Below are 48,337 nucleotides of genomic sequence, written 5' to 3'. Positions count from 1 at the left end.
AAGAAATGTGTTGACAGGGGAAGGGTAGTTTGGTATTATAAATAAGCCGCAAAAAAAGCGGCGAACCTTGAAAAAAGCATACAGTACCAAGAACGAAAAGGAAATGCTTGAAAAGCGGAGCCTAGATCAATCTGGTTAAAAAATGCAGGAATGCATTTAAAATTTTAATTAAGAGTTTGATCCTGGCTCAGGACGAACGCTGGCGGCGTGCTTAACACATGCAAGTCGAACGAGGTTGCTCTTTGTGAATCCTTCGGGAGGAACTGTGAGTATACCGAGTGGCGGACGGGTGAGTAACGCGTGAGCAACCTGCCCTGCAACGGGGGACAACAGTTGGAAACGACTGCTAATACCGCATGAGACCACGGTTTCGCATGGAACTGGGGTAAAAGGATTTATTCGATGCAGGATGGGCTCGCGTCCCATTAGATAGTTGGTGAGGTAACGGCCCACCAAGTCAACGATGGGTAGCCGACCTGAGAGGGTGATCGGCCACACTGGAACTGAGACACGGTCCAGACTCCTACGGGAGGCAGCAGTGGGGAATATTGGGCAATGGGCGAAAGCCTGACCCAGCAACGCCGCGTGAGGGAAGAAGGTCTTCGGATTGTAAACCTTTGTCCTATGGGACGAAACAAATGACGGTACCATAGGAGGAAGCTCCGGCTAACTACGTGCCAGCAGCCGCGGTAATACGTAGGGAGCAAGCGTTGTCCGGAATTACTGGGCGTAAAGGGTGCGTAGGTGGCCATGTAAGTCAGGTGTGAAAGACCGGGGCTCAACCCCGGGGCGGCACTTGAAACTGTGTGGCTTGAGTACAGGAGAGGGAAGTGGAATTCCTAGTGTAGCGGTGAAATGCGTAGATATTAGGAGGAACACCAGTGGCGAAGGCGACTTTCTGGACTGTAACTGACACTGAGGCACGAAAGCGTGGGGAGCAAACAGGATTAGATACCCTGGTAGTCCACGCCGTAAACGATGGATACTAGGTGTGGGGGGCGATAGTCCTCCGTGCCGAAGCTAACGCATTAAGTATCCCGCCTGGGGAGTACGATCGCAAGGTTGAAACTCAAAGGAATTGACGGGGGCCCGCACAAGCAGCGGAGCATGTGGTTTAATTCGAAGCAACGCGAAGAACCTTACCAAGGCTTGACATCCTCTGACGCATGTAGAGATACATGTTCCCTTCGGGGCAGAGAGACAGGTGGTGCATGGTTGTCGTCAGCTCGTGTCGTGAGATGTTGGGTTAAGTCCCGCAACGAGCGCAACCCTTATTGCTAGTTGCCAGCGAGTAAAGTCGGGAACTCTAGTGAGACCGCCGGGGACAACTCGGAGGAAGGTGGGGACGACGTCAAATCATCATGCCCCTTATGTCTTGGGCTACACACGTGCTACAATGGCCGGTACAAAGGGCAGCGACCCCGTAAGGGTGAGCGAATCTCAAAAAGCCGGTCCCAGTTCGGATTGTGGGCTGCAACCCGCCCACATGAAGTCGGAGTTGCTAGTAATCGCGAATCAGCATGTCGCGGTGAATGCGTTCCCGGGCCTTGTACACACCGCCCGTCACACCACGGAAGTTGGGAGCACCCGAAGCCAGTGGCTTAACCGTAAGGAGAGAGCTGTCGAAGGTGAGATCAATGACTGGGGTGAAGTCGTAACAAGGTAGCCGTATCGGAAGGTGCGGCTGGATCACCTCCTTTCTAGGGTGTAAGAAACAAAGAGGCAAAGCGAAGTAGGACATTTTCTTTTCGGGTACTGATGTTTTTAAAGGGAAAGAACAGCAAACTGCATAGAAGCCGTTTGAAGAGCATATACGGGAGTATATGCGATTTAAAATGGGGGTGTAGCTCAGCTGGGAGAGCACCTGCCTTGCAAGCAGGGGGTCAGCGGTTCGATTCCGCTCATCTCCACCAAGAGTGGGAAGAAAGCGGAGGACACCGAAGGCAGCTAACTGTAGGTATGGGCTCATAGCTCAGCAGGTTAGAGCACACGCCTGATAAGCGTGAGGTCGGTGGTTCGAGTCCACTTGAGCCCACCACAGGACAACGCAGAGCGTTGTTCCAAAATGAGAGAAGCACATTGAAAACTGGATAGTAGAAGAAGACAAAGAGAAGCGATAAAAAATCACGAAAACTAATTCAAATTAGGGTAAGAGAAATAATTTCGTTTTGAGAATGTCTTAGGAGAAAGAAAGTAGACGAAAGATCAAGCTAACAAGAGCACAGGGTGAATGCCTTGGCATCAAGAACCGAAGAAGGACGTGTCAAGCTGCGAAAAGCTGCGGGGAGTTGCAAGCAAACATTGATCCGCAGATATCCGAATGAGGGAACTCAGCGCAAGTAACGTTGCGTTACCATATACTGAATCCATAGGTATATGGGGGGAACCCGGTGAACTGAAACATCTAAGTAGCCGGAGGAAAGGAAAACAAAAGTGATTCTCAAAGTAGCGGCGAGCGAAATGGGAAGAGGCCAAACCGGAAGTCTTCGGACATCCGGGGTTGAGGACTGTCACACGCGATCTGACGAATATAGGTAAAGAGCATTGGAAAGTGCCGCCAAAGAGGGTAACAGCCCCGTCACCGAAATACGAGTCAGCGCAGACAGCACCAGAGTACCACGGGACACGAGAAACCCCGTGGGAAGCCGGGAGGACCACCTTCCAAGCCTAAATATTCCTTGATGACCGATAGCGAAATAGTACCGTGAGGGAAAGGTGAAAAGCACCCCGGGAGGGGAGTGAAAGAGAACCTGAAACCTTGTGCTTACAAGCAGTGGGAGCACTATTAGAAAGTGTGACCACGTACTTTTTGTAGAACGGGCCAGCGAGTTACGGTATGTAGCAAGGTTAAGCAACTGGAGTTGCGGAGCCGAAGGGAGACCGAGTCTTAATAGGGCGTTAAGTTGCATGCTGTAGACCCGAAACCGGGCGACCTACCCATGAGCAGGTTGAAGCGGTGGTAAAACACCGTGGAGGACCGAACCACACGTATGTTGAAAAATGCGGGGATGACTTGTGGGTAGCGGAGAAATTCCAATCGAGCTCGGAGATAGCTGGTTCTCCTCGAAATAGCTTTAGGGCTAGCCTCGAGCGAAGATATATGGGGGTAGAGCACTGAATGGACTAGGGGGCTTCACGGCTTACCGAATCTTATCAAACTCCGAATACCATATATTACATACTCGGGAGTCAGACAGTGTGAGATAAGTTTCATTGTCAAAAGGGAAAGAGCCCAGATCATCAACTAAGGTCCCAAAGTGTAAGTTAAGTGGAAAAGGATGTGGAATTGCAGAGACAACTAGGATGTTGGCTCAGAAGCAGCCACTCATTTAAAGAGTGCGTAACAGCTCACTAGTCGAGTGATTGTGCGCCGAAAATGTCCGGGGCTAAAACTTACCACCGAAGTTATGGGTGCACAGTAATGTGCGCGGTAGAGGAGCATCGATTAAGGGCAGAAGCTGTACCGAGAGGAGCAGTGGACTTTAATCGAGAGAGAATGCTGGCATGAGTAGCGAGAGTGAGGTGAGAATCCTCACCGTCGAAAGCCTAAGGTTTCCTGGGGAAGGCTCGTCCGCCCAGGGTAAGTCGGGACCTAAGCCGAGGACAGTATCGTCGTAGGCGATGGACAACAGGTTGATATTCCTGTACTGCCGACAAAGCGTTTGACCGACGCAGTGACACAGGAGGATAGCAGAAGCGAGCTGATGGTAGAGCTCGTCCAAGCACTGGGGCTGGAAATTAGTGAAGTACGGTTTCCGTAAAGGCTGAGGTGTGATGGGGACAGAAAACAAGTATGGAAGTCTGTGAATCCACACTGGCGAGAAAAGCTGCTAGGGAGTTTTGTAGGTACCCGTACCGCAAACCGACACAGGTAGGCGAGGAGAGAATCCTAAGACGATCGGGAGAAGCATTGTTAAGGAACTCGGCAAAATGACTCCGTAACTTAGGGATAAGGAGTGCCTAGTAAAATAGGTCGCAGTGAATAGGCCCAAGCGACTGTTTAGCAAAAACACAGGTCTGTGCGAAATCGAGAGATGAAGTATACGGGCTGACGCCTGCCCAGTGCTGGAAGGTTAAGGGGAATTGTTAGCGCAAGCGAAGCAAGGAACTTAAGCCCCAGTGAACGGCGGCCGTAACTATAACGGTCCTAAGGTAGCGAAATTCCTTGTCGGGTAAGTTCCGACCCGCACGAATGGCGTAACGACTTGGGCACTGTCTCAACAATGTACCCGGCGAAATTGTAGTATGAGTGAAGATGCTCATTACCCGCGATAGGACGGAAAGACCCCGTAGAGCTTTACTGCAACTTGGCATTGGATTTTGGTATTGGATGTACAGGATAGGTGGGAGACAAAGAAGCGCAGACGCCAGTTTGCGCGGAGTCACTGTTGGGATACCACCCTTCCAATACTAGGGTTCTAACAAAAGGCCGTGAACCGGCTTTTGGACAGTACCAGGTGGGCAGTTTGACTGGGGCGGTCGCCTCCGAAAGAGTAACGGAGGCGCCCAAAGGTTTCCTCAGAATGGTCGGAAATCATTCATTAGAGTGCAAATGCATAAGGGAGCTTGACTGCGAGAGGGACACCTCGAGCAGGGACGAAAGTCGGGATTAGTGATCCGGCGGTATGAGAGTGGAATTGCCGTCGCTCAACGGATAAAAGCTACCTCGGGGATAACAGGCTTATCTCCCCCAAGAGTCCACATCGACGGGGAGGTTTGGCACCTCGATGTCGGCTCGTCGCATCCTGGGGCTGAAGCAGGTCCCAAGGGTTTGGCTGTTCGCCAATTAAAGCGGCACGCGAGCTGGGTTCAGAACGTCGTGAGACAGTTCGGTCCCTATCCATCGTGGGCGCAGGAAGTTTGAGTGGAGCTGTCCTTAGTACGAGAGGACCGGGATGGACGTACCAATGGTGTACCAGTTGTTCTGCCAAGAGCATGGCTGGGTAGCTACGTACGGACGGGATAAACGCTGAAGGCATCTAAGCGTGAAGCCCCCCACAAGATAAGACTTCCCATTCTTTATGAAGTAAGGCCCCTTGTAGACTACAAGGTTGATAGGCCGGAGGTGTAAGTGCAGTAATGTATTAAGCTGACCGGTACTAATAGGCCGAGGGCTTGATCAACATTATGTTGATTACAACAGTCTAAATTTCTTAAGACATTCCTTTGTCTTTCTACTATACAGTTTTGAGTGTGCTTTTGTGCAGCGCGAAAGCAATGCGGTACATTCTTGAAAAAGTTTATAAAATTTCCGGTGGCGATAGCTAGAGGGATCCACCTGTTCCCATTCCGAACACAGAAGTTAAGCCTCTAAACGCCTAAAGTACTGCACTGGCAACGGTGTGGGAGGATTGGTAGCTGCCGGATTCTATTTTTTCAATAATATTCTATGTGAGGGGTCCTTTTGCGTAAAGCTTAAGGGCTTTTTACTTTGTTTGGATTTATTGGCATAGAATTAGATATGGAGCTCTTATTATAATATTTGCAATACTAACAATTTTTTGATAAAGTAAAGAAAATATTCGGACGATAATTTATACATATTGAATAGTAAGAGGGGATGGCATGAAAAATAAACCAATTGTTATGAAGGGGCTAAATGGGAGTATTACACTGAACAATGATTCGGTGATTGTAAAAAAAGGAGCCCTTTTTGGACATTGTACAACGACGTATCTGATTCAGGATATCATTGGAATTAATTATAAAAAACACGGAATAACAACTGGGTATATCGAGCTAGTAACACCTATAGATAAAAATGATCACTTGGACTTTACGCAGCAGCCGAACGTTGTGCTTTTGAAGTTATCTCATAAAAAAAGAACGCTTGCTTTTAAAGAAATGCTTGAAAATGCTATATCAGAGGTGAAGCGTAGCAGACAAGGAAGTCAACAAGCAGTATTGTCTGTGGCAGATGAAATATCAAAGTTTAAGCAGCTGTTTGATGAGGGTGCGATAACAGAAGAAGAGTATGTTGAGAAAAAGAAACAGCTGTTGAATTTGTAAATACCATTGTGCATCGCTGCTTGCCTTGCGAACACAGAAGTTAAGTCTCTATACACCGGGTATTGTATCGGTAATTGTGTGGCCGGGTTTGATTTTCAATAATATTATGTTTTTTTAACAACTTAGTGCCGTACCATGTATTGTCAAATGGGAATATAAAAAATCCCGGAGAAATCTCCGGGATTTTTTCACGATTGCTTATTCAGCGGAGGCTTCTTCCTCCGGCAATATAGTTGTCTCCGGAACCAAGGCTGGAACCGGTTCGCTATGGGAATCGGCACCGCCGTCTTCCACGGGCATTGAATTTTTTTCGGCAGAGGCGGGTTGTCCAGGCGTTTCTGCGTTTGCAGAGGCTGCTGTTGCAGGCATGACAGGTGCAGAAACAGGATCGGTGATTTCGGCCGTTTCAGTCAGGGTAAGGGATTCTGGCTCCCCATCAATCGTATTTTCTTCTGCTTGAATCTCCTCTTCGGCAGGCGTCGCTCCCAACGGAAGGAACTGCGCCGGATCATTTAGCATTGCAGCAACGGCAGGGATATCCATGCTATTGAAAGAAGCGATGGTCGTGGGTTGGTGGGAGCCGCTGTATGCATGTGTATTCTGGCTCTCATACCAAGTGCCGTCGAGGTAGATCATCCATGCGTTCCACCTGCCGGAACCATTATATGTGCCGGCCGTTGTTGCATAGACTACAGGCGCTTTTGTGTTTCCGTCCTTTATGAAATAAACATGCAGGTACAGTACCAGGTCGCTGCAATAGGCAGCCTGTTCGACGACGCTGTTTTCCAAAGGAAGCGGATCGCCCATTATCTCCTGAAGTTTGTTGCGGAAGGTATCGTTGGAAAAATTGTTGTTCGTAATCCCAAAATATTCCTGCCGCTCCTTGTCTGTTCCACAAGCGTTGTATCCCTCGATCACACGCTGCGCATAGGCAAGCGTGATTTCCGTATTGGTTCCGCTGGGTTCGTCGGGATCGATAACCGGTATGTCCGGGTCGACAGGCTCATCAGGATCTACGACAGGCGTATCCGGGTCGACAGGCTCGTCAGGATCTACGACTGGTATATCCGGGTCAACGGGTGTGTCGGGATTGATAACGGGGGAATCAGGCGTAATAGCCGGTGTATCGGGTGCGGTCGGAGCCGGAGGAGCGACGACGTTGTCGTTCTCATTTGCGACCGGCAGATTTCCCGCAGGAGCGTCACTGCTTTCCTGCGTTAAACCTTCAACCATAGGGACAGCAGCAGGAACAACCGCCGGGGCAGTGGAAGGATTCTCGTTGGTATTTCCTGTATTTTGGGAAGTACCGGCCGCCAACGGTGTGGGATCGTCCTTGATTTCCACGAGGTTACCCTCTTGGCCAGACAGAACGGAGCTGCTGGAAACGACAGGGCTGATACACAATAAAACGCACAATATCAGCGAAACGATGATGATTACCTTTTTCTTCTTATGGCTCCCGCCGTTTTTGCTTTCCATTCTATTGATCCTCCTGCTTTCCATTTCTTATTTACAGTATAAAAAAGCACGGTCACACTTGCGGTCACAAAACATAAGAGCAATGCATGTTTTTGGATTAAAATATGACCAAAACGATATTAGCCGGAAAACATGGTTGTAAAAAGCAAGGAATATGATGCAGAAATAAAAACAGCCGCTGCTTTGCTAGCGGCTGTTTCCTATTTACCATGGGTCAGCGGCGCGGACGCCTGCTGTAATTCCTGCGTTTCCTGCGCCGGACGATACGGATGCGGCGGATGATGCGCATGATGATAACAAAGGCTGCGAAACCGATGCCGATCCAAATCAGCACCCACATGATCATATAACCATAGCTGCGCTCGAAAAGCGCGCCCAGCGTACGGTTCTCGTCAAGGTTCAGGTTATAGCTTTCCTCCGTACTGATGATCTTGCCGGGCGAGCCGATGTCGTACCAGCCTGCAAAACGGTAACCGTCGGCGGGTGTTGCCGTCACCGTAACAACGGTTCCGCCGGAAAAATTGCCCCCGCCGGAAACACTGCCGCCTTCTGCAGGGCTTACTGTAAGGTCAAGTGTGTAGCTCGCAGAAAACCTTGCAGCCAGCTGCACATCATTTTGTACCTCGAAGGTATAGGAAGCTTCGGCGCTGATGGGATCGGCAGATGCAGCACTGGCATCGAACCATCCGAGGAATGTATAATTTTCGGCAGGCTGGGCCGTCACCGTAACGGAATCCCCCTGCATATACTCACCGCTGCCGCTTTGGGAAACGCTGCCGCCGCCCTCCGGTTCGGAAGACAGCGTAACAGTATATTTTTTATCGAAACGCGCGACAAATGTGCGATCCTCTTCTAACGAATAAGTAAATTCGGCGTCGGTGCTGACGGGATTTTCAAGATCGCCCTCCTTGAACCATCCCTCAAAGACGTAGCCGTCCGCGGGCGTCGCGGTGAGGGCGGCATTTTTCCCGGCAGAGTATGTCCCGCCGCCAGTCACGGTTCCCGTTCCTTCGGTCTCAACCTTCACGGTAACTGTGTAAGAACCGCCTTCGGGTGCGGCAAACGCTGTCGCGCAGGTGAGCACGATGACAAGCGTAAGCAAAATACAAATAAGCTTTCTCATGAATGATCTCCTCTGATTTCTATGTACGATTTTATCGGTATTCACCTGATGTGTCAATCTTTCGCTAAAAGCTTTAAAAAAAGTTAATATTCCAGACATAACCTTTCAAAGAGTTGGTTATATAATATATGATTATATAACGCAGGGGGAGAAGGGACAGCATATGAAAGAAATTTACCTGGCCGGAGGCTGTTTTTGGGGACTGCAGAAATATTTTGACTGTGTGATGGGGGTGCTTGAGACACAGACGGGCTATGTGAACGGCAGGACAGAAAACCCCAGCTATATGCAGGTGTGCTGCGGGGATACGGGCTTTGCGGAGGGAATACGCCTGCGCTATGACGAAAAAAAGCTCGGCTTGACGGACATACTGCATTTGTTTTTCCATGTGGTCGATCCTACGACGCGTAACAGGCAGGGCAACGACGTGGGCGAGCAATACCGTACGGGCATCTATTACCTGGATGGGGCTGACGGGGAGGTGATCCGCGCGTATGCGAAAAGGGAACAGGAAAAATATGAAGAGCCGATCGTAACGGAGATTACACCGCTGAAAAATTATTATACAGCCGAAGAATACCACCAGAAATATCTCGACAAGTATCCGATGGGTTATTGCCACATTGGAAAGGAGGCGTTCAATTATGCAGGAACTTACCAACCAGAATATGCCGGAGTATGAGAGGCCGCCGGAAGAGAAATTACGCAGCAACCTGACTGAGGAACAATATTATGTGATGTGCGAAGACGGTACAGAACATCCGTACACCAGCGAGTATTGGGAAAACGAACACGAAGGGATCTATGTGGATGCGGCCACTGGACAGCCGCTTTTCACGTCGTTCGATAAATTCCCGTCCGAATGTGGCTGGCCGAGTTTCTCGAGCCCGATCAGCGAAGATGTCGTTGTCACGCGCCAGGATTTATCGCATGGGATGGTGCGTACCGAAGTCAGGAGCGCCGCCGGGGATTTTCATTTGGGGCATGTGTTTGACGATGGGCCTAAGGAGCGCGGTGGGCTGAGGTACTGCATCAATGGCGCTGCGATCCGTTTTATCCCGGAGGCGGATATGGAGGCGGAGGGGTACTCCTATTTGCTTCCATATTATAAGAAACGTAAACGGGAAAGCATAAAATAAGATATGAAAAGGCACGGGATGACCCGTGCCTTTTTGGATCGCTATCTATTATTTGAATTTGGTATCGACACGCTGTTTTCCAACATAGTGGATATTGACCGTGCCGGGGCCGGAATGTGCGCCGATCACCGGGCCGGTATAGTTGATGAACGTTTCTTTTACCGTGGGGAAGCGCTCCTTGATAAGCTGTGCGACATATTCCGCATCCTCAGGCGCATCGCCGTGGCCAACGTACACGATCTGGCCGTCCGGGTTGTCCACATCCTCTTCCATTTTGTTGACCATTTCGATCAGGGATTTCTTTCTGCCGCGGATCTTTTCGACGGGTATGATCTTTCCTTCGTTATTAAACGCAAGAACTGGTTTGATATTGAGCATCGTGCCCAAAAATGCACTGGCACGGGAGACCCTGCCGCCGCGGCGCAGGTGCTCCAGGCTTTCGACTGCGAACCAATGCGTAATCTTCCATTTTAATTCTTCCGCATAGGTATATGCTTCATTGAGCGTTGCGCCCTCTTCCTTTTTGAGCACTACCAGGTGGACGAAAAGCCCATAACCGCGTGATGCTGAAAGGGAATCGACAACTTTTATGGTGCGCCCCGGATATTTCTGCACCAGCTGCCCTGCTACCATAACGGCATTGTCAAAAGAACCGGAAAGGCCGGACGAGAATTCCAGGTGCAGGACGTCTTTACCTGCTTCTAAAAACGGTGTAAAGAACGCGACATAACGATCCGCATTCACCATCGAGGTGGTGGGCATGGAACCGGCGCGTACCTTTTCGTAAAAATCGTGTGTGGAAATAGAAACGCCCTGGTCGTCATAATATTCTTTCCCATCCATAAAAAACTGGTAAGGAAGTACGGTGATATCATGCTCACGGACAAATTCGGTCGGGAGGTCAGCAGTGGAGCTGCATGTAATCACATAATCTGCCATCTGTTTGGTCTCCAATCTATTATTTTTTATACTTTGATAATACTAATATTGTAACATTTCAGGGCTGGGAAAATCAAGGAGTTCATGGGAAACATAAAAACGAAAAATTATTGATTTGAATTTGCATTTTAACAAAACGAAAACACTTGCTTTCAGGTTTGAATTGTATTAGAATAGATATGCTAACAGTGCAATAAAAGCGCGCATAAGCGCATGAATAAAAGATTGATATCGTTATTTATCGGAGGTAAAAAATGCAACTTTCAGAAAAAGCACTTGCAATTTCGCCGTCGTTAACGCTGAAAATTACGGCGATGGCGAAGGATATGAAAAAACGAGGACTGGACGTAGTGGGCTTTGGTGCGGGAGAACCCGACTTTGATACGCCAAAACACATTAAGGATGCAGCGGTCGAGGCGCTTAAGATCGGTTTGACCAAATATACGCCGGCATCCGGGACGGTGGAACTCAAAAAGGCAGTGTGCGCAGACCTGAAAAAGCATGGACTCCAGTATGACCCGACACAGATCGTAATTTCCAACGGGGCAAAGCACTCCCTGTTCAATGTGTTCCAGGCGATCCTCAACCCGGGGGACGAGGTGATCGTCATTACGCCATATTGGCTTACTTACCCGGAGCTCATTAAGATGGCGGACGGCGTGCCCGTTTATGTCGGCGCGCAGGAATGCAATAATTTTGAGCCGCTGGCAGAGGATATCGAAGCGGCGGTCACAAAAAAGACCAAGGCGATCATTGTAAACAATCCATCCAACCCCTGCGGCTGTATTTATTCACAGAAGACGCTGGAAGGGATCGCGGAGATCGCGAAGAAGCATGATTTCTTTATCGTATCGGACGAGATATACGACGAGCTGGTCTATGACGGCAACAAGCATACGAGCATCGCTGCGTTAAGCGAGGATGCTTACGGGCGTACCATCCTTGTCAACGGCCTTTCCAAAACATACGCGATGACGGGCTGGCGCATTGGTTATACGGCGAGCCGGGCGGATATCGCCAAGATCATGGGCAGCTACCAGAGCCATGCGACGTCAAACCCCTGTTCCATCGCGCAGTTTGCGGGGATCGCGGCGCTTACGGGCCCGCGCGACGAGGTCGTAGCGATGCGCGAGGAATTTGACGCCCGCCGCAAGATGATGGTGGATATTATCGGCAAAATGGACGGCGTGAGCTGTGCGACGCCAATGGGGGCGTTTTATGTGATGCTCAATATCTCAGCGCTGAAAGGACGAAAACTGGACGGTGCGGAGATCAAGGGTTCGGTCGATTTTGCGGAAAAACTGCTGGAGAAAAAACTGACGGCGGTGATCCCCGGCGCGGCGTTCGGTGCAGACGACTTTGTGCGCTTGTCCTATGCGATCTCGCGTGAAAACATTGAAAAGGGACTTGGGCGCATCGCGGAATTCATTGCGATGCTCGACTGATATTGGAGAAACGGATATGACGACTGAAAGATATAAGCGCACCAACCTGCTGCAGGAAAACGACTACAATTATACATTGCAGGATGTTGAGCATGCGAACCTGTTCGAGGACATGTTCGACTATGACCAGGTGCCGAAAATAACCTTTAACCACAGGACAGTGCCCATGCACTTTCCGGAAGAGATATGGATCACAGATACCACTTTCCGCGACGGGCAGCAAGCGCGTACGCCGTTTTCGGTCAAAGAGGTCGTGGATCTTTATAAGCTGCTGCACAAGCTGTCCGGCCCGAAGGGGATCATCCGCCAGAGCGAATTTTTCGTGTATACGGAAAAGGACAGGAAAGCGCTTGAGGAATGTATGGCGCTCGGTTACGAGTTCCCGGAAATCACGACGTGGATCCGTGCCAATAAAAAGGATTTTGCGCTGGCAAAGGATATGGGCATCCGCGAGACGGGGATATTGGTCTCCTGTTCGGATTACCATATTTTCAATAAGATGGGTATGACACGCGGACAGGCGCTGGACAAATATTTGGGCGTGGTCAAAGACGCGCTCGATATGGGTATCGTACCGCGCTGCCACTTTGAAGATATCACCCGTGCGGATTTTTACGGGTTTGTGGTGCCGTTCGCACGCGCGCTGATGGAGCTGCGGGAGGAATCGGGTATCCCGATCAAGATCAGGATGTGCGATACGCTCGGCTATGGAGTGACCTATCCGGGGGCTTCGCTTCCCAGGAGCGTACAGGGTATCGTCTATGGGCTGCGGTTTTACGCCAACGTCCCTTCCACGCTTTTGGAATGGCACGGACACAATGATTTTTACAAGGTCGTCTGTAACGCGTCGACAGCGTGGCTTTACGGTGCGTCGTCCGTCAACTGCTCGATGCTCGGGATCGGCGAGAGGACGGGCAACTGCCCGATCGAGGCGATGGCCATCGAATATGTGCAGCTCAAAGGGACGCAGGACGGTATGGACTTGAAAGCGATTACGGAGATCGCGGATTATTTTGAAAAGGAATTGAAATATGACATCAATCCACGCACGCCGTTCGTGGGCAGGAATTTTAATTCCACCCGCGCGGGGATCCATGCGGACGGACTTTTGAAAGACGAACAGATTTATAATATTTTCAACACGGATAAGATCCTCGGCCGTCCGGTCGCGGTCGTGATCGGCGAGCATTCCGGCCTTGCGGGCATCGCACATTGGGTGAATACGCATTTCAAGCTGGGGGGAGAACAGAAGATCGATAAGAAGTCCGAGCTGGTGCAGAAGATTAAGGACGAGGTCGACAGGCAGTACGCAGAAGGGCGTACGACGTCGTTCGGGGACAACGAGCTGGAGATGATCATCAAGGATGCGGACTATATCACGTATGCGGCATTGTGCGCGCATGTAGCGGATATCAAAGATGCAGAGTGAATGAGCAAAGAAAAAGCCCTGCCTAAAAAGCAGGGTTTTTTTATCGGCCAGAATAGATTGAACGAAACACGCAAAGCGTGGTATAATGTCCCTAATTATTGTTCTCATGGAGGTAATCATGAAAAGAGATCTGAAACTGGAAATTCTGGATATTCTGGAAGACAATGCAAAGACAACGGCAGAAGAAATTGCCATGATGCTGAATGAGGACGCAGCCGCCGTGCAGAAGACGATCGACACGCTGGAAGAAGAAAAGGCGATCGTGAAATACAGTGCGCTTGTGAACCGCGAGATCGTATCCGAAGAAGAAGATGCGGAAGCGCTCATCGAAGTGGAAGTGACGCCGCAGCGCGATTATGGATACGACGACCTTGCAAAGCGGATTTACCGCTTTGAAGAGGTGCGCGCGGTGTACCTGATGGCGGGCACCTATGATTTGTGCGTACGCATCAAAAGCCGCAGCATGAAAGATATTTCCAAATTTGTATTTGAAAAATTAGCGGTCATCGACGGCGTGACACGTACGGTCACCGTGTTTATTATGCGTAAATACAAGGAACAGGGCGTCGTGTTGGTCGGCGAAGAAACGGATGAAAGATTGGTGGTTACCCCGTGAGAAAATTTATTGCGAAAACGGTAGAAGAAATGCCGCCGTCGGGGATCCGGAAGTTTTTTGATATTGCGAGCGAAATGAAAGATATCATCTCCCTTTCGGTAGGCGAGCCTGATTTTGTGACGCCGTGGAATGTACGCGAGGCAGCGATATCTTCCATTGAACGCGGTTACACGCACTACACCTCAAACCACGGCAACCCCGCGCTGCGTAAGCTGATCACGAAATACCTCTGCGAGCGGTATGGGATCGGCTATGACTGGCAGTTGCAGACCATCGTTACAGTGGGGGCGAGCGAGGCGCTTGACCTTGCGTTCCGTTCGATTATCGAGCCGGGGGACGAAATCCTCGTTCCCGCGCCTTCCTATGTTTCCTATATGCCCGGCGTGAGCTTTGCGGGCGGGGTCGCGGTACCCATCGAAACGAAGGAATGCGACAATTTTACGGTGACGCCGCAGGCCCTTGAAAATGCGATCACGTCCAAGACGAAAGCGATCATCCTGCCGTACCCCAACAACCCGACGGGCGCGATCATGACGAAAGAACAGCTGGAAGCGATCACCGGGATCGTTGAAAAGCACGATTTGTTCGTCATTTCGGATGAGATCTATTCGGAGCTTACCTATGGCGGGCGGCATTGTTCGATCGCATCCTTTCCCAATATGTATGGGCGGACGGTCGTGATCAACGGTTTTTCCAAAGCATTTGCCATGACGGGCTTCCGCCTGGGATATGCTGCAGGGCCCGAAGACATGATCGCCGCCATGGTGAAGATACACCAATATTTCATGCTGTGTGCGCCCACGGCGAGCCAGCATGCTGGTGAGGAAGCCCTGCGCCACGAGATGGATACGGATTTTGCGCAGGTAAGTAAGATGGTGGCGGATTACAACCGCCGTCGAACCTTTGTATACAATTCCTTTCAAAAGATGGGGCTTTCGTGCTTTGAACCACGGGGGGCGTTTTATGTGTTCCCCAATATTTCAGGCATGGGGATGACGTCGGAGGAGTTTTGCCATAAGCTGATAAGCGAAAAGCATGTGGCTTGTGTGCCGGGGACGGCATTCGGCGCAGCTGGGGAAGGCTTTATGCGCTGCTCGTATGCGTCGTCTATGGAGAACCTGAAAGAAGCAGTCAGGAGAATCGCGGAGTTTGTGGAAAAATGCAGAAGATAAAATTGTTGGCAATGGATATTGACGGAACACTGATCCCCGGCGTGGGAGAGGATATTGCACAGGTCGACCTGGAAGCGATCCGCTGTGCGCAGCGGTCGGGGGTCAAGGTGACACTGTCGACCGGGAGGATCTTAGGCACCGCAAAGAGCTGGGTACAACGGCTCAATATCGAAGGGCCTGTCATTACCTGCAACGGTGCGGATATGCGCGATATGCAAAAATCTTATTTTAAAGACAACCTTTCCTTTGAAGGGATGAAGGAGATAATGTCGGCGTACAGGGATACGGGGCTGAAACGCTATGTGTTCAGCGATAACCATATCTATTGTACCCACGAGGATTATTTTGAAAAACTGTTCGACAAGTGGCGCATGGGCAATGGGGGGGAGCTTCCGGTGACGATGTACGAAAGCGACGAGCAGTTGTGCGAGCGTGTGGCGGACGATATACAAAAGGTATTGGTCTGGGGACATGAGGAAGAACAGGCGGTCATGGAGGAACGCTCCAAACAGTTTGCTGGGCGCTTTGATGTGGTGCCGAGCGGCCCGGACAATGTGGAATTCAACGGGCTTGGCGTATCGAAGGGAAAGGCGCTTGCCGCGCTCGCGGAATATTATGGGTTTGACATCTCGGAAACGATGGCGATCGGCGACGGGGGGAACGATACGGATATGCTGAAAGCGGCGGGCATAGGGGTCGCCATGGGCAACGCCATGGAAGGGCCGTTGAAGGCTGCGGACTATGTGACCGCGGATGTGCGCCACGGGGGCGTGGCACAGGCGATCGACAAGTTCGTTTTTGGAAAATAGCAGTGGAAAAAGCCGCAGGAATGCGGCTTTTTTGTGCGCAAGAATTTTACATTGCACACCCATAGATTTTACTTTATAATTATTTTGGGTATGTTTTGAGAATTGTTATAAGGAAGAGGAAGAATGGCGATACATGTTGTGCTGCTGGAGCCGGAAATACCGCAAAATACGGGGAATATATCGCGCACATGCGTGGTCACGGGAAGTGAGCTCCACATCATCGGGCCAATGGGGTTTTCGCTCGACGAGAAGCATGTGAAGCGCGCGGGACTCGATTACTGGAAAGACCTGAAGCTGCATATGTATGACAGCCTGGAAGAATTTTACCAGCAGAATCCGGAAGCGGAATGTTGGTATTTTTCATCTAAGGTATCCCGGAATTTTAATGAAGCGAGCTATAGCGGGGATTGTTATTTGATGTTCGGCAAGGAGACGCAAGGGCTTCCAAAGCAGCTGCTCGACCAGCACACGGAGCATACGGTGCGTATTCCGATGCAGGCGAAACAGCGGTGCCTGAACCTTTCCAATGCGGTATGTGTGGGCGTGTACGAGGCGCTGCGCCAAAATGATTATTTTCATATGAAATAGGTGCTACTACCTTAAAATAAAATTTTTAAATGCTCGAAATATTGGGGGATGTTATGGACTTGTGGAGTATCATGATGCTGATCGGCGGCCTGGGGCTGTTCCTTTACGGCATGAAGCTGATGTCGGACGGCCTGGAAGCCGCCGCCGGCGACAAGCTGAGGACAGGCCTTGAACTGATGACCAAAAACCGTTTCAGCGCACTTGGGCTGGGGGCGGCGGTGACCGCTGTGATCCAGAGTTCGTCTGCGACGACGGTCATGGTCGTCGGTTTTGTCAATGCAGGACTTATGACGCTGATCCAGGCGATCAACGTGGGTATCGGCGCAAACATCGGTACGACGATCACCGCACAGATCGTTGCGCTCAACGTAACGGAATTCGCGCCGATCGTGCTTTTTGCAGGCGTGCTGATGATGCTGTTCATCAAAAAGCGCAAGGTGCGCAGGATCGGCGAGATCGTCGGCGGCCTGGGGATACTGCTCTTTGGCATGGAGATCATGTCAAACGCTGTTGCGCCGCTGCGCGATTACCAGCCGTTTATCGACCTTTTGAGTTCGTTCCAGGAGCCGTGGATCGGGCTTCTGGCAGGCCTTGCGGTAACGGCGATCATCCAGAGCTCCTCCGCTACCATGGGGATCATCCAGGCTTTTGCCATGCAGGGCGTCATGGGGCTGGATTCCGCCGTATATGTGATATTGGGCCTCAACATCGGTACCTGCGTAACGGCAATCATCGCGAGCCTGTCGGGTACCAAAACGGCGAAACGTACGGCGATCGCCCTGTTGTTCTTCAATGTTTTCGGTTCGCTGATCTTTATGCTGGCAATGCATTTCCTGCCCATCGTGGACTGGATCAAATCCTGGTCGCCGGACGAGCCGGTACGCCAGTTGGCGAACTTCCATACATTCTTTAACGTGATCAATGCATTTATCTTCATCGGTTGTCCGCAGCTCCTTGCAAAAGTGGCGTGTTTCTTTGTGCGCGGCGAAGACAAGAAGCTGGAAGGGCGGAAGCTGAAATATATCGATAAAAATGCCGACAGCCAGCCGGTAGCGATCGGACAGGCGATCCTGGAGGTGGCGCGCATGGCGCGTATTTCAGGCGAGAATTTCAACCTGGCGCTGAAAAGTTTCCTGGAGGGAGATGAAAAGATGGTCGACGAGGTCATGGAGAACGAAAAAGTGGTCAATTACTTAAACCAGGAGATCACGGATGCGCTTTCCATGATCAGCCAGACAGGGCTTTCCGAGGTCGACTCGCGCACTGTGACGGCAATGCTGCACGCGATCATGGATATCGAACGCATTTCGGATATTGCAGAAAATGTCGCCGACCTGGCCGCTATACGCCTGGAGAAGAAGACAAAGCTTTCCAGGAAGGGTGCGGCGGAAATCGAATTTATGGGCAAAAAACTGGAGGAGGCTTTTTCGATGATGCGCGACGTAATGCGGGACGGCAATATGGAATATGCCAAACGCGTCATGGAGATCGAGGACGAGATCGACAAATACGAAGAAAAGATCAAAAAGCATCATATCAAGCGCCTGAAGAAGGGCGAATGTACCGCGAGCGCCAGCACGTTGTTCACGGATGTGATCACAATGTGCGAGAGGGTGGCCGACCATGCGGCGAATATTGCGGCGCTGACACTGCGCGGCGAGCTGCAATAATCAGAACTTAGGCTTGATTATTGGCTGCAAATTGATTAAAATGAACATGTGTGCGATTATTCAAAATTAAAGGAGTACGATTATGAAGAAAACGATTGAAGATATTGACGTAGCCGGGAAAAAAGTACTGGTACGTGTGGATTTCAATGTTCCGCTCGACGAGAAAGGCGAAATCACAGACGAAACGCGCATCCAGGCGGCGCTCCCGACGATCCAGTATTTGATCGATAAAGGCGCAAAGGTGATCCTGATGTCCCATCTCGGACGTCCGAAGGGCGAAGTAAAGCCGGAATTCTCGCTTGCGCCCGTTGCAAAGCGGTTGTCCGAGATCCTGAACACCAAAGTTGTGTTCGCAAAGGACTGCGTGGGCAAAGAAGCGAAGGACGCTGTGGATTCTATCGAAGACGGCCAGGTCGTACTTCTTGAGAACCTGCGTTTCCACAAGGAAGAAACAGCCAACGATCCGGCGTTTGCAAAAGAGCTGGCAAGCCTCGGCGATATCTTTGTCAACGACGCGTTCGGTACGGCGCACAGGGCGCACGCTTCTACGGCGGGCGTGGCGGAATACCTGCCGGCAGTGGCAGGCTACCTGATCGGCAAGGAGCTTTCCTTCATGGGCAAGGCTCTGGAAGACCCGGCGCGCCCGTTCATCGCGATTTTAGGCGGGGCGAAGGTCTCCGACAAGATCGGCGTGATCGAAAACCTGCTTTCCAAGGTGGATTGCCTCATTATCGGCGGCGGTATGGCAAACACGTTCGTAAAGGCGCAGGGCTATGAAATGGGCAAATCCCTGGTGGACGACGAACGCCTGAATCTGGCGCTCGAATTGATGGATCAGGCAAACAAAAAGGGAATCAAGATCATGCTTCCTTCCGACTTCGTGGTGGCAAAAGAGCTCAGCGCAGAGGCGGAAGCGCACGTAGTACCGGTGGACAACATCCCGGCCGACATGATGGCCCTGGATATCGGGCCGTCCACAAGGATTATTTTCGCCAACGAGATCAAGCGCGCAAAGACGGTCATCTGGAACGGGCCGATGGGCGTTGCGGAAATCCCGGCGTTCGCAGGCGGCACGAGGGCGATCGCGGAAGCGCTCAGCGAAGCGTCGGCAACGACGATCATCGGCGGCGGCGACAGCGCGGCGGCGGTCAAGAAGCTCGGCTTTGCTGACAAGATGTCGCATATCTCCACGGGCGGCGGCGCATCCCTTGAATTCCTCGAAGGGAAGGAACTGCCGGGCGTAGCCGCGCTCAACGACAAATAAGTCGTAAACGCGTCAAAATAGCATCAGTACCATAAAGGACGGAGAGCATCCGTCCTTTTCAAAAATATTCATATTTTTAAGGGGAAAAACAATGAGAAAACCAATTATTGCAGGAAACTGGAAGATGAACAAGACGCCCGACGAGGCGGCTGCACTGATCAACGACTTGAAACCGCTGGTGGCTTCGGCGCAGGCGGAGGTAGTGGTATGCCCGCCGGCAACGGATCTTGCGGCGGCGGCAGCGGCGCTTGCCGGAAGCAACATTTCCCTCGGCGCACAGAATATGGACTATCACGACAGCGGCGCTTATACGGGCGAAGTATCGGCGGATATGCTGCTGGGCCTCGGCGTGAAATACGTGATCATCGGGCATTCGGAACGCCGCGAATACTATGCGGAAACGGACGAGACAGTGAACCTCAAGGTTTTGAAGGCGCTGGAAAAGGGACTTACGCCTATCGTGTGCGTGGGCGAAAAACTGGAAGAGCGTGAAAGCGGCGTGACGGCGGAAGTGGTCAGGAAGCAGACGAAGCTGGCGCTCCTGAACGTAGCGCAGGGCGACGTTGCCAAAGTTGTCGTTGCGTATGAGCCGATCTGGGCGATCGGCACGGGCAAGACGGCAACCAGCGACGATGCAAACAATACGATCAAGGAAATCCGTGCAGCAATAAAAGAAGTGTTTGGAAACGTTGCCGAGGAGGTAAGAATACAGTATGGCGGAAGCATGAATCCGAAGAACGCGACAGAGCTGATGGCGATGAGCGATATCGACGGCGGCCTCATTGGCGGTGCTTCGCTGAAGGCCGAAGATTTTTCCAAGGTCGTAAATTACTAAAGAAAACAGGTGAATAACAAATGGCTTTTACAGCACTGATCATTATGGACGGGTTTGGCCTCGCCGCCTGCAACGCGGGCAACGCGATTTGCGCGGAAGGAACGCCGAACCTAAATAGATTGATGGAAGAATATCCGCACACACGCCTCGGCGCGAGCGGGATGTCGGTCGGCCTGCCGGACGGACAGATGGGCAACTCGGAGGTCGGGCACCTCAACATCGGCGCGGGCAGGATCGTCTACCAGGAACTGACACGCATTACAAAATCCATTGCGGACGGCGATTTTTTCAGCAAAAAGGAATTTTTGGACGCGGTGGAAAACGTGAAAAAGCATGGCAGCGCGCTGCACCTGATCGGCCTGATCTCGGACGGCGGCGTGCACAGCCACCAGGAACATTTGTATGCGCTTTTGAAGCTGGCGAAGGAAAACGGGATCGGCGAAAGGACGTTTATCCATTGCCTGATGGACGGGCGCGACGTTGCCCCGGACAGCGGAAAAGGCTTTATCGAGCAGCTGGAGGCGAAGATCAGCGAGATCGGCGCAGGCAGAATCGCTACGGTGATGGGCCGTTATTATGCGATGGACCGCGACAACCGCTGGGAACGCGTAAAGCTCGCGTACGACGCGATCGTAAAGGGCGAAGGGCTTAACGCGCCGGATGCGGCCCGGGCGATGCAGGATTCGTACGATAAAAAGGAATACGACGAATTTGTAAAGCCGACGGTCATCACGCAAAACGGCGAGCCGGTGGCAAAGCTCAAGAAAGACGATTCTGTGATCTTCTTCAACTTCCGCCCCGACCGCGCGCGGGAGATCACGCGCAGCATCATCGACGAAGAGTTCACAGGCTTTGACCGCGAATATTTCCCGACGTATTTTGTATCTATGACGCAGTACGACAAGACATTCAAGAACATCCATGTGGCATATAAGCCGCAGGTGCTCGAAAATACGCTGGGCGAATATTTGGCGAAGAACAACAAAAAGCAGTTCCGCATCGCGGAAACGGAAAAATATGCGCACGTGACGTTTTTCTTCAACGGCGGCGTGGAGCAGCCCAACGAGGGAGAGGATCGTTACCTGATCCCGTCGCCCAAGGTGGCGACATACGACCTCCAGCCGGAGATGAGCGCGCCCGAGGTGTGCAAAAAAGCGGTGGAGCTGATTGAGTCGAAAAAGTATGACGTGATGATCCTCAATTTTGCGAACTGCGATATGGTGGGGCATACGGGCATCTTTGAGGCCGCGGTATCGGCGGTAAAAGCGGTGGACGAATGTGTGAAAGAGGTCGTGGATGCGATCCTTGCGGTAGGCGGCGACGTGCTGATCACAGCGGATCACGGAAATGCCGAAATCATGGCCGACCCCAAGACAGGCGGCCCGTTCACGGCGCACAGCACGAATCCCGTGCCGTGTATCCTTGTGAGCAAGGCGCACCGTTTAGATACGCTGCGTACAGGCGGAATCCTTGCGGATCTCGCCCCGACGATGCTCGATTTGATGGGGCTTGCCCAGCCGGCGGAAATGGAAGGCAAGAGCCTGATCGAAAAGTAATGGGTATAAGGCGCATCATGCATGCGCCTTTTTCTTACCGGCATAAAAATAATCATTTTACAGGTAGATAAAAGAATCGTAATATATTATAATATTACCAAGCGTAACCTATCTATAAATAAAGGGGGTCTTTACCATGATACAACTAATCTACGCACCAAAAGGCAGCGGCAAAACAAAAAGACTGATCGACCTTGCAAACGCGGAACTCAACTCCACAAAGGGCGACGTCGTATTTATCGACGACGACAAACGCTATATGTATGACGTGGCACACCAGGCACGTTTTGTGGACGTAAAAGACTACGGAATCGAATCGGGCGACGCGCTTTACGGAATGTTGTGCGGGATGGTATCACAAAATTACGATATTGAAGCGATCTTTATCGATGCGTTTCTGAAAATCGTAAAAATGGATGTTGCGGAATTAAAGGATCTGATGGACAAGATCGGCTCGCTTTGTGAAAAGAACAACTGCAAAGCAGTGATCATCATCAGTGCAGAGCCGGACGAAGCGCCTGATTTCCTGAAACCTTATATTATCTAAGGCGGCGGAAGAGACCTTTTTCGGAGGGATGACGTCCCCCTGTATTTGGAATGGAAATTTTACGTTAAGCCAAACGCATTACATGCGGCAGGCTTAACGTTTGCTTTTAAAGGAGAAAGAATATGCAGGTAATGAGCACGCGCGGAAAAGGAGAAAAAATACCCGCGACGATGGCTGTTTTAAAGGGGATCGCCGCGGACGGCGGCCTGTTTGTGCCCGAGGCGTTCCCACAGATCGACCTGGACGAAATGGCGGAATATGCGGCGCATGAATACGATATCCTTGCCGCAAAGGTACTGGGGCTTTTTTTTGACGTCCCGGAGGATACGCTCGCGACATTGACGCAGCAGGCGTATGCGCCGTTTGACGATACGAGGGTCGTACCGCTAAAGCGGCTTTCGGACAGGGAATATGTGATGGAGCTGACGCACGGGCCGACGCTCGCCTTTAAAGATATGGCGCTGCAGGTGCTGCCGCGCCTCATCCGCGTGGGGCTCGATATCCACCATCAGCAGGAAAACGTACTGATCCTGACGGCGACGTCCGGCGATACGGGCAAGGCGGCGCTCGAAGGCTTTAAAGACGTACCGCGCACGGCGATTCTGGTGTTTTACCCGGTGGACGGCGTTGCGACCATGCAAAAGCTGCAGATGGTGACGCAGGAAGGCGGGAACCTCAGCGTATGCGGCGTCAGGGGAAACTTTGACGATGCGCAGACGGGCGTCAAGGCGCTGTTTGCAAACGAAGAACTGAAACGGATATTGAAGGAAGCGGGCTATACGTTTTCCTCCGCGAATTCCATCAATATCGGCAGGCTGATCCCGCAGGTGGCCTACTATGTCTATGCATATGCGAAGCTGCTGGCCGACGGAATGGTCGAAAAAGGGCAAAAGGTAAATTTTGTCGTGCCTACGGGCAATTTCGGCAACATCCTGGCAGCATATTATGCGAAGCGCATGGGCCTGCCCATCGGCAAGCTGGTGTGTGCTTCCAACCACAACAACGTATTGACGGACTTTTTCAAAGGAGGGAAATACGACGCGAACCGTACGTTTTACAAGACGATGTCGCCCTCCATGGATATCCTGATCTCCAGTAATTTAGAGCGGCTGCTGTACGAGATCGCGGGACGCGATGAACAGGCCGTCCGGCAGTGGATGGCTTCCCTGAAAGCAAGCGGTACATACGAGATCCCGCAAAGCGCGCAGCAGGCGCTGCATGAGCTTTTCTATGCGGATTTCTGCGATGAGGAAGAGACGGGCCGGGCGATCCGGGATACATTTGAAAAGTACGGATACCTGATCGATACGCACACGGCGGTCGCGCAGTGTGTTTATGAAAAATACAGGCAGGCCACAGGCGACGACACGGTGAGCGTGGTGGTTTCTACGGCGAACCCGTATAAATTCACACAGGATGTGCTGCGCTGCGTTACGGGTGAAACGGTGGAGGATGCCTTTGCGGCGGCGGACCGGCTCGCGCAGGCGACGGGGACAAAGATTCCTCCGCAGATAAAAGAATTGTGTGAAAAACCGGTGCTGCACGACGGCTGTGTGGACAAAGACGACCTGATCACGGCGGTCAATACTTTCCTGCACCGGATGGGGGACTGAACGAATGGAACAGGGGATGGAAAAAAAGACGATTTTCAGCGGGATACAGCCGTCCGGCAATTTGACGCTCGGCAATTACCTGGGGGCGGTCAGGAATTGGGCGGCACTGCAGGAAGAATACCATTGCTACTATTGCGTGGTGGACCTGCATGCGATCACAGTCCGGCAGGAGAGCGCCGAGCTTAGGAAGCGCACGCTGGATGTCATGTCCGTGCTGATCGCGGCGGGCATCGACCCGGAAAAGAATATCCTATATATGCAGTCGCACGTGCCCGCGCATGCGGAGCTGGCATGGATACTCAATTGCTTTACCTATATGGGCGAGCTTTCCCGCATGACGCAGTTCAAAGAAAAAAGTGCCAAAGCGGGCGATAATATCAATGCGGGACTGTTTACCTATCCGGCGCTGATGGCCGCGGATATTTTGCTTTACCAGGCAGACCTTGTGCCGGTGGGTGTGGACCAGAAGCAACATTTGGAGCTGACCCGTGATTTGGCGATACGGCTTAACAATCTTTACGGCGATGTGTTTACCGTTCCCGAGCCATATATCCCCAAAGCGGGCGCCAAGATCATGAGCCTGCAGGAGCCGGAGAAAAAAATGTCGAAATCGGACGGGAACGACAACGCGTCCATCGCGCTCCTCGATCCGCCGGAGGTGATCACGCGCAAATTCAAGCGGGCGGTGACGGACAGCGATGGAGAGATCCGCTTTGCGGATGAAAAACCGGGTGTATCCAACCTGCTTTCTATCTATTCGGCGATCACGGAGAAAACGATCGCGCAGGCGGAAGCGGAATTTGCGGGGCAAGGCTATGGGGTGTTAAAGCAGCGTGTGGCCGACGCGGTGATCGCGGAGCTTAAGCCGCTGCAGGAGCGCTATAAGCAGGTGCGCGGGGACAAGGCATATTTGGAGCAGATCATGATGCGGAATGCGGAAAAGGCGTCGCAGGCGGCGCGCAAAACGCTTTTCAAAGTGCAGAAGAAGATCGGCCTCGCACCAAGGAAGCTGTAAATGTTAACAAACTCTGAAAATTTGGCTTTTGTCGTCTGGATGAAAGCCTTTTTTTATGGGAAACATGGAAACGGGCAGGGTTTGATGATATAATATCCGTATGTTTGGATATATCGTCCCAAAGGTATGCGAGCTCAAAGTGCGGGAATACGAACTGTTCCGGGCGTACTACTGCGGGCTGTGCAAGGCCTTGAAAAGTGGTTACAGGAAAACGGCAGTGCTCAATTTTGACAGCGTTTTTTTATATCTGCTTGCGGACAGCCTGTGCGAAGGCGGGACGGTGGTGCAGCCATGCAAATGCGGCCTGCATCCTTTTGAGAAAAGGAGCAAGGTCGTCTCGGACGCGGCAGGGTATGCGGCGGACGTCAATATCCTGATGGCTTACTTCAAGGCGGCGGACGATGTGCGCGACAAAGGAAAGGGCCGTCTGCTGCAACTTTTTTTAAAGAAGGCCTACCGCAAGGCGGCGGACAAACACCCGCATATCGTGGAGGTCGCGGAAAAGACGATCGATGAGCTGCACCGGTTAGAGGATGGAAAAACAGACAGTACGGATGCGGTCGCGGATACTTATGCACGGCTTTTGGGCACGGTGTTCGAGGATGTAGACGTTTTGCAGTCGCATGTCCTCTACGACCTTGGCTACAGCCTCGGGCGGTGGGTCTACCTGATCGACGCGGCGGAGGACTGGGAAAAGGATGAGGCCGCCGGGGAATACAACGTCTATGCGTGCCGCTATGAAAAGAGGACGCAAAGCGCGCAGCAGGAGATATTGCGCAGCATGCAGTATTCGCTGGCACAGGCGGCGCAGGCGCTGGAAAAGCTGTCGCTGCAAAAGAATAAGGAACTGCTGCAGAATATCATCTATTTGGGGCTGCGGGAACAGACGGAACGGATCGTCTGCGGACAGCCGCGCCTTACTGCACAGATCAGGTAAATACGAAGGGAATTTGAATGAACCCATACGAGGTACTGGGCGTTACGGAAAACGCTACGGATGAAGAGATCAAGGCGGCGTACCGGAAGCTGGTAAAAAAATACCATCCGGATCGCTTTGCGAACGATCCGCAAAAACAGGCTGCGGCGAGCGAGAAGCTAAAACAGGTAAACGCGGCCTATGATATGGTCACAAAGATACGGCAGGGAAATTACCAGTGGAGCAGTACGCCGGAGTTTGCCTCGGTGCGCGCGGCGATCCAGCGCGGAGCGATCGGCGAAGCGGAAGCGATGCTCAACCGCATGAGCGAGCGTCCGGCGGAATGGCATTTTTTGATGGGGATCGTCCTTTTGCGGCGCGGATGGTACGACGGTGCGGCGGAGCATTTTACGCGCGCGTACCAGATGGAGCCGGGAAACAGGGAATACGAAAACGCGATGCGCGCGATGTCACAGCAGGCAGGCGCGTATATGGATTTTGGGGATATGCCGGAAGGCGGCATACAGATGAACGGGAAAATGTGCGTTCCCTGCGGGATTTGCGCGTGCGCGGGCCTCAGCCTGTGCTGTGGGCGCGGCATGTTCTGTTGTATTTAAGAGGATAAGGAATGGTCAGAGGAAGAGGTTACAAGCGAAGCTCCAACAAAGGGAGCCTGGTAGTGATGTTCGCGGCGCTCACGCTGCTGTGCGTGTACCTGGCCAACGTGCTGCCGGCGCTTCGTATCACATTTTATTTTATATCGTCGGTCTTTTTGATGGGGATCATGATGGAGCGCAGGACGGTAACGGCGTTTGTTACGTTCACAGCCGTCCTGTTCCTCGGTTTTTTGATCGTTCCGGTAAAGCTCGGCATGCTGCCCTATCTCTTTTTCTTTGGACATTACGCTATTTTCAAATTTTATGTTGACGGCAGTCGGCAGGGTGCGGGCGCGGTCATCGTGAAGCTCGTTTATTTCAATGTCTGCGCGGCGCTGATATACTTCTTTACAGACGGCTGGATGATTGCCCAGATCCCCTTCAATATCCCGTGGTGGGGCCTCGTAGTTGCGGGAGAACTCATCTTTTTGTTCTACGATTGGCTGTTTTCCAAGGCCGCGCATTGGTATTATGGCGCACTGCGCAGCAGGCTGGTCGGCAGCAGCAGGTTTTAAAGGGAACTTTCCCGCGGCGACCTGCGTCAAACAAACAGAAGAATCGATTTAGGAGACAGGTATGGAACAGGCTTTTGAAGTCGCCTCATACGCGATGCGCTATTGGTTTATCGCCCTGGTGCTTGTGATACTCATCGCGGTGATCTATATTTCGTATAAAGAATACCAGCAGAAAAGGCAGGTCATGACACAGGTCGGCCAGTTTGGCGGGTATATGCAGATCATTGCTGGGCCGCAGGAATTTATCGGCGACCGGTTCGGATTGACGCAGGAAAACAGTATCGGCAGTGCGGATGCCTGCGATATCGTCCTGCCGGACAGAACGGTCGCACCCCGGCACGCGGTAATTTTTTTTGAAGATGACGACTATTATATTAAGCCGTCGGACAGGGCGGAGACAAAGATCAACGACCGCCGCGCGACAAGTACGCATAAGCTGAAGACGGGGGACAAGCTTTCCTTTGGGGACGTCAGCATGCGCATCTACTTCAAAAGGACGAGGATAGGGATAGGCAATGATCATTAAAAGATACGGCGCGGGGATCGTGCTTACATTTATGATATTATTTTTGCTGTCGGGCATGGCGCTGCTTTCCTTTGCGGGCAGCGCGTTTGACATGCAGCCTATGCTGATCGGCATCCTCTTTGCGGTGTTCATTATCCTGCAATACAACATCCTGCGCAAAATATTCAAACATTTTGAGCGATTTACGCTGTTGATCGCGGATTTTTTGTGCATCATCAGCATGGTGATCCTATACCGGCTCGACCCGGATACGGCGATGAAGCAGTTCATGTGGATACTGATCGGCAATGTGGCGATGGTGATCGTGATGCTCGTCATCAAGCGCGCGCACGATTTCGGTAAAGCCAATTGGGCCTTTATGATCTTGGCGGTCGGCATGCTGGGTTTGACGCTGGTGCTTGCCAGTACGATCGGCGGCGCGAAAAACTGGATCAGGATCGGCGGGATCAGTGTACAGCCGAGCGAATTCGCCAAAATATTGTTTTTGATCGTGACGGCTTACTTCCTGTCGTCTAAAAACCGTAAGCGCGACATGTGGCCGTATTTTGTGTTTACAATCGCGTGCGTGGGCATTTTGGTGCTTTCCAAAGACCTGGGGGCGGCGCTTCTTTTTGCGGGTACGTTCCTGATCGTGTTTTATGTTGGTACGGGAAGCGTGGGGATCACCCTGGGCGCGCTGGGCGCGTTCGCTCTTGGCGCCTTTTTGAGCTATAAGATGTTCGACCACGTAAAAACGCGCGTGGAGGTGTGGCAGGATCCGTGGGCGACGTACAACGACAAGGGTTACCAGATCGTGCAGGGGCTTTTAGCCATCGCCAGCGGCGGCCTGATTGGCACGGGGCTTGGGCTCGGCATGCCGGAGGTCATTCCCGTGGGGACGTCCGACTATATTTTTGCCGCGATCTCCGAAGAATTCGGTATTATCGTAGCCATCGCGATCATTGCGCTTTATCTCGTGTTCATCATCCGCGGTATCCTCATTGCCATGGACGCGCGCACGACGTTCGATAAATTACTGGTGTTCGGCGCGACGGTCATGCTGTCGCTGCAAAGCTTCATCATCATCGGCGGGGTTATCAAGCTGATCCCCTTAACGGGCATCACCATGCCTTTTGTGAGTGCGGGCGGCAGTTCTATGGTCGCATCAATGATGCAGCTGGGGATCATCGAAGGCGTTGCCCTCAAAAACGGCGAATATGAAGAGGCGGAGCTTGCAGAGATGGGAGGCGCGGTAGAATGAAAAAGCAAACCAACATCAAGAAGAATATGCGCGCCATGCTGGCAGTGTTCTGCTGCCTGTTCGTGTTGCTCGGCACATACCTTTTGTATTCCACGGTGGCGTACGGAGACCAATGGTTCACCACGCCTTTTAACCCGCGGATCGCCTCCAAAAACAACGTCAAGGACGCGGGAAGCATTTATGACCGCAACGGAATCGTACTTGCCTATTCGGATGGGGAAACGCGCAAATATGCGCAGAGTGAAGATATGCGCCGCGCGGTGAGCCATATCGTGGGCGATATTTACGGGCGTACATTGGGGGCGGAAACGTATTTTGCCAAATACCTGTACGGGTACGACCAAAATGTTGCGGACAAATTTGCCAGTGTGCAGAGCGGACAGAAGGGCGGCGACGTATACCTGACGATCGACGCGGAGCTGTGCGAATATATTTACGACAACATGGAAAAAGACGGGGCTGTGGTGCTCATGAACTATAAAACGGGCGAGATCCTCGCAAGCGTGAGCAAGCCGACCTTTGACCCGAATACCGTTAAAGAGGATACGGATGAGAGCGGTTCCAAATTCGTCAACCGTGTGACGCAGGGGCTGTATCCGCCGGGGTCGACGATGAAGATCGTCACCACGGCAGCGGCGCTCGAAAACGGCGTAACGGATCTCGAGATCGACTGTACAGGAGAGGCCATTATCGAGGGACAAAAGGTCACCTGCCCCAAGGATGGCGGGCACGGGCATGTCGACCTGGCGACGGCGTTTGAGAAATCCTGCAACATCTATTTCGGCGAGCTTGCGGTGGAGGTCGGCGGCGACGCGATGCTTAAGACGGCGGATGAGTTTGGATTCAACTATAACTTCAAATTCCCGGATTTCCGTATGAACAACAGTGTGTTTGAGGTGTCTGGCAACAAGGGCGACCTTGCGTGGGCGGGGATCGGCCAATACCACGACCTGCTGACGCCCATGCACAACATGATGATCTCTGCGGGTATCGCGGGCGGCGGCGTGATGATGCAGCCAAATACGCTGCTCGACGTTCGCTATGGCGGCAACAGCTCGTATACCTACACGCCTACGCAGTTTCGGACGGTGACGTCCGCAGGCGTTGCTTCCACGATCGGGGAGTATATGCGGCAGACGGTTGCGAGCGGTACGGCGACGAAGGCGGATGTATCGGGCGTGACGGTATGCGGCAAAACGGGTACGGCGGAATACGTGAACCCGGATACGGGAGAAACGGACAACCATTCATGGTTCGTCGGCTTCATAGAGGACGCGGATCATCCGCTGGCGATCGCAGTCCTGGGTGAAGGCGGGGGCTTTGGTTCGGCATACGCGACGCCGCTTGCGGGAAGCATCCTGGGCAAAGCGGTCGATAAGGGATATTAATGAACAAAAAACTGGAGAAAAAAATCAAAAACCTGCCGCAAAATCCGGGCGTGTACATCATGCGCGATGTGGATGGCAAGGTCATATATGTGGGCAAGGCGCGGGTGCTGAAAAACCGCGTCAGCCAATATTTCCGCAAGGAAGCGCAGAAATATACCAAGGTCGCGGCTATGGTGTCGCACATCGACGACTTTGAATATATCATCACCGATACGGAGCTGGAAGCGCTGATCCTGGAATGTAACCTGATCAAGAAATTCCGGCCGTATTACAATATCCTCTTAAAGGACGACAAGCATTTCCCGTATGTACGGGTGGACCTGCGGGAGGATTTTCCGCGTTTTACCGTGGTGCGCAAGGTAAAGGACGACGGCGCCAAATATTACGGGCCGTTTATTGCGGCGCACATCATCCGCGATGTTCTCGACCAGATCGGGCGGCTTTACCCGCTTCGGAGCTGCAACAACGATATTGCCCGCATGATCGCGCGGGGAGAGCGCCCGTGCCTCAATTACGAAATGGGACGGTGTATCGGGCCGTGCACGGGCAGGGTTTCAAAAGAGGAATACGGCGAGCTTGTCAAAGAGGTCATCAGCGTCATCTCCGGCAGCAACAATGCGCTGAAAAAGGAGATGGTGCGCAAGATGGAAAAGGCGGCGGAAGAGCTTAACTTTGAGCAGGCGGCGCTGCTGCGCGACCGGCTTGCGCTCATCGACCGTATCCGCGAAAAACAGCGGGCCGGCTTCCCCAACTTAAACGATAAGGACGTGTTCGCAATCGAAAAGGGGCTGGAAACGGCGGTAGTGCAGGCATTTTTGTTTCGTAACGGCAAGCTGAATTACGCACAGAAATATTACCTCGATTATCATAACGAACCGCTTCCTGAAATGATGCGTGAATTCCTGCAACAGTACTATACGGATCAAAGCGGGATACCCAAGCATATCTATACGCTGCCCCGGCCGGACGACCACGAGCTTTTAGAGGAATGGCTGAGCGCAAAGCGCGGTTCCAAGGTGGAGATCAAAGAGGCGGTGCGCGGCGATAACCGCAAGCTGGCGGAGCTCGCGCGCAAGAACGCGCTCGACGCGGTCAAGATCAAGGAAGGCGCGAAAAAGCAGCGGCAGGCAGCGGCAGGCAACCTTGCCAAGGCGCTGGGGCTGCCCGAAACGCCTGGGCGTATCGAATGTTACGATATTTCCAATACGCAGGGGACGAACAACGTTGCTTCGATGGTCGTTTTTACGGACGGGAAACCCGACCGCAAGAAATACCGGCATTTCAGGATCAAGAGCTTTGAGGGCGCGAACGATTTTGCCTCCATGAATGAAACGCTGGAACGCAGGCTGATGCGCGGCCTTCAGGGGGATGAGAGCTTTTTGCCTATGCCAGACCTCATCATTATCGACGGCGGCAAAGGACAGCTCAGCGCGGCGCGCGACGCATTGTTTGCACTGGGGTGTGAAGATATTCCCATCGTGAGCCTGGCCAAAAAGCAGGAAGAGATATTTGTACCCGGCAGGGAAGAAAGCATATTGCTGCGGGTAGGCAGCCCTGAATACCGCCTCGTGACGGGGATCCGCGACGAAGCGCACCGGTTCGCGATCACATACCACCGCAAACTGCGCGAAAAGCGGCACCATACGGGCGAGCTCGACCTGATCGAAGGCGTAGGAGGTACGAGAAAGCGCACGCTGCTCAAGACATTCGGCAGTATAAAACGGCTAAAGGAAGCGTCGCTTAAAGATATCGAGGCTGTAAAAGGCGTGCCGCGCAGTGTCGCGGAAACGGTATACCGGCATTTTCACCCGGATGGGAAGGATTGATGTTTCGGCCCGGCCTATGGGTGTTATAGGAAGCATACTAAAAACAGAAAAGGAGAACGTACTATGACATTCAGTGTTTTTGTGAACTTTGACGGAAACTGCCGTGAGGCGGTGGAGTTTTATGCGGAGGTGTTTGGGGCTGAAACGCCGCGCATGATGACGTACGGCGAGGCGCCGGGCGCAAATACCAGCGAAAAAGACCGGGATCGCATCATGTACACCGACCTGATGATCGGCGGCTGTAATGTGATGTTCATGGATTTCCCATCCGATATGGAATGTGTGAAGGGGAACAACATCCAGCTTACGCTAAGCGTTCCTGATAAAGAAGAGGTAAGGCGGCTGTTTAACGCGCTCAAGGAAGGCGGAACCGTGGGCATGGAGCTTGAAGAGACGTTCTGGAGCGGGCTTTACGGCATGGTGACCGACCGATTCGGCGTGCAGTGGCATATTATGCACGGTGACGGGCAACATAACAAATAAGCACAAAAAAACGGTACGGCCATTGGCCATACCGTTTTTGTTTTACTTTTTATTCGCCGAAGTTGTTATCCACAAGCTCCGCCAGCGCTTCGATCGCTTCTTTTTCGTCCGCGCCGTTCGCAAAGACATAAATGGACTCGCCGGATTTTACCCCCAGCGAAAGAAGCCCCATAATACTTTTTGCGTTGATTTTTTTGTTGGAAAATTCGATCAGGATCTGGGCGTCGAACTGGTTTGCGACCTGTACAAAGCTCGCCGCAGCCTTTGCCTTTAGACCATCGTTGCTTCTAATCACCAATTCTTTGTAAATCATACCAAAACCTCCTTGCTGTGATGGACGGCAATCATTTGCCGTGAGCCTTATAAAGCTGTTTTGCAGTCAGTGGTTCTTTAAGTCTTCCGCGATTGCGTTCAACTTGCGAAGCCGGTGGTTCATCGCGGATTTGGTCGTCCCATTCAGTTCGCATAATTCCTGCAAGGTCGCTTCCGGATGGGATAAACGCAACTGGGCCGCCTCGCGTAGCGTATCGCTCAAGTTTTCAAGACCGACCTGCCGATCGATCAGTCGGATGCTCTTAAGTTGCGCCATCGCGGCGTTTACAGTCTTGCTGATGTTTGCCGTTTCACAATTGACCGCGCGATTTACATTATTGCGCATTTCCTTTAAGATACGTACATTTTCAAAATTCAATATAGAAGAATATGCACCTACCAAGGCAAGAAAAGCGGCAATACTATCCCCTTCATTTAAGTATACCACAAAATTTTGCTTGCGGGGAATAGTTTTTGCGTGGATTTGGTTGTTTTTCAATAATTTACAGAGTACATTGGCATAAGCCTCCGAATTTACCACAAATTCCAGATGGTAATTCTTTTTGGGATTGGAAACGGTTCCGCCGCCCAAAAACGCGCCGCGCAAAACGCAGATACCGCAACATTCTTTTTCCAGCATATAGGAAGGGGGGACTGCGTCCGTCAAAAGGTTTCCCTCCAGGCCCAGCGCGGAAAGCAAAAGCGGTGCGTCGTCCACGGCAATGGCGTAGGAATGCTTTTTTTTCAGCAGGTTATCCTTTACCTGTATGTCCGCCTCGATTTTTAAGACCCGTGTGAGCGTGCCGTATATCCGTTTGGCCACCGCCATATTTTCCGTATTATAGTGGATATGTACACCGGTCGAATTGATTTTCAGATTTCCGCATACGAGCGTCAAGGCACACAGCTCCGCCATGATACAGCAGTCGTCCGTTACCTGCAATGTACAGATCTCGTCCTTGGCAGTCGATGAAAACGACATAAGCGCCCTCCGTTTTTATCAGCGGTTCTTTTCCAGGTTGATGTCGCGGTGTTCGAGCGTGACGCGCAGGCCCTGGTCGGAAAGCATGCGGAACAGCTCCTCCGCCATAACGACGCTGCGGTGCATGCCGCCTGTACAGCCGATGCCGATCACAAGCTGGTTTTTGTCCTCGCTGATGAAGCAGGGCGCAAGTTTTTCAACAATCGTGACCAGCTCGTGCAGAAAGAATTTGGTCGGTTCAAACGAAAGCACGAAATCGCGCACATCCTGCTCGAGGCCGGTATGGTCGCGCATGCCCTCCACATAAAACGGATTGGGGATGAAACGCATATCGAACACCATGTCCGCATCAAGCGGGATGCCGCGCTTATAGCCAAAGGAAATGATGGAAACGAGCAGGCCTTTTTCGCCTTCCTCCGCATACATCAAGTCGATCATCTGGCGCAGCTTCATGACGTTATAAGACGATGTATCGATGACGTGGTTGGCCATATCCTTGATTTGCTGCAGCTTGCGGCGCTCTAAGTGTATGCCTGCCAGTATCTCGCCGCTGCCCGAAACGGGGTGTTTGCGGCGCACTTCCTTGAAGCGCTTGACAAGAACAGCGTCGGAAGCGTCTAAAAAGAGGATATCAAGCTCCAAGTCCATGGACTTTAACTCGTCGATCGTCGCATAGATCGAATCGAAAAAGTCTCCCATGCGCGTATCCACAGCGACAGCGACTTTGTCGCGGATATGCTGGCTTTGCATGCACAGGCGCGCAAACTGGGGGATCAGCTCGGGCATTAAATTATCTACACAATAGTATCCGAGGTCTTCCAGGCGCTTCAGGGCGGAAGAACGGCCCGCCCCCGAAAGCCCCGTTACGATCGTAAATTTCATAGTTCGTTTCTCCTTGCGTTGATGACCTGCTCCGGCATGAGTCCCGCTTCCTCCGCCTTTTTCAGGGCAGGAGCGAAATCGCCGATGCGGTCTATGGAGTGGGCGTCGCTTCCGATGGAAAACAGTACGCCCGTTTTGGCACATTCCATCAGTTCCCCTGTCGTAAATTCAGGATGCTTGGCATTGATCTCAAGCGCAGTACCGACCTTTGCGGCGTGCTTTGCCACAGCCAGCTTATCGACCGGGATACCATAGCCGATGTGCGTAATGATATCAATGCGGTTTTTGTCCATCGCGTTGATATATGCCTGTGTATTGCGCCTGACAGCCTTTTCACTGTGGCTTTTGGGAAGAAGGAAATGCACGTTGTTGCGCAAGCCGAGGAACCGCGCCAGTTTGTGGTAACCCATCAAATGGATATCAAACGCGTCCGCGTATTGCGGCGGCAAGTCCATATCGCCATCTTCGGATAAAAGGTTGAATTCCACGCCCGCAAGCACTTCGATGTCATTTTTATATTTTTTACGCATTGCATCGATGTCTTTTAAATAAGCATCCACATCTTTAATGTTATAAAAAAGATGCTGCGGGCCATGGTCGCTGATCACGATCTTGGTAAAGCCCTTTTCGATCGCGGCCCGTACGTTTTGCTCGACCGTACCTGTCCCGTGGCTGTGCAAGGTATGCGTATGCGTATCCCAAGCTATCTCAATCATTTCAAAATTCACCCAGCAGCCTCACTTCAGGCTCCAGCAATATCCCGGTTTTTTTCATAACCTCCTGCCGCACATAACAAATCAGCTCATAGATATCGCGCGACGAAGCATTCCCTAAGTTTATAATAAACCCCGCGTGTTTTTCCGAAACCTGCGCCCCGCCGATGGTGAACCCTTTTAAATTACACTGGTCTATGAGCGCGCTTGCATAATTTCCCTGCGGGCGCTTGAACGTGCTGCCCGCGCTGGGGAAATTCAGCGGCTGTTTTTCTTTGCGCCGTGCGTTTAGGCAGTTGAATGTCTCCATGCTTTGATCTCGGTCGCCCGGCTGCAGGCGGAAAGCCGCGCCGAGGATCACGGAGCCGCTGCCCTGTACCGCGCTTTTGCGGTAAGAGAACCGCATCTGTTCATTCGTGAACGTCTGCACTTTGCGTGCGGGCGTCAGTATGCGTACATACTCCACAACATCTTTTAATTCGCCGCCGTAAGCGCCCGCATTCATGGCCACGCCGCCGCCGACACAGCCGGGGATGCCCCCTGCGAATTCGAGGCCGGAAAGCCCTGCATGGATGGCGCCCAAACACGCGGAGCGCAGCGTTGCGCCTGCCTGTGCATAGACGAGCCCGCCTTCCCTGACACAGACCTCGTCAAACCCGTCTGCGAGCTTTAAGACAACGCCCGGAAGGCCCTCATCCGAAACCAGCAGGTTGGAGCCGCGGCCGATGAGGGTATAAGGAAGCTGTTCCCGCCCCAATATTTCCAGGACGGCTTTCAGCTCTTCTTCGGCATGGAGGACAAGCAGCAGCTCGGCATTGCCGCCCGTCTTGAATGTCGTATGGTTTGACATGGGTTCTTCCGCAAGCACCCTGTCCGTATTCAGGATGGAAACAAATACGGAAACCAGTTCGTTTTGTGTCATGATTGCTGTACCACGTCCATAATATTCTGCGCCAGCCATTCGCCGCCGCCCTGCCCGATGCTTTTTAAACGGAAATTCATGGCTGCGACCTCCATGACGATAGCGAGGTTGCGGCCGGGACGCACGGGAAGCGTGATCTGCGGAACCTTGATCCCCAGCAGCGTGATGTGGTTGTCCGCCGTACCTAAACGGTCGATATCGCGTACATCGCCCGGCTCTAAGTGAATGGAAAGCGTGATCGATTTTTCGCGCACGACGCTGCCCATGCCGTAAAGGACGGAAACGTCGATGATCCCCAGTCCGCGGATCTCCATCATGTGGCGGATGATATCCGGCGACTGGCCGACGAGCGTATCGTCTGAAAGCTTGTGGATCTCTACGACGTCGTCCGCGACAAAACGGTGGCCGCGTTTCACAAGCTCAAGCGCAGTCTCGCTTTTGCCGACCCCGCTGTCGCCTGTGATATACATACCCACACCGTAAACGTCCATCAGTCCGCCGTGGCGGGAGATGACGGGGGCCAACAGCTCGTCAAGATAGATAGACGTTTTGTGGCTCAACTTTGTCGTGGTGAGGCCGGACATCAGCACCGGCACGTCATATTTGCGCGCGCATTCCAAAAATTCATCGGGGGGCGTCAAGTTACGCCCGATAAGCACGCAAGGGATCGGATGCGAAAAGAAACGGTCGAGGCGTACGAGGCGCGTCTGTGGGTCGAGCGTCTGCAGGTACGTCATTTCCACCATGCCAAAGAGCTGGATCCTGTTGACGGCAAAGTATTCAAAGAAGCCGCTCATCTGGAGGCCGGGGCGGTTCAGGTCGCTCGAATCGATTTCTGCGGTATCCCTCTTGCCGACGTAGATAATATTCAAATTGATGGCCTGTGCCAGATCAGCTATTTTGATGACACGTTTCATGACGCTATACCCCCAAAATGTATTTGTTGACCACTTCCGCAACGCCGCTCTGCTCACAGGAACCGCAAACAAAATTGGCGATATTCTTTAAATCATCCGTCGCGTTTTCCATGGCTACGCCAAGGCCCGCATATTCTACCATGCTTTCGTCGATGGTATTGTCGCCCATGGCGATGACCTGGCCCGGCTCGATGCCCAGTTTGGCGGCGATGAACGCAAGCGCATTTCCTTTTGTCGCCTCCGGGCTCAATACTTCAAGGAAGCCCTTCTGGGATTTGGGATAAGCGAATTCAGGGAAGGTGATGCGAAGCTCTTTTTCATATTCCTGTACCTTTTCCTCCTCGTCAACCATGATGATCTTGGAAGTTAAAACCGTTTCCATATCCATGATATCCGGGTTGGCAACACCGCCGTACGTACACAATTTACGGTACAGGTCGGCATACTTGTTTTCCTTGAGGTAATAGATGCCCTCATCCAGGTAGACCTGGAAGTGGATATCGCGCACCGCCGCCCAGCGCATCACCTGTTTCGCGCCGATGGGCGGAAGGTAAGTGGAATGGATCACATTCCCCCACGGGTCGATGACCTGTGCGCCGCCGCAGGCGATCGTATAGTCTGCGAGGCCGAGCTCCTTTTGCAAAGGGCTGATGCCGGGGAAAGCCCTGCCGGAAGCAAGCACGATATGTACGCCTTTTTCCTGTGCCGCCTTAAGCGCATTGCGGTTTTCGGGAGTTACCTCCTTCTTTGCGTTGAGCAGTGTGTTGTCAAGGTCGAGTGCAATCAGTTTGTAAGCCATAAAATCTTTCTGCCGTTCCTTTCCGGGATAAAAATTAGATACACCAACATTATACCGTATAAGGGATTTTTTTTCAAAATAAACTTCCCGGCACGCTACGATACGGAAGCGCCCGAAAGGGCTGGAAAAATTAACACAATTTTTGCACAATATGGGAAGCGCCCATGTTATACTGGATATAAGTAAGGAGAACGGTTATGGTTGATTTTACACATTTGCATGTTCATACGGAATACAGCCTACTGGACGGCGCCGGCCGCTTAGGCGACCTGGTCGCGCGCGCAAAGGAAATGAAGATGGACGCGCTCGCCATTACAGACCATGGCGTGATGTACGGCGTACTCGATTTTTATACGGCTGCGAAAAAAGCGGGCATCAAACCGATCATCGGCTGCGAGGTCTATGTCGCGCAGGGGAGCAGGTTTGAAAAGAATGCCGTTACCAAGGAATACGCGCACCTCGTTTTGCTGTGTAAGGATATGACGGGATATAAAAACCTGATGAAGCTCGTTTCGGCGGGTTCGCTGGAAGGATTTTACTATAAGCCCCGCATCGATTATGACCTGCTCGCAAAGCATACGGAGGGGCTCGTGTGCCTTGCAGCCTGCCTCGCGGGAGATGTGCAGCGCCTGCTCTCGCAAAACGACTACAAGGGCGCAAAAAAGATGGCGGAAACGCTGCGCGGGATGTTCGGCGAAGACTTTTACCTGGAAATACAGGATCACGGGATCGAGGCGCAGCGGCGTATCAACCCGATGATCTTAAAGCTGGCGGACGAAACGGGTATCAAGCTCGTAGCGACCAACGACGTGCATTATGTAGACAAAGAGGACGCGTATGCCCAGCAGGTGTTGATGTGCATCCAGACGGTCACGACGATAGACGCGCCCAGCAAGATGGCCTTTGAGGGGCAGGAATTCTATTTGAAGTCCCCCAAGGAGATGTTCCAACTGTTTTCCAACGTGCCGGATGCGATCATCAATACGCGTGAGGTCGCGGAAAAATGCAACCTGGAATTTGAATTCGGCAGCAACCACCTGCCGGAATTCAATGTGCCGGAGGGCTATACGAATTTTGAATACCTGAAGCATTTGGGCGAAGAGGGCCTTGAGAAGCATTATGCGCACATCACGCCCGAAATCAGGGAGCGGTTTGATTACGAGCTGAATACGATCCATGACATGGGGTTCACGGACTATTTTTTGATCGTATGGGACTTTGTGAATTTTGCCAAAACGAACGGCATCATGGTGGGCCCCGGACGCGGCAGTGCGGCGGGCAGCATCATCGCGTACACGCTGGGGATCACGAATATCGATCCCATCGAATACAACCTGCTGTTTGAGCGCTTTTTGAATCCGGAGCGTATCAGCATGCCGGATATCGATATCGACTTCTGTTATGAACGGCGGCAGGAAGTCATCGATTACGTTACGCAAAAATATGGACAGGACAGGGTCGCGCAGATCATCACTTTTGGCACGATGGGCGCGCGGCTGGTGATCCGCGATGTGGCGCGCGTGATGCGCATGAGCATTGCCGACGCGGACAAGATCGCGAAAATGGTTCCCTTTGAACTGAAAATGACCATCGATAAAGCGATGGAGCGCAATCCCAAGCTGCAGGCGGAATACCAAAACAACCCGGAGGCAAAGCAAGTCATCGACGTGGCGCGCAAGCTGGAGGGCATGCCGCGGCATGCATCCACACACGCGGCGGGCGTGGTGATCGCGGACGCGCCCATCACGGACTATGTCCCGCTGCAAAAGAACCCCAAGGACGAGAGCGTGATGACGCAGTACACGATGAAGAAGCTGGAAAGCCTCGGCCTGCTGAAGATGGACTTTTTAGGGCTTAGGACGCTGACGGTCATCCGTGACGCACTGGCCATGATCAAGAAAAACCACGGGGTCGATATTGACATCGACAATATCGACCTAAAGGATCAAAGGGTATACGAGCTGATTTCGGCAGGGGAAACGGACGGGATGTTCCAGCTTGAAAGCGGCGGCATGCGCCGGCTGATGCAGGACTTGAAACCATCCGACTTAAACGAGATCATGGTCGGGATATCGCTGTTCCGGCCGGGCCCGATGGAGAGCATCCCGGAATATATCCGCAGCAAGAACGACCACAAAAACGTGCATTACGCGCACCCCATGTTGGAGCCGATCCTAAGCGATACATACGGCTGTATGGTGTACCAGGAACAGATCATGCGCATCGTCCGCGACGTGGCGGGCTATTCCATGGCCAGGAGCGACCTTGTGCGCCGCGCCATGAGCAAGAAACAACAGGATGTGCTGGAAGAAGAGCGCAGGATCTTTATTTATGGGGAAGAAAAGGACGGGGAAGTGACCGTTGAAGGCGCGGTGCGCCGCGGCATGGACGAAAAAACGGCGACAGCGCTTTTCGACCAGATGATGGCGTTTGCCAACTATGCGTTCAACAAATCGCACGCGTGTGCGTATGCGGTGGTCGCCTACCAGACGGCATATTTGAAGTGTTATTACCCGGTCGAATTTATGACCGCGCTGCTCAACAGCTTTATCACGAGCAAGCAAAAGCTTGCGGAATATATTCAGTCCTTAAAGCATGCGGGCATCGCGATCCTGCCGCCGGACATCAACCGTTCGGATATGCGTTTTACGACGGAAGAAGGCGGCGTGCGCTTTGGTCTTTCAGCCATCACCTATGTGGGCGAGGCGATCGAAGAAGTGATCACGCGGCGCGGCGTCGGATATAAAAGCTTTGAGGACTTTGTCGATAAAAATGCGGACGTACTCAACAAAAAGAGGCTGGAAAGCCTGATCCTCTCGGGCTGCTTCGACTGCTTTGGCGATAAGCGTTCGCAGCTTGCGGCGGTATATGAGCAGGTGCTCGCGGACGCGGTACAGCTAAAGAAGAGGCAGGCCAGCGGGCAGATGTCGCTTTTTGACAGTGCACAGGGCGAATTTGAGGCGCTCGGTATCGCGCTGCCGGACATCCCGGAGTTTGATGAAACGCAAAAGCTTTCGTATGAAAAGGAAATGACGGGCCTTTATATCAGCGGGCATCCGTTGGATGAGGTAGCGGGGGCGCTGGAAGCACGGCCGGTCAATATCGGCGACATCATGCAGACGGAAAGCGACGAGATGACCATGTATGAATACGACGGGAAGCAGGTGGAGCTTCTGGGCATCATTACCTCTGCGCGTATCCGTCCTACCAAGCAGAAAAAGATGATGGCGAATTTTGTGCTGGAAGATTTGTACGCGCAGATCAATGTGATTGCTTTCCCGAATGTGTTTTCAGAAGCGGAGGCGCTGATCCACAACGACAGTATCGTGGTGGTCGGCGGGAAGATCACAGTGACGGCGCAGAGCGGGATCGAGCTGCTGGCGGAAAAAGTGGGCGTGTTCGTACCGGACGATGCGTTTTTTGCAGGGAAACAGATGTATGTGAAAATCGCGCAGGATATGCCGTGCGATGTGGATGGGCTGATACGCATCACATCGCGTTATCCCGGCGGCAGCAGTGTCGTCGTATATGTGGAAAAGACAGGGCAGAAATACAAGCTGACAGGGGGGCGCAGTGTCGCTTACCGTGCGGAACTGTTAAGCGAGCTGGTAGAATACCTCGGAAAAGAGAACGTCGTGGTAAAATAGCGGCGGGGGAAATTAGGCAATTTCACAAATGTTATTGTATTTTAAGACGGCTTTTGATAGAATATTAGCTGTATTGTGGTTTGGTAACGTGAATGCTGAAGGAGAAGACAGGGCGTGGAATCAAACGATAAAAACACAGAAGAATATGTGGTCATAAAGGCGCTTGAAAATGGCGTCAACGTGATCGGTATGACGCGCGGCAAAGATACAAGGCTGCAGCATACGGAAAAGCTCACTTCGGGCGATGTGCTTCTCGCCCAGTTTACTGACAATATCTCTGCGATCAAGATTTCCGGCCGTGCACAAATCCTAACCAAACACGGCGAGGTTTTTTCAGGCGACGAAGAAGTTTAAAGATAATTTTTTATATATGGTGGTAGTGTGATGAAAAAGAGAATTGGTATTTTGACAAGCGGGGGAGATACGCCGGGCATGAACGCTGGGATCCGCAGCGTGGTCATGGCGGCGGATGCTGCGGGATTCTCGGTCATGGGCATCAAAAAAGGATATGCCGGTATGATCGAGGGACGCGTTGAGCGTATCAAGACGGAAGATGTGGACGGCATCGTCGAAGAAGGCGGCACGATCTTAAAGACGGCGCGCTGCGAAGAGTTCAAAACGCCGGAGGGCCAGCAAAAGGCCCTGAAGGTCATCAAGGCATTCGATATCTCGGGCGTGGTCGTGATCGGCGGCGACGGTTCGTTCCAGGGAGCAAAGGTGCTTTCGCACCTGGGTGTGCCGACGATCGGTATCCCGGGGACGATCGACAACGACCTTGCGTATACGGACTTCACGATCGGGTTCGATACGGCGGTCAACGGCGTAACGAGCGAGATGTCCAAGATCCGCGACACGATGAATTCCCACGAACGCGTGGGCGTGATCGAGGTCATGGGCAACAAATGCGGCGATATCGCGCTTTACGCGGGCATTGCGGGCGGCGCGGAGCATATCATCATTCCGGAAGTGGAATTTGATATCGACCATATCTGCGAGAAGATCATGAGCGACCGTATCAAAGGCAAGATGACGAGCATCGTGCTGATTGCGGAAGGCGCGGGCAAGGGCGAGGCGGTTGCAAACTATATGCGTGCAAAAGCGAACCTCGACGCCAAGGCGATCGTACTCGGATATACGCAGCGCGGCGGCACGCCGAGTGCGGCGGACCGTATCCGTGCGACGCAAATGGGCGTGCGCGCAGTCCAGCTCCTTTCCAAGGGGATCGGCAACCGGGTGGTGGGTATCCACGACAACAAGACGATCGACGAGGATATCGACGAGGCACTGGCAAAAGAGCTGGTGTTTAAAAAAGACATGTACGAAGAATTTTTGATCATGTCGGAAAACCTGTAGGCGGTTTTGAAATTTTGCTATAAATAAGGTATACTGGAAAAGGTCTTGCTGGTAAGGCCTTTTCGTTGTATTTACACAATCATGATTAGAGGGGCGTGAGGGATATCAATACTTTTGCGGTGCCGGAAGGCGTAAAGATAGGGAGCGGGATCCTGTATCCGAAGCTCAAGGAATTTTTAAAACCGACAGACAGGGTGATGCTCATTGTCGATAAGACAGTGGACGAGTTATACGGAAACGAGGTATATGAAAACCTGTCCTCCTATTTAAAGGACATCAAACGGGAATTTGTCCATGCAGGCAGCCTGCGCGAAGCGCTGCTGATGGCATATTATATCGTAAACCGCGATTTTGACGCGGTCATCGCGATGGGCGGCGGCAAGGTGCTGGACGTAGGCAAGTATGCGTCCACCATGTCAAAGCGGCCGTTTATCAGTATTCCGACATCCATGTCGCACGACGGCGTGGCTTCCCCGATGGCGGTATTGAAATGCGACCACGGCGAAGTACGGACGCTGATGGCGGAAATCCCTGCGTATATCATCATGGATATGGATATCATCCGCAATGCGCCGCGCCAGATGGTCGTTGCGGGCCTTGGCGACCTGATCTCCAATATCACGGCGCTGAAAGACTGGGAGCTGGCGGTACGCGCCGGAAAAGCGAAAATGGATGACTTTGCTTACATCATTTCGGGTACGGCAGTACGTGCGATCTTGCAGTATACGCAGCCGAGCCTAGAGGACACCGCGTTTTTGACGCAGCTAGCGGAATCCATCGTATTGTCGGGCCTCGCCATGAACATCACGGGCGATACGCGCCCCTCGAGCGGGGCGGAGCACCTGATCAGCCACGGGATAGACGCGCTCGGGAAAGGTACTTTCCACGGGCTGCAGGCGGCAATGGCCAGCGTATTGGTGGAATATTTGCACGGCGGCGACTACGAATTGATCCGCAGCTTTTTGAAGCGGTTCGGGATTCCGGCAAGCTTTGAAGACCTGGGGCTTACTTATGAGGATTATGTAGAAGTGATGCGGCTCGCGCCTACGACAAGGAAGAACCGTTACACGATCCTGGACGAGATTTCTTTGGACGATGGCCATTTGAAACAGATTTATGATGCAGTTTATGGGGGCTGATGCGGTGGGAGCAGAAAAAAGGGGAAAAGTGAACGCGGGAGCGGTTGACCTGCAGGAGATCGAATGTTTTGTGCTGGATATGGACGGGACGATCAATTTGGGCGACCGGCTGATCGATGGTGCAAAGGAATATATCGAATGTATGCAGCAAAAAGGCACGCAGTTTTATTTCTTTACCAATAATTCTTCCAAGGCGCCGCTTGATTACGTCAAAAAGCTGGAGCGGCTGGGGTTTACGGGAATGACGCGCAAGCATATCATGACGTCCGGGGACGTGATGATCCATTACCTGAAAACACACGGAAGCGACCCCAAGGTGTACCTTGCGGGGACGCCCGAGCTGGAGGTGCAGTTCCGCGAGGCAGGCATCACACTTTTAGGTGAAGATACGCAAACGGCAGATTTTGCGGTTTTGGGCTTTGATACGACGTTTCACTTTAAAAAAGCGGACACCCTGTGCCGGTTGGTTTCCGGCGGCGTTCCCTTTGTGGCAACGAATATTGACCGGGTCTGCCCCCTGGATGGGGGACGGTTCTGGCCGGATTGCGCATCCATGGCAAGCATGATCACGTATGCCACGGGCGTAGAACCTAAATTTGTAGGGAAACCGTTTAAGGAAACGGTGGATTATATTTTGAGTAAAACAGGGATGGAAGCCCAAAAGACCGCTATGGTGGGCGACCGTCTGTACACAGACATTAAAACGGCGAAAAACGGAGGTATTGTCGGGATCGCCGTGCTTTCCGGGGAGATCAGCTATGGGGATATCGTGGAAGGCGATGTGGAACCGGATTATATTTTGGACAGCGTGTACGATATCTACCGCGCGATCTGCGGCTGATGATGCAGGCGGGACGCGTTACACATTCGTTTGGGCCGGTTTTTGACGACCAATCCAGGATCTTGATACTGGGAAGCATCCCCTCTGTCAAATCGCGCCGGGAAGGCTTTTATTATGCCAATCCGCGTAACCGTTTCTGGGAGGTGCTAAGCACGCTGCTGGCGTGTCCGCTGCCTGCGACGGTTCCGCAAAAAGAAGAAATGTTAAAAGGCGCGGGCATCGCGCTTTTCGATGTACTCGCTGCGTGCGATATCGAGGGGAGCTCGGATGCATCCATTAAAAATGCTGTACCCAACGATTTTTCAGAGATTTTTTCCGCCGCAGATATACGCATGGTATTTGCGAACGGGAAGAAGGCGTATAGGCTTTATCAAACTTTGTGTTTCCCGGCGACGGGCAGGGAATGTATCGCGCTTCCCTCCACCAGTCCGGCAAACGCGGCGGCAGGGCTTCCGTTCCTTTTGGCGGAATGGTCGCATATTTTGGATTATCTGGATCACTAAGAGGGTATGTTATAAAAAGCAAGGGGGAATCTAACGTTGAATATGTCGGTGGCTCTGGCCTTGTTTTTTGCAGTGACAGTCGCATATATCCTGATTATCGATATCTTCACCATCCTGTTCCGCATGACGGGGATGACGGAGGAAAAGGCAAAATTCCAGGTCATATCCCTGCTTACCAACAGCGGGTATACGACAAAAGAAAGCGAACTGGTGGTGGGCAAGCTGCTGCGCCGTAAGCTGGCGCGCACGGTCATGCTGTTTGGGTATGTCTTTTCCGTGACTATCATCACGGTGTTCGTAAACGTCGTACTCGCGCTTCCCAAAGCGATCCAGGAAGACCTGTGGACGCTTGTCATCATCTTAGCCATTATCTTTATCGTCTTTATGTTGGTGAAAAAAGTCACCCATATGAAGGTGCGTTTCAATGCATTTATCGAAAAATTGGGCCAGAAATGGATGTTTCAGGGGAAGGGTAATATCATCAGCGTGATGGACGAGTACGCGCGCGGCGTCGTTGCCGGGGTGGACATCCGGGAACTTCCACGCGAGCTTGATGGGAAGACGCTGGCCGAAGCCGACCTGACTACAAAGTATGGACTGCACATCGTCATGGTCAAGAGGAACGACGAGATGCTCGAATATATCACCAAGGATACGGTGCTTTTGACGGGCGACCAGCTTTTGCTGTTTGGACGGCTGCAGGATATTTTCACATTATTCACCCCGGAGGACGACCTGGGACGCCTGCGTGAAGAAAAGCACATGGCAAGGCTGGAAGGAAAAAATAATAAGAAGTAAAAGGTAGTCTTAGCGAAAGGCGGTATGGGGATATGGCTGTATTATCGGTTGTCCTGCCGGTGGTGATCGCTGTTTGTTATGTGATACTGCTGTGGCAGTATATCCGTATGGAAGCACGGCATAATTTTGTCCGGGCGACGACGCTGAAGCTTACGCTGGGCGCGCTTTTTTGCATCACAGGCATTGCGGGACTGTTGCTCTTAACGCTGGATGGAAGCGTGGAAATCCCGGATATCCTTGTTTTCTGCGGGCTTTTGTGCGCGGTCGGCGGGGATTATTTTTTGCAGTTTATCCGGCTGGACGCCAAAAAGTTCAACGCCGGGATTTTCTTTTTTGCGCTGACCCAGTGCTTTTTACTCATTTCCATGTTCATGCGCTTTGGGATCGGCTGGCAGGAGTTCGTGGTCACAGCAGCCGTTTTGCTGTTGGTGCTGCTCCTGATGAAAAAACAGGACTGGCAGCTGGGAAAAGCGCAGGTGCCGCTGACTGTTTATACGGTGCTGCTCGTATTGATGGCCGCCAAGGCCGCGGTAAGCGTATTTTCGCCGCAGGCGATTGCCGGGCGCACGCTGGTGATGGCCGCAGGCGCGGTACTGTTCCTCGTTTCGGACCTGTTTTTGGGCATATGGAATTACCACACGGACAAGCGGATCCACGCGAACCTCAACTGGATCACGTATTTTTCCGGCATGTTTTTGCTGGCGCTAAGCCTGCATCCTATGTAACTGATTCCCCGGCAGTTATTTTCGATACGAGCGCCCATTCCACACGGCGCTCTACGATCTCTTCCACGTGGATATGCAGCCCGTAGGCGTCGACGTCCGGATGGCTGCCGTCCTGCGGGATGCTTTCAAGCTTGCTGAATACCAGCCCGCCAAGCGTATCAAAATCCGCTTCTTCGGGAATTTCAAGTGAAAGCGCTTCGTTCAACGCGTCGATGCTGGTGCCGCCCGCGATGCGCCACAGATTATCTTTAAGCTGCATGATCTCCTGCTCGTCCTGCGGATCGTATTCGTCGTAAATATTTCCCACAATCTCTTCCAGGAGGTCTTCCATCGTCACGATACCGCTCGTGCCGCCATATTCGTCCACGACCACGGCAATGTGGTCTTTAGATTTTTGCATGGAGCGGAAGAGCACGTCCGTATGCACGGATTCGGGGACGCAATGGGCAGGCCGGAGCAGCCGTTCGAGGGATTTGGGTGCGTCGGAGCGCAGGTTGAGCAGGTAAGCGCGCGTATTCAAAATACCTATAATATCATCGATGTCCTCGTCATACACGGGGAAGCGCGAAAGCCCGCTTTCCTGGATTAGCTGCAGGATATCCTCCTCTGTTTCGTCCCTTTGGATGGCGATCACATCTGTGCGGTGCGTCATCACATCGCGCGCCGTCGTATTGTTGAACTCGAAAATATTTTCGATCATTTCTTTTTCCGTCGGTTCGATCGCGCCTTTTTCTTCGCCGATATCCACCATCAAGCGGATCTCTTCTTCGGTCACTTCGTCTTCCTTTTGGTTGGGATTCATGCGCAGCAGGCGCAAAATGCCGTTGGTTGAAACGCTTAAAAGCCAGATAATGGGTTTCATCACAACAGAGAGCACGGTGATCACGCTGGCCGACGCCCGCGCGACCTTTTCGGGACGCTGCATGGCAATCCGTTTGGGTACGAGCTCGCCGAATACGAGCGTGAAGTAGGAAAGGATGAGCGTGATGATGATAACGGCAATGGT

43 protein-coding genes, 2 tRNA genes and 3 rRNA genes (1 of these 48 cut by a window edge) are annotated in these 48,337 nt (G+C 52.4%); 37 read left to right on the top strand and 11 right to left on the bottom strand.

Annotated features, from left to right (window positions below):
• Positions 1 to 164 precede the first annotated feature (164 nt).
• The 6 genes from BN6471_RS01595 (at position 165) to BN6471_RS01570 (ending at position 6,009) form a co-directional block, all read left to right on the top strand.
• Positions 165 to 1,700 (top strand): 16S ribosomal RNA (locus tag BN6471_RS01595).
• Positions 1,701 to 1,837: 137 nt separating this feature from the next.
• A tRNA-Ala gene (locus BN6471_RS01590) sits at positions 1,838 to 1,913 on the top strand.
• Positions 1,914 to 1,961: 48 nt separating this feature from the next.
• Positions 1,962 to 2,038, top strand: a tRNA-Ile gene (locus BN6471_RS01585).
• A gap of 165 nt (positions 2,039 to 2,203) precedes the next feature.
• Positions 2,204 to 5,123, top strand: a 23S ribosomal RNA gene (locus tag BN6471_RS01580).
• 127 nt (positions 5,124 to 5,250) lie between these two features.
• A 5S ribosomal RNA gene (gene rrf, locus BN6471_RS01575) occupies positions 5,251 to 5,367 on the top strand.
• The 16S, 23S and 5S rRNA genes sit together here with 2 tRNA genes alongside, the layout of an rRNA operon.
• 198 nt (positions 5,368 to 5,565) lie before the next feature.
• Positions 5,566 to 6,009 carry an SHOCT domain-containing protein gene (locus tag BN6471_RS01570; protein ID WP_066644848.1) on the top strand — a complete coding sequence of 148 codons (444 nt, stop codon included), beginning with the start codon at positions 5,566 to 5,568 and terminating at the stop codon, positions 6,007 to 6,009.
• A gap of 198 nt (positions 6,010 to 6,207) precedes the next feature.
• Here the strand turns inward: BN6471_RS01570 and BN6471_RS01565 are convergent, their stop codons facing one another.
• Positions 6,208 to 7,488 (bottom strand): hypothetical protein, encoded by a 1,281-nt coding sequence (locus tag BN6471_RS01565; protein ID WP_066644847.1) that lies wholly within the window; start codon positions 7,486 to 7,488, stop codon positions 6,208 to 6,210.
• 214 nt (positions 7,489 to 7,702) lie between these two features.
• Positions 7,703 to 8,611, bottom strand: coding sequence for an InlB B-repeat-containing protein (locus tag BN6471_RS01560; protein WP_066644846.1), 909 nt, complete (start codon positions 8,609 to 8,611; stop codon positions 7,703 to 7,705).
• A gap of 163 nt (positions 8,612 to 8,774) precedes the next feature.
• Between BN6471_RS01560 and msrA the strand changes: the two genes are divergently transcribed.
• Positions 8,775 to 9,293, top strand: coding sequence for a peptide-methionine (S)-S-oxide reductase MsrA (gene msrA, locus BN6471_RS01555; RefSeq protein WP_066644845.1), 519 nt, complete (start codon positions 8,775 to 8,777; stop codon positions 9,291 to 9,293).
• Positions 9,256 to 9,750: a peptide-methionine (R)-S-oxide reductase MsrB gene (gene msrB, locus BN6471_RS01550; RefSeq protein WP_242861818.1), complete on the top strand. Its 495-nt coding sequence runs from the start codon at positions 9,256 to 9,258 to the stop codon at positions 9,748 to 9,750. The genes msrA and msrB overlap by 38 nt, the downstream gene beginning before the upstream one ends.
• Positions 9,751 to 9,798: 48 nt before the next feature.
• Here msrB and BN6471_RS01545 read toward each other — a convergent pair whose 3' ends face one another.
• Positions 9,799 to 10,689 (bottom strand): DegV family protein, encoded by an 891-nt coding sequence (locus tag BN6471_RS01545; protein ID WP_066644844.1) that lies wholly within the window; start codon positions 10,687 to 10,689, stop codon positions 9,799 to 9,801.
• Positions 10,690 to 10,943: 254 nt separating this feature from the next.
• On the opposite strand from BN6471_RS01545, the gene BN6471_RS01540 reads away from it, so the two are divergent.
• The 21 genes from BN6471_RS01540 to BN6471_RS01440 all read left to right on the top strand — a co-directional run bounded on the left by BN6471_RS01540 (position 10,944) and on the right by BN6471_RS01440 (position 32,798).
• On the top strand, positions 10,944 to 12,134 hold the full coding sequence (locus BN6471_RS01540; protein ID WP_066644842.1) for a pyridoxal phosphate-dependent aminotransferase: 1,191 nt from the start codon (positions 10,944 to 10,946) through the stop codon (positions 12,132 to 12,134).
• A 16-nt stretch (positions 12,135 to 12,150) separates the two neighbouring features.
• Positions 12,151 to 13,563, top strand: a complete 1,413-nt coding sequence (locus tag BN6471_RS01535; protein ID WP_066644841.1) for a beta/alpha barrel domain-containing protein — start codon at positions 12,151 to 12,153, stop codon at positions 13,561 to 13,563.
• A 118-nt stretch (positions 13,564 to 13,681) separates the two neighbouring features.
• Entirely contained in the window at positions 13,682 to 14,179 is a 498-nt protein-coding gene (locus BN6471_RS01530; RefSeq protein ID WP_066644838.1) for an Lrp/AsnC family transcriptional regulator, read from the top strand.
• On the top strand, positions 14,176 to 15,351 hold the full coding sequence (locus BN6471_RS01525) for an aminotransferase class I/II-fold pyridoxal phosphate-dependent enzyme (protein WP_204213225.1): 1,176 nt from the start codon (positions 14,176 to 14,178) through the stop codon (positions 15,349 to 15,351). The genes BN6471_RS01530 and BN6471_RS01525 overlap by 4 nt, the downstream gene beginning before the upstream one ends.
• On the top strand, positions 15,339 to 16,160 hold the full coding sequence (locus BN6471_RS01520; protein WP_066644836.1) for a Cof-type HAD-IIB family hydrolase: 822 nt from the start codon (positions 15,339 to 15,341) through the stop codon (positions 16,158 to 16,160). The genes BN6471_RS01525 and BN6471_RS01520 overlap by 13 nt, the downstream gene beginning before the upstream one ends.
• Before the next feature lie 123 nt (positions 16,161 to 16,283).
• Positions 16,284 to 16,748, top strand: coding sequence for a tRNA (cytidine(34)-2'-O)-methyltransferase (locus BN6471_RS01515; protein ID WP_066644834.1), 465 nt, complete (start codon positions 16,284 to 16,286; stop codon positions 16,746 to 16,748).
• A gap of 53 nt (positions 16,749 to 16,801) precedes the next feature.
• Positions 16,802 to 18,418 (top strand): Na/Pi cotransporter family protein, encoded by a 1,617-nt coding sequence (locus BN6471_RS01510; protein ID WP_066644832.1) that lies wholly within the window; start codon positions 16,802 to 16,804, stop codon positions 18,416 to 18,418.
• Between the two features lie 82 nt (positions 18,419 to 18,500).
• Positions 18,501 to 19,682 (top strand): phosphoglycerate kinase, encoded by a 1,182-nt coding sequence (locus BN6471_RS01505; RefSeq protein ID WP_066644830.1) that lies wholly within the window; start codon positions 18,501 to 18,503, stop codon positions 19,680 to 19,682.
• Between the two features lie 91 nt (positions 19,683 to 19,773).
• On the top strand, positions 19,774 to 20,517 hold the full coding sequence (tpiA, locus tag BN6471_RS01500; RefSeq protein WP_066644827.1) for a triose-phosphate isomerase: 744 nt from the start codon (positions 19,774 to 19,776) through the stop codon (positions 20,515 to 20,517).
• 20 nt (positions 20,518 to 20,537) lie between these two features.
• A complete protein-coding gene (gene gpmI, locus BN6471_RS01495; protein WP_066644821.1) occupies positions 20,538 to 22,073 on the top strand; it encodes a 2,3-bisphosphoglycerate-independent phosphoglycerate mutase in 1,536 nt (511 codons plus the stop codon).
• Positions 22,074 to 22,209: 136 nt separating this feature from the next.
• Positions 22,210 to 22,620 (top strand): ATP-binding protein, encoded by a 411-nt coding sequence (locus BN6471_RS01490; protein ID WP_066644816.1) that lies wholly within the window; start codon positions 22,210 to 22,212, stop codon positions 22,618 to 22,620.
• Positions 22,621 to 22,742: 122 nt separating this feature from the next.
• Positions 22,743 to 24,233: a threonine synthase gene (thrC, locus tag BN6471_RS01485; RefSeq protein ID WP_066644811.1), complete on the top strand. Its 1,491-nt coding sequence runs from the start codon at positions 22,743 to 22,745 to the stop codon at positions 24,231 to 24,233.
• A 4-nt stretch (positions 24,234 to 24,237) separates the two neighbouring features.
• Positions 24,238 to 25,248 (top strand): tryptophan--tRNA ligase, encoded by a 1,011-nt coding sequence (gene trpS / locus BN6471_RS01480; protein ID WP_066644809.1) that lies wholly within the window; start codon positions 24,238 to 24,240, stop codon positions 25,246 to 25,248.
• A gap of 100 nt (positions 25,249 to 25,348) precedes the next feature.
• Entirely contained in the window at positions 25,349 to 26,185 is an 837-nt protein-coding gene (locus BN6471_RS01475) for a DUF5685 family protein (protein ID WP_066644807.1), read from the top strand.
• A gap of 17 nt (positions 26,186 to 26,202) precedes the next feature.
• A complete protein-coding gene (locus BN6471_RS01470; RefSeq protein ID WP_066644805.1) occupies positions 26,203 to 26,781 on the top strand; it encodes a J domain-containing protein in 579 nt (192 codons plus the stop codon).
• Positions 26,782 to 26,792: 11 nt separating this feature from the next.
• Entirely contained in the window at positions 26,793 to 27,335 is a 543-nt protein-coding gene (locus tag BN6471_RS01465) for a hypothetical protein (RefSeq protein ID WP_147553961.1), read from the top strand.
• Positions 27,336 to 27,396: 61 nt separating this feature from the next.
• Entirely contained in the window at positions 27,397 to 27,861 is a 465-nt protein-coding gene (locus tag BN6471_RS01460; RefSeq protein WP_066644801.1) for an FHA domain-containing protein, read from the top strand.
• On the top strand, positions 27,851 to 29,101 hold the full coding sequence (locus tag BN6471_RS01455; protein WP_066644799.1) for an FtsW/RodA/SpoVE family cell cycle protein: 1,251 nt from the start codon (positions 27,851 to 27,853) through the stop codon (positions 29,099 to 29,101). The genes BN6471_RS01460 and BN6471_RS01455 overlap by 11 nt, the downstream gene beginning before the upstream one ends.
• A complete protein-coding gene (locus BN6471_RS01450; RefSeq protein ID WP_066644792.1) occupies positions 29,098 to 30,489 on the top strand; it encodes a peptidoglycan D,D-transpeptidase FtsI family protein in 1,392 nt (463 codons plus the stop codon). The genes BN6471_RS01455 and BN6471_RS01450 overlap by 4 nt, the downstream gene beginning before the upstream one ends.
• The gene (gene uvrC, locus BN6471_RS01445; protein ID WP_066644790.1) at positions 30,489 to 32,315 is read left to right on the top strand and encodes an excinuclease ABC subunit UvrC; all 1,827 of its coding nucleotides are present in this window, start codon (positions 30,489 to 30,491) and stop codon (positions 32,313 to 32,315) included. Before BN6471_RS01450 ends, uvrC begins: the two co-directional genes overlap by 1 nt.
• Before the next feature lie 63 nt (positions 32,316 to 32,378).
• Entirely contained in the window at positions 32,379 to 32,798 is a 420-nt protein-coding gene (locus BN6471_RS01440; RefSeq protein ID WP_066644788.1) for a VOC family protein, read from the top strand.
• A 49-nt stretch (positions 32,799 to 32,847) separates the two neighbouring features.
• On the opposite strand, the gene BN6471_RS01435 is transcribed toward BN6471_RS01440, so the two are convergent.
• The 7 genes from BN6471_RS01435 to BN6471_RS01405 form a co-directional block, all read right to left on the bottom strand.
• Positions 32,848 to 33,111 carry an HPr family phosphocarrier protein gene (locus BN6471_RS01435; RefSeq protein ID WP_066644786.1) on the bottom strand — a complete coding sequence of 88 codons (264 nt, stop codon included), beginning with the start codon at positions 33,109 to 33,111 and terminating at the stop codon, positions 32,848 to 32,850.
• Between the two features lie 66 nt (positions 33,112 to 33,177).
• Entirely contained in the window at positions 33,178 to 34,092 is a 915-nt protein-coding gene (gene whiA / locus BN6471_RS01430) for a DNA-binding protein WhiA (protein WP_066644783.1), read from the bottom strand.
• A gap of 18 nt (positions 34,093 to 34,110) precedes the next feature.
• On the bottom strand, positions 34,111 to 34,974 hold the full coding sequence (gene rapZ, locus BN6471_RS01425; protein ID WP_066644781.1) for an RNase adapter RapZ: 864 nt from the start codon (positions 34,972 to 34,974) through the stop codon (positions 34,111 to 34,113).
• Positions 34,971 to 35,690 (bottom strand): PHP domain-containing protein, encoded by a 720-nt coding sequence (locus tag BN6471_RS01420; RefSeq protein WP_082903259.1) that lies wholly within the window; start codon positions 35,688 to 35,690, stop codon positions 34,971 to 34,973. The genes rapZ and BN6471_RS01420 overlap by 4 nt, the downstream gene beginning before the upstream one ends.
• 1 nt (position 35,691) lies before the next feature.
• Positions 35,692 to 36,648: a UDP-N-acetylmuramate dehydrogenase gene (murB, locus tag BN6471_RS01415; protein ID WP_082903258.1), complete on the bottom strand. Its 957-nt coding sequence runs from the start codon at positions 36,646 to 36,648 to the stop codon at positions 35,692 to 35,694.
• Positions 36,606 to 37,526, bottom strand: coding sequence for an HPr(Ser) kinase/phosphatase (gene hprK / locus BN6471_RS01410; protein WP_066644777.1), 921 nt, complete (start codon positions 37,524 to 37,526; stop codon positions 36,606 to 36,608). The genes murB and hprK overlap by 43 nt, the downstream gene beginning before the upstream one ends.
• A 4-nt stretch (positions 37,527 to 37,530) precedes the next feature.
• Positions 37,531 to 38,325 carry a Cof-type HAD-IIB family hydrolase gene (locus BN6471_RS01405; protein WP_147553960.1) on the bottom strand — a complete coding sequence of 265 codons (795 nt, stop codon included), beginning with the start codon at positions 38,323 to 38,325 and terminating at the stop codon, positions 37,531 to 37,533.
• A gap of 197 nt (positions 38,326 to 38,522) precedes the next feature.
• Here BN6471_RS01405 and BN6471_RS01400 point away from each other — a divergent pair, with 197 nt between their 5' ends.
• The 8 genes from BN6471_RS01400 to BN6471_RS01365 all read left to right on the top strand — a co-directional run bounded on the left by BN6471_RS01400 (position 38,523) and on the right by BN6471_RS01365 (position 47,331).
• Positions 38,523 to 41,972, top strand: a complete 3,450-nt coding sequence (locus BN6471_RS01400) for a DNA polymerase III subunit alpha (protein ID WP_066644773.1) — start codon at positions 38,523 to 38,525, stop codon at positions 41,970 to 41,972.
• Between the two features lie 114 nt (positions 41,973 to 42,086).
• Entirely contained in the window at positions 42,087 to 42,326 is a 240-nt protein-coding gene (gene mtrB, locus BN6471_RS01395; protein WP_066644771.1) for a trp RNA-binding attenuation protein MtrB, read from the top strand.
• Between the two features lie 30 nt (positions 42,327 to 42,356).
• A complete protein-coding gene (pfkA, locus tag BN6471_RS01390) occupies positions 42,357 to 43,325 on the top strand; it encodes a 6-phosphofructokinase (RefSeq protein WP_066644766.1) in 969 nt (322 codons plus the stop codon).
• Between the two features lie 95 nt (positions 43,326 to 43,420).
• A complete protein-coding gene (locus BN6471_RS01385) occupies positions 43,421 to 44,464 on the top strand; it encodes an iron-containing alcohol dehydrogenase family protein (RefSeq protein WP_082903257.1) in 1,044 nt (347 codons plus the stop codon).
• Positions 44,465 to 44,468: 4 nt separating this feature from the next.
• A complete protein-coding gene (locus BN6471_RS01380; RefSeq protein ID WP_162270160.1) occupies positions 44,469 to 45,305 on the top strand; it encodes an HAD-IIA family hydrolase in 837 nt (278 codons plus the stop codon).
• On the top strand, positions 45,305 to 45,808 hold the full coding sequence (locus tag BN6471_RS01375; RefSeq protein ID WP_066644765.1) for a DNA-deoxyinosine glycosylase: 504 nt from the start codon (positions 45,305 to 45,307) through the stop codon (positions 45,806 to 45,808). The genes BN6471_RS01380 and BN6471_RS01375 overlap by 1 nt, the downstream gene beginning before the upstream one ends.
• A gap of 42 nt (positions 45,809 to 45,850) precedes the next feature.
• A complete protein-coding gene (locus BN6471_RS01370) occupies positions 45,851 to 46,606 on the top strand; it encodes a cation:proton antiporter regulatory subunit (protein WP_242861819.1) in 756 nt (251 codons plus the stop codon).
• Positions 46,607 to 46,638: 32 nt separating this feature from the next.
• Positions 46,639 to 47,331, top strand: a complete 693-nt coding sequence (locus BN6471_RS01365) for a lysoplasmalogenase family protein (RefSeq protein WP_066644761.1) — start codon at positions 46,639 to 46,641, stop codon at positions 47,329 to 47,331.
• Here the strand turns inward: BN6471_RS01365 and BN6471_RS01360 are convergent.
• Positions 47,324 to 48,337 carry the 3' portion of a hemolysin family protein gene (locus BN6471_RS01360; RefSeq protein WP_066644759.1) on the bottom strand. 321 nt of this gene lie beyond the right edge of the window, so only the last 1,014 of its 1,335 coding nucleotides appear in the window; its start codon lies beyond the right edge, outside the window — the gene reads right to left on this strand; it ends in the stop codon at positions 47,324 to 47,326. The genes BN6471_RS01365 and BN6471_RS01360 overlap by 8 nt on opposite strands.

It is taken from the genome of Christensenella timonensis (genome assembly GCF_900087015.1).
GTDB lineage: Bacteria > Bacillota > Clostridia > Christensenellales > Christensenellaceae > Christensenella > Christensenella timonensis.
This window is presented reverse-complemented; position numbering and strand designations above follow the sequence as displayed.

Bases quoted from the DNA above. Each gene is read 5' to 3' on its own strand.
- BN6471_RS01570 (WP_066644848.1), top strand. From the start codon at position 5,566: ATGAAAAATAAACCAATTGTTATGAAGGGGCTAAATGGGAGTATTACA.
- BN6471_RS01565 (WP_066644847.1), bottom strand. From the start codon at position 7,488: ATGGAAAGCAAAAACGGCGGGAGCCATAAGAAGAAAAAGGTAATCATC.
- BN6471_RS01560 (WP_066644846.1), bottom strand. From the start codon at position 8,611: ATGAGAAAGCTTATTTGTATTTTGCTTACGCTTGTCATCGTGCTCACC.
- msrA (WP_066644845.1), top strand. From the start codon at position 8,775: ATGAAAGAAATTTACCTGGCCGGAGGCTGTTTTTGGGGACTGCAGAAA.
- msrB (WP_242861818.1), top strand. From the start codon at position 9,256: ATGCAGGAACTTACCAACCAGAATATGCCGGAGTATGAGAGGCCGCCG.
- BN6471_RS01545 (WP_066644844.1), bottom strand. From the start codon at position 10,689: ATGGCAGATTATGTGATTACATGCAGCTCCACTGCTGACCTCCCGACC.
- BN6471_RS01540 (WP_066644842.1), top strand. From the start codon at position 10,944: ATGCAACTTTCAGAAAAAGCACTTGCAATTTCGCCGTCGTTAACGCTG.
- BN6471_RS01535 (WP_066644841.1), top strand. From the start codon at position 12,151: ATGACGACTGAAAGATATAAGCGCACCAACCTGCTGCAGGAAAACGAC.
- BN6471_RS01530 (WP_066644838.1), top strand. From the start codon at position 13,682: ATGAAAAGAGATCTGAAACTGGAAATTCTGGATATTCTGGAAGACAAT.
- BN6471_RS01520 (WP_066644836.1), top strand. From the start codon at position 15,339: ATGCAGAAGATAAAATTGTTGGCAATGGATATTGACGGAACACTGATC.
- BN6471_RS01515 (WP_066644834.1), top strand. From the start codon at position 16,284: ATGGCGATACATGTTGTGCTGCTGGAGCCGGAAATACCGCAAAATACG.
- BN6471_RS01510 (WP_066644832.1), top strand. From the start codon at position 16,802: ATGGACTTGTGGAGTATCATGATGCTGATCGGCGGCCTGGGGCTGTTC.
- BN6471_RS01505 (WP_066644830.1), top strand. From the start codon at position 18,501: ATGAAGAAAACGATTGAAGATATTGACGTAGCCGGGAAAAAAGTACTG.
- tpiA (WP_066644827.1), top strand. From the start codon at position 19,774: ATGAGAAAACCAATTATTGCAGGAAACTGGAAGATGAACAAGACGCCC.
- gpmI (WP_066644821.1), top strand. From the start codon at position 20,538: ATGGCTTTTACAGCACTGATCATTATGGACGGGTTTGGCCTCGCCGCC.
- BN6471_RS01490 (WP_066644816.1), top strand. From the start codon at position 22,210: ATGATACAACTAATCTACGCACCAAAAGGCAGCGGCAAAACAAAAAGA.
- thrC (WP_066644811.1), top strand. From the start codon at position 22,743: ATGCAGGTAATGAGCACGCGCGGAAAAGGAGAAAAAATACCCGCGACG.
- trpS (WP_066644809.1), top strand. From the start codon at position 24,238: ATGGAACAGGGGATGGAAAAAAAGACGATTTTCAGCGGGATACAGCCG.
- BN6471_RS01475 (WP_066644807.1), top strand. From the start codon at position 25,349: ATGTTTGGATATATCGTCCCAAAGGTATGCGAGCTCAAAGTGCGGGAA.
- BN6471_RS01470 (WP_066644805.1), top strand. From the start codon at position 26,203: ATGAACCCATACGAGGTACTGGGCGTTACGGAAAACGCTACGGATGAA.
- BN6471_RS01465 (WP_147553961.1), top strand. From the start codon at position 26,793: ATGGTCAGAGGAAGAGGTTACAAGCGAAGCTCCAACAAAGGGAGCCTG.
- BN6471_RS01460 (WP_066644801.1), top strand. From the start codon at position 27,397: ATGGAACAGGCTTTTGAAGTCGCCTCATACGCGATGCGCTATTGGTTT.
- BN6471_RS01455 (WP_066644799.1), top strand. From the start codon at position 27,851: ATGATCATTAAAAGATACGGCGCGGGGATCGTGCTTACATTTATGATA.
- BN6471_RS01450 (WP_066644792.1), top strand. From the start codon at position 29,098: ATGAAAAAGCAAACCAACATCAAGAAGAATATGCGCGCCATGCTGGCA.
- uvrC (WP_066644790.1), top strand. From the start codon at position 30,489: ATGAACAAAAAACTGGAGAAAAAAATCAAAAACCTGCCGCAAAATCCG.
- BN6471_RS01440 (WP_066644788.1), top strand. From the start codon at position 32,379: ATGACATTCAGTGTTTTTGTGAACTTTGACGGAAACTGCCGTGAGGCG.
- BN6471_RS01435 (WP_066644786.1), bottom strand. From the start codon at position 33,111: ATGATTTACAAAGAATTGGTGATTAGAAGCAACGATGGTCTAAAGGCA.
- whiA (WP_066644783.1), bottom strand. From the start codon at position 34,092: ATGTCGTTTTCATCGACTGCCAAGGACGAGATCTGTACATTGCAGGTA.
- rapZ (WP_066644781.1), bottom strand. From the start codon at position 34,974: ATGAAATTTACGATCGTAACGGGGCTTTCGGGGGCGGGCCGTTCTTCC.
- BN6471_RS01420 (WP_082903259.1), bottom strand. From the start codon at position 35,690: ATGATTGAGATAGCTTGGGATACGCATACGCATACCTTGCACAGCCAC.
- murB (WP_082903258.1), bottom strand. From the start codon at position 36,648: ATGGCTGGCGCAGAATATTATGGACGTGGTACAGCAATCATGACACAA.
- hprK (WP_066644777.1), bottom strand. From the start codon at position 37,526: ATGAAACGTGTCATCAAAATAGCTGATCTGGCACAGGCCATCAATTTG.
- BN6471_RS01405 (WP_147553960.1), bottom strand. From the start codon at position 38,325: ATGGCTTACAAACTGATTGCACTCGACCTTGACAACACACTGCTCAAC.
- BN6471_RS01400 (WP_066644773.1), top strand. From the start codon at position 38,523: ATGGTTGATTTTACACATTTGCATGTTCATACGGAATACAGCCTACTG.
- pfkA (WP_066644766.1), top strand. From the start codon at position 42,357: ATGAAAAAGAGAATTGGTATTTTGACAAGCGGGGGAGATACGCCGGGC.
- BN6471_RS01375 (WP_066644765.1), top strand. From the start codon at position 45,305: ATGATGCAGGCGGGACGCGTTACACATTCGTTTGGGCCGGTTTTTGAC.
- BN6471_RS01370 (WP_242861819.1), top strand. From the start codon at position 45,851: ATGTCGGTGGCTCTGGCCTTGTTTTTTGCAGTGACAGTCGCATATATC.
- BN6471_RS01365 (WP_066644761.1), top strand. From the start codon at position 46,639: ATGGCTGTATTATCGGTTGTCCTGCCGGTGGTGATCGCTGTTTGTTAT.